This window comes from Enterococcus sp. DIV1420a (genome assembly GCF_051712165.1).
In the GTDB taxonomy this organism is placed as follows: Bacteria; Bacillota; Bacilli; order Lactobacillales; family Enterococcaceae; genus Enterococcus; species Enterococcus faecalis.
This window is the reverse complement of record NZ_JBIOOI010000002.1, coordinates 1,038,090-1,095,760: the sequence shown is the minus strand read 5'-3', so window position 1 is coordinate 1,095,760 and position 57,671 is coordinate 1,038,090. Positions and strand designations below refer to the sequence as shown.

Below are 57,671 nucleotides of genomic sequence, written 5' to 3'. Positions count from 1 at the left end.
TTGCCGGTTCATCTAACAATAAAATATCTGGTTTCATCGCAATTGCCCGAGCGATACACAAACGTTGTTGTTGCCCACCAGACAGAGCTAAGGCGCTTTTGTTTAAGTTATCTTTCACTTGATCCCAAAGTGCGGCTTGCTTCAAACTTGTTTCAACGATTTCATCTAATTTTTTCTTATCCTTTTCACCATGCTGTTTCAATGCGAATGTGATATTTTCATAGATAGATTTACTAAATGGATTGGGCCGCTGAAAAACCATGCCAATGCGTTTTCTCATTTCGTAGACGTCAACTTCTTTCGTATTGACATCGACATCTTTATACATGATTTTTCCAGTAACACGTGAATTGGCAATGCCATCGTTCATACGATTTAGCGAACGTAAATACGTGGATTTACCGCAACCAGAAGGTCCAATTAAGGCGGTTATTTTGTTCTTTTCAAATTGCAAATCAACACCTTTGATAGCCTCATTGTCCCCGTAAAAGACATGTAAGTCTTCCGTGTGTAACGCAATCGGGTCTTTTTGGCTATCTAGTTGAAGTAAATGGGTATCATTTAAATTGTATTCTTTCATGCTAATTCCCCTAACATTAAGCTGATGTCATTCTCTTATAAAGACGGTTGCCGATAAAACGAGCGCCGAAATTGAAAAGTAAAACTACTAAAATTAACACAGCGGAGGCACCTGCTGAGACCGCAGCGCCATCTGGCATCGTTCCTTCGGTATTAATTTTCCAAATATGCACAGCCAACGTTTCCGCTTGACGGAAAATGCTAATTGGACTTGAAACGCTCAATGGATTCCAATTACTGAAATCTAAGGCAGGTGCGCTTTGTCCTGCTGTATAAATTAACGCAGCGGCTTCACCGAAAATCCGACCAGAACTCAAAATAACACCTGTCAAAATTCCTGGTAATGCTTCTGGCAAAATAACTTTTTTAACTGTTTCCCAACGTGAAAGACCTAAGGCTAACCCCGCTTCACGCTGTGTATAATGAATGGCTTTCAAAGATTCCTCAACATTTCTAGTCAATAATGGTAAGTTAAAAAATGTTAATGCTAACGCACCTGATAAGATTGAAAAGCCATATCCGATTTGTACAACGAAAATCAAGAAGCCGAACAGCCCGACAACAACGGAAGGCAATGAACTTAAAATTTCAATTGAGGTACGAATTAAATCAGTTAACCAATTCTTTTTCGCATATTCCGATAAGTAAATTCCAGCACCCAATGAAATTGGAATACTAATAATCATTGTAATCAATAGTAAATATAGTGAGTTAAAAAGCTGAATACCAATCCCACCACCAACTTGATAGGCTCTGGATGGTTGTGTTAAAAATTCCCACGAAATATGTGGAATTCCTCTAGCTAAAATGTAAATCAGTAAGGCCGCCAAAATTAAAACAATGACGCCAGATACGGCATATAAGATACCTGTTGCGATTTTATCTGCTTTTTTTGCATTCATTATTTTAAGGCTCCTCTCTTACCGATAATTCGGATAACAATGTTGAATAGTAAAGACATCAACAATAGAATCAAGGCTAAAGACCAAAGAACGTTGTTTTCAACTGTTCCCATAATTGTATTCCCAATCCCCATTGTCAAAATACTTGTTAGTGTCGAAGCTGGTGTTGTCAAACTAGTTGGCATCACAGCTGCATTTCCGATTACCATTTGGATTGCTAAGGCTTCACCAAACGCACGAGCCATACCAAAGACAACCGCAGTTAAAATACCAGGCACAGCTGCCCGCAAGACAACTTTATAAATCGTTTGCCAACGCGTAGCACCAAGCGCCAACGACGCTTCACGATAATGTCGAGGCACAGCTTTTAATGCATCTACGGTCATCGTAGTAACCGTTGGTAAAATCATGACAAATAGCACAAACGTACCAGCTAAAATACCGAAGCCAGTTCCGCCAAAGATTGAACGGACAAAAGGAACAATGACAGATAAACCAATAAATCCATAAACAACAGAGGGAATCCCTACAAGTAATTCAATAACTGGTTGTAAAAATTTCGCTCCTTTTTTTGGTGAAATTTCTGTCATAAAAACAGCCGCTCCAATCGCAAATGGCGTCGCAACAATCGCTGACAAAAACGTTACAATAAAGGAACCCGCAATCATTGGTAAAGCCCCAACCATGGGTTTACCGTCTGCGCCGATATCACTTGGGTTCCAGTTTGTTCCAAATAAGAAATCAAACACGTTAATCTTATCTTTAAAGAATGTAGCAAGTCCTTTACTTGCAACAAAATAGAAAATTGAAACAACCACTGCTACAATTAAGGCAATACATAGGAAACTAATAAATTTCCCTCGTTGCTCCATCTTGGCTCTTTTCGATTTTGTTAATAATTTTTTCTGTACATCTTCCAAGAATATTTCCTCCTCAAACAATCCAACTTTTACAGATAAAAATAGTGTACCTTTTTTACATCAATTTGTTTTTAATAACATGTAAATTTTATGTTAAGTTTGTAAATTTTGTGTTAAGAGAATTACTTAATGACATTTCCTTGCCAATCCCGTTCAATTTCCATTTTCGAAACAGGAATATACCCTAATTGACCAATCACACGTTCTTGGATATCATCTGACAACATAAAGTCTAAAAACTCTTTGGTTAAATCACTTGGATTTTTACGGGTGTACATATGTTCATAAGACCAAATAATCCATTTATTGTTCATTACATTTTCATCTGTTGGCTGAACACCATCAATACTTAACGTAGCTACTTCATCAGTAACATATGAAAATGCGGTATAACTAATCGCTCCTGGTGTATCAGAAACAATGGAACGAACCATGCCGCTGGAATCTTGTTCTTGCGCACGAATGGCTGTTTTATCTCCCAAGACCCATTTTTCAAAAGTAGCCCGCGTACCACTACCGGCCGCTCTGTTCAAAATAACAATTTTTTGGTCTTTCCCGCCAAGTTCTTTCCAGTTTGTTACTTCACCTAAAAAGATTTTCTTTAAATTTTCCATTGAGATATCTTTGACACCGACATTTTTGTTAACGATTGGTGTAATCCCAACAACAGCAACTTTATGATCAATTAAGTCTTCCGCTTTGATGCCCTTTTTCTCTTCTGCAAATAAATCAGAATTACCAATGTCTACCGCGCCAGATTGGACTTGACTCAGACCTGTTCCGCTTCCGCCACCTTGGACATTAATAAATCTTCCCGGATTTTGGCTTTGATATTCCTCACTCGCTGTCTCTACTAATGGTTGTAAAGCTGATGAGCCTACCGCTGTGATGGATTCACCACGATCAATCCATTTTGCACATCCTGTCAAAGTAAGTATACTTGCCAAACCAATAAATAATAGCAATCTTTTTTTCATCGATTCATTATTCCTCCAATTAATTTCAATCCATTCTATTTTACCATTATATGTAGGACTTGAAAATTATAAGTTATCAATTTGTTGGTACAACTGAGAAAACTCTTAAATTAAATAACAAGTATTTTAAAACTAAACGAAAAAAAGCTCTCCAAAATGGAGAGCTTTTTTTCGTTTAAATTTTCAAGAAACGACGCATTGAAATAACTGAACCTAGTGATCCAATAATCATTCCTGTTGCAATCATTAATAGATTGACTTTCCAGATAAAATCTTCTGGACGAATTAATGAATAATTCGAACGCAATAACTGCGGGTTGAACATGTTATAAACTTGATGGTAGCCTAACGTCATAATAATGACTGGCACGATTGCGCCAATCAACCCAATCCAAGCACCTTCTAAGAAGAACGGCCAACGAATGAAACTGTTTTTGGCTCCTACAAGACGCATAATTTGGATTTCTTTTTGACGAGATAAAATCGTAATCCGAATAGTGTTGGAAATTAAGAACACTGCAACGAATAAAAGTAATGCAGCAGCTGCTAAGCCCCAAGTTCGAACGGTTTGAGCGATTTTAAAGATTTTGTCTGAGTTTACACCACCGTAATCGGCTTTAAAAACACTTGGGAATTTAGCTGCTTGTTTCGCAATATCTTTCGTGTCTTCTGGTGTTTTTGCACGGACATAATACACGTCGTATAATGGGTTACTGTCGCCTTCGAAAAGATTCCAGGCATCCCCCATTTGTTCTTGGATTTTTTTCAATTGTTGATCTTTGTTTGAATAAGAAATATCTTCAACATTGTCTAATCCTTTAAGTTGTTTTTCTAATGTTTTCATTTCATTTTGTTTTGTACCAATATCGACAAAGACAGACACTGTCACGTTTTTTTCGATATCATCAGCAAGTTTCGTTGCATTAAAAATAACGCCCATAAAAATACCAACTAAAACTAATGTAATTGTAACCGCACTTGCTGAGGCAACAGTCATCCAACCGTTCCGTTTTAAACTTTTGATACTTTCAAATAAATGAGAAAAGAATGTTCTAATCATCGTAGCCGTATTCTCCTTCCACTTGGTCACGGATAATGCGACCATTTTCAATGGCAATAACACGGTGACGAATCGTATTTACAATTGTACTATTATGCGTTGCCATCACGACTGTTGTTCCTTGTGCGTTAATCCGGTCCAACAATTTCATGATTTCCCATGAATTCTCTGGATCTAAGTTCCCAGTTGGTTCATCGGCAATTAAAACTTTCGGTGTATTTACGATTGCTCGTGCAATGGATACCCGTTGCTGTTCCCCACCAGAAAGTTCGCTTGGAAAAACACGTACCTTATGTTTTAGACCGACTAAATCTAAAACTTCCATCACGCGTTTTTTGATTTCGCGAGGACGCCGTCCGATAACTTGCATCGCATAGGCCACGTTCTCATACACAGTTTTCTTTGGTAATAGTTTATAGTCTTGGAAAACGATGCCGATTTCACGACGTAAATAAGGAACTTCTTTATTTTTTATTTTCATTAAATCATGACCTGCAACTGTCAAATTACCTTTTGTTGCTTTTTCTTCACGATACATTAATCTAATAAAGGTTGATTTCCCTGCACCTGAGGGACCAACCACATAGACGAACTCGCCTTGGTCAATCTCTACTGAAATATTTCGAATCGCTGTTGTACCATTCGAATATTTCTTCATTACATCTTTCATTTCAATCATGGCGTTCTCTCCATCTCTTTTTTCTTCAATCCTACTCATTATAACATGTCAATATTGCAAACTTCTTGCATTAAGTTACATTTTTATTTCAATTTAATGAAGAGCTTAACTTAAGCGCTGTTTTAAGTAGGCATCAATGAAACCATCAAGGTCTCCATCCATCACAGCTTGTACATTGCCGGTTTCGTAATTTGTCCGATGGTCTTTGACCATTGAATACGGATGGAACACGTAAGAACGGATTTGTGAGCCCCAACCAATTTCCATTTGTTCACCACGTAAACTTGCTGCTTCTTGAGCTTTCTTTTCCATTTCCAATTGATATAATTTGGCTTTTAACATACTCATTGCTTGCTCACGGTTTTTTAATTGAGAACGTTGTGCTTGGCTTGCGACAACGGTGCCTGTTGGAATATGTGTAATTCGAACAGCCGATTCTGTTTTATTAATATGCTGACCACCAGCACCACTTGCTCGATAGGTATCAATTTTTAAGTCATCTGGATTGATCGCAATCTCTATTGTATCGTCTAATTCAGGCATTACATCAACTGAACAAAACGAAGTATGACGGCGTTTGGCGGAATCAAAGGGCGAAATCCGCACAAGACGATGGACACCTTTTTCAGATTTTAGGTAACCATAAGCATTGTAACCTTTGATTAATAAGGTGACACTTTTAATCCCTGCTTCATCTCCAGCTTGGTAATCCAACGTTTCAACTTGGAAACCGTGACTTTCTGCCCAACGTGTGTACATTCGTAAAAGCATACTTCCCCAATCTTGTGATTCAGTACCACCGGCACCAGGGTGTAATTCAATTAGGGCGTTATTATGATCATATGGCTCATTTAGTAGTAAGGATAGCTCATACGTTGTTAAACGTTCTTGCAAGAGATGAATTCTTTCTTCCAATTCTTCTTGAATCTCTGCATCATATTCTTCTTGTTGTAATTCAAACATCACCGTTAATTCGTCAAGTTCCTCAGAGAGCTGATGAAATTGTTGATATTTTTCTTTCAAACTATTGGTTTCGTTAATTAGCTTTTGAGCCGTTTCTGTGTTGTCCCAAAAACCAGGTTCTCCCATCCGATTTTCCGCCTCGGCAATGTCTTCTTCTAACTGGTCTAAGTCAAAGAGACCTCCTGAAGCTAGTAATTTTTTGTGTCATTTCGTCTAATAATGTACGAATTTCTGGGTTTTCCAAAATGATTCCTTCTTTCTCTTTATTGTAAAAAGAGCAAAGGCGGGACAAATTGCCCCACCCTGCGTTTTTTCTTTAATTAAGCGTTTCTTCCATGACAATTTTTGAATTTTTTGCCACTTCCGCATGGGCATAAATCATTACGGCCCACTTTTTTATCTACACGCACAGGTTGACGCTTCGCACTTGTGTTGCTTTGTGCAGCTGCATCTTGTTCTGTTTCTGGATGTTCCGCTTGTCCTTGAGCTACTTGCTCACGTTGGACATTTTGGCGAATTTCCGATTTCATGAATAAACGTGTTACTTCATATTCGATTGAACCCACCATATTGTTATACATAGAATAACCTTCTGTTTGATATTCTACTAATGGGTTGTTTTGACCGTACGCACGTAAGCCGACAGATTGGCGTAATTGATCCATTGCATCAATGTGATCTGTCCATTTAGTATCGACAACACGCAAGATGACTACTTTTTCAAATTCTAGCAATTGTTCTTGGCCATTCAATTGTTGAGATTTTTCTTCAAATACTTCTTGCGCACGTGCCACTAAGTAGTCTTTGATTTCTTCAGCTGATTTATTTTCTAAATCTTTTTTAGAAATCGTATCTTCATGGACAAGTGTTGAGGCTGCAAAATCGACAATCCCATCTAAATTCCATTCTTCTTTTTCTAATTGTGTATGGCTATCCACCACTCGGCCAATCGTCCGTTTTACCATGCCCATCAATACATCAGACAAGTCATTTTCTTCCATAATTACTTCTTGTCGTTGCGCATAAATAACTTCACGTTGCTCGCGCATCACGTCATCGTATTGTAAGACATTTTTACGTGTGTCATAGTTATTTCCTTCCACACGTTTTTGAGCAGACTCTACTTGGCGAGTAAACATTTTACTTTGAATAACTGCATCTTCTTCTTGCACATTCATTCGTTCTAAGAATGTTTTAATTCGTTCTGAACCAAAGCGTTTCATTAAGTCATCTTCTAAAGATAAATAAAATTGTGAAACCCCTGGATCCCCTTGACGTCCTGCACGTCCACGCAACTGATTATCAATACGACGTGACTCATGACGTTCTGTCCCGATAACCGCTAGACCACCTAGTTCAAGTACACCTAAACCAAGTTTAATATCCGTTCCACGACCAGCCATATTTGTTGCAATTGTAACTGCGCCTTTTTGACCGGCATTCATAATGATTTCGGCTTCTTTAAAGTGATTTTTCGCATTTAATACTTCATGAGGAATTTTAGCTGCGTTTAATTTATCAGAAAGTAATTCTGACGTTTCTACCGCAACAGTCCCCACCAACACTGGTTGTCCTTTGTGGTAACGTTCTTTAATATCTTCCACCACTGCATTAAATTTACTTTCTAAGGTTGGATAAAGTAAATCTGGACGATCGTCACGGATAATTGGACGATTGGTTGGAATTTGAATGACTTGAATATTGTAAATTTCACGGAATTCTTCTTCTTCTGTTTTAGCAGTACCAGTCATCCCGGCTAGTTTTTTGTACATCCGGAAGTAGTTTTGGAACGTAATCGTCGCCATTGTTTTTGTTTCATCTTCAATTTCGACGCCTTCTTTTGCTTCAATCGCTTGATGCAAGCCATCAGAATAACGACGACCATCCATGATACGACCAGTAAATTGGTCAACAATTAAGACTTTATTGTCTTGAACCACGTAATCAATGTCTAATAACATGATATAGTTTGCCCGTAACGCTTGATCTAAATGGTGCGTTAATGCTGTATTTTCAATATCGTACAGGTTATCCAATCCGAAAGTTTGTTCAGCTTTTTCAATCCCTGCTTCTGTTAAACCAATTGTTTTAGACTGAATATCAATTTTGTAATCTTCGTCTTCTTTTAAGCGTTTGACAAAATTATCGGCACGCGTATAGAGTGCTGTCGATTTTTCAGCTTGTCCAGAAATAATTAATGGGGTTCTTGCTTCATCAATTAAGATTGAATCCACTTCATCGACAATTGCATAGTTTAATGGACGTTGAACCATTTGGCTGCGATAAACAACCATGTTATCACGCAAATAGTCAAATCCTAATTCGTTATTTGTACTATAAGTGATATCACAGTTATACGCTTCACGTTTTTCATCAGAAGATTTAGAGTTAATGTTTAAGCCAACGCTTAAGCCTAAGAAATTATATAATTCTCCCATTTCGTTAGAGTCACGGGTTGCTAAGTATTCATTAACTGTAACAACGTGTACTCCTTCGCCAGATAGTGCATTCAAGTATACAGGCATTGTGGCAGTCAAGGTTTTCCCTTCACCTGTTCTCATTTCAGGAATGTTCCCGTCATGAAGCACAATCCCACCCATTAATTGGACACGGTATGGGAATAAACCTAGTACACGTTTAGCAGCTTCACGGACAACCGCAAACGCTTCTGGTAATAGTTCGTCTAAGGTTTCCCCTTTTTGATAACGGGCTTTAAATTCATCTGTTTTTTCACGTAATTGTTCATCGCTTAGTTGTTCCATTGCACTTGCATGTGCATCAATTTTATCGGCGATTTTTTCTAATCGTCTTAATTCTTTTTTATCGTTTTCGATCATTTTTTTCAAAAAATTTGCCATTGGTATCTGTGTTCCTTTCAATTACCTCTTTTTATTTTTGTATCCTTTTTGTACAAGAAGCACAATCTATCCGTTTTATTTTATCATTACTTGACGAGAAAGAAAACCATTTCTCTCTATTTTGCAGACATTTTCCTTTAAAAGAGGAACTTTTAAAGTTATTTTATGTATTTCTTTATTTTTTCTTTACTCCGTGCTTTAAAGATGTTTAAAGAGCTGAAATGCACGAAGGCATTTCAGCTCTTATTTTAAGCTTTAGTCTGTTTCAATCAAGCCATATTTGCCATCTTTACGACGGTAAACAATGCTTGTTCCATTTGTTTCAGCATCTTCAAAAATGAAAAAGTTGTGTCCTAACATGTTCATTTGTAAAACAGCTTCTTCACTGTCCATCGGTTTTAATGATAGACGTTTTGTACGAACGATGTCTAATTCTGAAGGTGTTTCTTCTGTTTCTTCACCAACTAAGAAGACAGCGGCTTTTGTATTGTTACGTCCTGTTTCACGAGATTTTCTGTTGATTTTTGTTTTAAATTTACGAATTTGTCGTTCTAATTTATCGACAACCAAATCAATACTTGCGTATAAATCAGGTGACGTTTCTTCAGCTCGTAAAACTAGATAAGGAAGAGGAATAGTAACCTCGACTTTGGCTGTTTTTTCAGTGTACACTTTCAAATTCACGTGAACCGTTGCTTCAGGTGAATCGCTGAAATATCTTTCTAATTTACCGACTTTTTTCTCAACATAGTCTCGAATCGCTTCGGTTACCTCGATATTTTCTCCACGTACATTATATCTAAACATAACAATTACCCCTTTCATCTACCAGTAAAGAAAAGATTAAAGGACCACTCTTTAATTCCCTTCTTCTTAATTTCATTATATCGAATAATCTGGGTTTTGCCAACAAAATAGTCATCAAATTTATGAATTCTTTTCTTTTTACCGCGCGAGAGTAAACGTATTCAAACTTTTAGGATAACAGTCATTGATAACAGCAGCTGCGTGGAAAAGAGTTCGTCCAGTGGTATAGATGTCATCCACCAAAATAACAGAACAATTTTTTAATTTTTTTTGGTTTTCTTTTTGGATGGCAAATGGTTGTTGCAACTGCATCCTTTCCTTTCTAGTTTTCTTAGATTGCGGAACATTTTCCTCTTTTCTAATTAAAAAAGGGCTGTACGGAACATCAGCCGCTTCTAGTAAGCCAATTACTTGGTTGAAGCCTCGTTCTTGCATTCGCTTTTCGGATAAGGGCACCGGAATAATATAGTCCGCAGATTGTTGCTGAAAGTAAAAGTTGATTTCCTCGTTAAAACACATTCTTAAGCGATAGTCTCCTTGAAATTTATAGCGTTCCATCCACTCTTGCATTCCTTCATCATAATGAAACAACGCTGCATTATGAAAAGAATACTCTGGATAAAGCAGCTGCCACCTTTGACAATCAAAACAATAATGCTCTTGGCTGACGCGACTACAACCAAAACAAGTGCCTGTCATTGGCAGTTTCTGGAACTTTGCTTGGCAGTGCTGGCAAAGTGAAGGGCTCATCCATTTGTTAAAACGTAAGAGCATTTTTAATGTTATCTCCAAACGAATGGGGCTTGCGCAATTTTTACAATCCATCTAACATCCCTCGTTTGCTAGCCAAGCGATTCATTTGCTTTATTTGCCGAATTGCCTCTTTCATGTCTCTTGTTTCCCCATCATGTAAAAATAAAACTTCGCCGTAATTGAATTCTTGTCTTCGATCGACTCGGCCCGCAATTTGGACAAGTGTTGAAGAAGTGAAGACTCGATGATTGGCACCATAAACAATAACTGAGACTGCATCAAAAGTCACACCACGTTCTAAAATGGTTGTAGTGATCAAAATATCCGTTTTCTGCTGACGCATTGCTTGAACTTTTTCTAGGCGAAGCTCATCACTACCATAAACGGCGACAACTTCTTTGTCGGAAAATCGCTCAGCTATTAATGTATGCAATTGGTGAATTAATGAAATGCTTGGGCAAAATAGTAAAACTGAATTACGCACCAATAAACGTTTCAAATGATGTGCAATGATTTTAATATTTTTGCTAGAAATACGTTGCCACGACTGAACCCAAAATCGGCGTGGCACAGGTAATGGCCTACGATGATATCTTGCTGGCAAAATACTGGCCGCTAATTTCTTTTGCTGTAAAAGCTTCCGCAATTCTTTCGTAGGCGTTGCTGTTAAGTACACCAAACTACTTCTTTTTTTTCGTGCGTTACGCACTCCATAATAAAGATGCTCGTTATTAACAAAAGGAAAAGAGTCGACTTCATCAACGATAAGTAAATCAAATGCTTGATGGAATTTCAATAATTGATGGGTGGTGCAAATCACTAGTTTCGTATAACGATACGGTTCTTGACTGTTTCCATGAAGTAAAGCAATTGCTTCATGAGGAAAAACCGCTTGGATTCTGGGAAACAGTTCTAAGCAAACATCGACACGCGGCGAAGCCAGCGCAATCCGCCCCCCTTCTTGTAAGGTTTGGTGCAAAACAGCAAATAACATTTCTGTTTTACCTGCACCTGTAACTGCCCACACTAAGCGATTCTCTCTTATTTTTGCTGTCTCACAAAGTTCAACTGAGATCGCTTGCTGTCCTTTTGTTAATTGTCCAGACCACTCAAAAAAGACAGTTCTTGGGCTATTGGGCCTTTCTGGTAAATGACAAAATTTTTGACAAGAAGTCACACGGCCTAATTGAATGCACGCATGACAGTAGTATACATTTGTCGCCAGTCTGTTTTCTTTTTTGGATACGACTTCCCCGCACCGCTGACATTGAATTGTTAGGGGTGAACGCTCTAACATTGTTGGTAAATAAACCAGTTTTGTCTGTATTGAACGTTCTGTTTCTTCAATAATTATTTTACGTCCATGCAAATCTTCCATGTTAACCACCTCATTTATAAAATACGCATTTCTCTAGCTTTTTTACGAAAAAGGAAATCTCCCACCGTTATCTTTCTATTCTTATCTAGTCGTTACCTACTAAACAAACTCTTGATACGCTTTATTGTTTACACGAATCTTCCACTTTCGACTTACCTATATGCAGATTTTTTATAACAAATTTATCTACCTTTAAAGAAAAATTAATGTTAAAGTATATCTAGTAATTCAAGCTTTAATTTGAAAAGACTAGAGAGGAGCAAGCTTTATCATGGAAAATATTTTTTTAAAAAGACTAGAACTCAAAGCTTTTGAAGAAGATTCTGTTTTTTCAAAAATTGAAGGGCTGAATAAATTTAATTCACTAAATTTTAAAAAACCTATTACTTTTTTTTCAGGTGAAAATGGAACTGGAAAATCCACTTTATTAGAAGCAATCGCAGTCAATTGGGGATTTAATCCTGAAGGCGGTAGTATTAATTTTAATTTCTCTACAAACGATACTCACTTGGATTTACATAATTATTTAACTGTTGGAAAAAGTGTAAAGCGTGCTACGGATGGCTTCTTTTTAAGAGCTGAAAGTTTCTACAATGTTGCTACATATGCAGAAAATATAGACTTAGATTTTTCTGAATATGGCGATAAATCCCTACATCATCAATCACACGGCGAAAGTTTTTTGAATCTGGTGAACCATCGGTTTAGAGGAAATGGTCTGTACCTGTTAGATGAACCTGAAGCGGCTCTCTCACCTCAACGCCAACTAGCCTTAATGATATCTATAAAAAAACTAATTGATGAGGGGTCTCAGTTTATTATTGTCTCTCATTCACCTATATTACTTGCAATGCCTGACTCACAAATTATTTCTTTTGATAAAGATAGTCCTTTAGAAATCACGTATGAAGAAAGTATGCCTTATGAAATAACCTCATTATTTTTAAACAACAAAAACAGAATTCTCTCTCATTTATTTGCTGAATAAGTCTGTTATTCGAATTGCTTATGCCATACTGTAATGACTTGTATATAATAATATTGTTAATCATTCTTTGAATTACTACTTTCAGACTACGGAAAAAGGCGTTCATTATTCAGAAAATAGATTGTTAAGTATGTTTTTTTAGTATCTAGATTAAAGTAAAAAATTAAAGACAGTTGTCTTTCTCTAGCTCACAGGACTAATTTCGGCTCTATAATTTATGGAACTGATAAACCAGAATGACTGCTTCAGCTCAATTCCAATTAACTAAAGTCATAAAAAAAGACAAGTTGCTTTTTCGAAGATTCTCGAAAAAACAACTTGTTTTTACTCTTTTTTATCTGCTTGTGCTAACAAACCCAAGGCTTGTTCCAGCACTTTTTCCCCGTTCATTAAGCCGTAATCAGACATGCTAATGACATCTGTTGGGATACCTTTTGGTGATAGACGCTTTTCAAAATCACTCTTCATATAACGAACTTGTGGACCTAACAATAACACATCGACTGGATTATTTTCTAAATTTGTTTCTGCTTCCGATGCAGAAGCCGCAAATATATGGGCATCTAAGCCTTGATTAAATGCTGCTTTCGCCTCACAACAGCCAGTCGCAACACCCGCAACAATTGCTTCAACTTTAGCTGGATTAACGGTCCCTAACGCTAAATAATCTAAAAAATATAACGGTTCGGCGCCTTGTGCGACGACATCATTGACACACATCGCTACACAATCAATTCCGATTGTCTCGTGTCTCTGTTCTTCAATTGCCAAGAGTAACTTTGTGCCTACGCCATCCGTTCCTGATACCAAAACTGGTTCTTTAAGCTTGTAACTACTTAAATCAAAACAACCACCAAAACCACCAAGCATGCCCAACGTTCCCGTCCGTTGTGTTTTTTGGCTATGCTTTTGAATTCGTTCCACTACTTCGTATCCCGCCTCAACATTTACGCCAACTTTTGAATAGGCATTTTCCATGTCAATTCCTCCTAATTTCTTTTTTCAAGGATGCTTGATATTGTTCTTCATAATCATACAAAGGCGTTGGATAGTCTCCATTAAAGTAAGCCATACACAGCCCAGAATAAGGAGCATCATAATTTAATTGAATCCCATCAATCAGGCCTGCTTCACTCAAAAAAGCCAGCGAATCTGCGCCAATCTGCTCTTTGATCTCTTCAATTGAATAGTTTGCCGCAATTAGTTCGTCCCGCGTCTGTATATCAATGCCATAAAAACACGGATATTTTAATGGTGGTGAAGCAATTCTGACATGAACTTCTTGCGCTTCTGCTTCTTTTAATAAATGAATAATGCGCCGAATAGTGGTCCCTCGAACAATCGAATCATCTACTAAAACGACTTTTTTTCCTTTGACCACGCCACGAACTGCCGATAGTTTCATACGGACACCTTGTTCTCTTAATTCTTGTGTCGGCTGGATGAATGTTCGAGCGACATATTGATTTTTTACTAAACCTAGTTCGTAAGGTATCTGTGCTTCTTCTGCATAGCCGCTAGCTGCAGACAATGACGAGTTCGGTACCCCAATTACCATATCAGCTGCGACTGGACTTTCGATTGCCAAGTTCTTCCCCATCCTTTTACGAGCTGTATGCACATTAACTCCAGCAATATTTGAATCTGGCCGTGCAAAATAAATATATTCCATTGCACAAATTGCCGGTTGGACTTCCGTAGTGAAAACCTCTATTTTCAAGCCTTCATCAGAAATGATGACTACTTCACCAGGCGCCACATCTTGAATAAAGCGAGCCCCAACTGTTTCTAATGCACACGTTTCGGATGCCACAACGTACGCCCCATTGTTCATTTGTCCGATGGAGAGAGGGCAAAAGCCGTTGGGATCCAGTGCAGCAATCATCATCGTTTCTGTTAATAAAAGATAAGCAAAGCCACCCTTAACCAAATTCAAGCTCTCTTTTAGTTTATCGAGAAACGAGGCAGCAGTGCTTTTTCGAATCAAGTGCATTAAAATTTCAGTGTCTGAATTGGAATGAAAAATAGCGCCTTCTCTTTCTAGTTGTTTTCGTAAACGCTTGGCATTTGTCAAATTGCCATTGTGTGCTAACCCAATTTGACTATCATAAAATTTAAATAAAAATGGCTGAATATTATCCACGCTACCCGTACCAGCGGTTGCATAGCGTACATGACCAATAGCCGCCGTTCCTTCTAACGCATTCAGTTGTTCTTGCTTTTGGAATACTTCTGCTAACAAACCTAAATCACGGTGGCCATCTAATTTCCCAGAATTGTTCGCCACAATTCCCGCGCCTTCTTGGCCTCGATGCTGCAAGCTGTGTAAACCAAAATAGGTCACTTGTGCCGCATCAGGATGACCCCAAATACCAAAAATACCACACTCTTCATTTAAGCTTTTTGCTTCATAAGACATGGAATCGCATCCTCCCATAAGGCTTTGGCTTCTTTTGTTGAACAATTGATCACATCATCTAACGCATGAATGACCAAACCAGTTTCAGTCACTTTCCCAATATGTTGAGCTTTTCTTCCGATAAGTGTTTCAAATGCTTCTTGATGCTGGGGACTAACTGAAAGAATAAAACGGGATTGCGTCTCCGCAAATAGATATTCTTTTTTTAATGGCAGTGTCACCTGTAACCCCAGTTCGTTAGCAAAAGCCGACTCGGCTAAAGCAACGGCAACGCCGCCTTCAGCGCAATCATGCGCGCTAGCAACTAGGCCTGCTTGAATTGCTTTTAAAACTAATTCTTGGTTTGCTTTTTCCTCTTTTAAATCAAATGAGCGTAATTGCCCTTCAATTCGACCCAGTTGCATTTTTTGAATTTCTGAGCCGTTAAAATCTGCGTGGGTTTCACCGATGAGATAAATTAAGTCATCCACTTGTTTAAACGCTTGTGTGGTAATTTGTGAAACATCTTCAATCACGCCCACCATGCCGATCATTGGCGTTGGATAAATGGCTTGACCATCTGTTTCATTGTAAAGAGAGACGTTCCCTGAAATCACGGGTGTTCCTAGCTGACGGCAGGCTGCGGCGATTGCATCCGCTGACGTCCATAATTCCCAAAAACTTTCTGGTTTATCAGGGGAACCATAATTCAAACAATCAGTGATAGCCAAAGGTTGTGCTCCACTTGCTACAATATTACGGGCTGCTTCTGCAACCGCAATTTGCCCACCTATTTCAGGATTTAAATACAAATAACGGCTATTACAATCTGTCGTCATCGCTAAGGCTTTATTGGTGCCCCGCACTCTTAAAACAGCTGCATCACTTCCTGGTTGCACCACTGTATTCGTTTGTACTTGACTATCATAGGTTTCGTAAACTGATTTTTTTGATGCAATCGTTGGCTGTTGCAATAGGCGTTTTAATAATTCCGTGCTATTCGTAATTTCTGGAATGAAGGGCGCTAATTTTTTAAAAGCACGCATCCGCTCTGGTTCTTGATAGGCTTTCTGGTAGACAGGGGCTTCTTCTGCCAAAGCATCTACTGGTACATCTGCGACTATTTTGCCACCGTGAAAGACACGATACTGTCCATCATCTGTTACGGATCCAATCGCTACCGCTTCTAAGTCATACGTTTGAAACAATTCACAAACTTGCTGTTCTGCTCCTTTTTCCACACAGATTAACATCCGTTCTTGGGACTCAGACAAGAGCATTTCATAGGGGCTCATCAGCGTCTCTCTCTGCGGAACTTTATCCAGCTCTAGAATCAAGCCTGAACCTGCTTTTGATGCCATTTCAGCACTTGAAGAAACCAAGCCAGCCGCCCCCATATCTTGGATGCCGATTAAAATATCTTGATGATTTTTGATTAAATCAAGACAAGCTTCCAATAATAATTTTTCCATAAACGGATCACCTACTTGTACCGCAGATCGTTGCTGTTCTTCACCTTCACTAAATTCTTCTGAAGCAAAGGTCGCACCATGAATTCCATCACGTCCTGTTTTCGCACCTACGTAAAGAATGCTATTTCCGACGCCTTTTGCTTGGCCTTTTTGAATCTCATCATGACGAATCAATCCCACACACATAGCATTGACAAGTGGGTTTCCTTGATAACATGGCTCAAAAGCAATTTCGCCGCCAACGGTTGGAATACCAATACAATTTCCATAACCGCTAATCCCCGCCACAACTTCTTGAAACAAATAACGTGTTCGTGCATCCGTCAGTTCGCCAAATCTTAACGAATCCAGTAAAGCAATCGGCCGCGCCCCCATACTGAAAATATCGCGAATAATTCCACCAACGCCTGTAGCTGCTCCTTCGTAAGGTTCTACTGCAGAAGGATGATTATGGCTCTCTGCTTTAAAAACAACAGCTAATCCGTCACCAATATCGACAATCCCAGCTCCTTCACCAGGGCCTTGAAGCACTTGTGGCCCTTCCGTCGGAAACTTTTTTAAAACGGGCTTGGAATTTTTGTAAGAGCAATGTTCACTCCACATCACGGAGAATAAGCCAGTTTCTGTATAATTAGGTTCTCTTTGCAAAATGGTCTCAATCTGATGATATTCTTCATCTGTTAGTCCCCATTCTGCATACAACCGTGTCTCCTTGATTTCTTTTGGTGTTGGTTCATTCATCATTGGCTTAATTCCTTTCCAAAGTTTTTAATGATTGAAGCAAAAAAGCTGCGTCCATCTGTTGAACCTAACAATTCTTCCATCGCTCGTTCCGGATGAGGCATCATTCCTAGAACATTGCCCTGTTCATTACAAATACCAGCAATATTCGCAAGACTCCCGTTCACCTTTTCTTGATACGTAAAAACAATTTGGTTCTTTTCTTTCAGCTCTTTCAACGTTTTTTCATCACAATAGTAATTCCCTTCGCCATGCGCTACTGGTAAATGTATCGAAACATTTTCAGGATACTCGCTTGTAAACTTTGTGTGCGTATTCACTTTCAATGGGACACTTTTACAAATAAAACGAAGCGAATCATTTCTTAGCAACGTGCCAGGAAGTAAGCCAATTTCTGTTAAAATTTGAAAGCCATTACAAGTACCAAAAACCATTTTGCCTTCTGTAGCAAAGCGAATCACCTCATTGATAATTGGCGAAAACCGAGCAATTGCACCACAACGTAAGTAATCGCCATAAGAAAAACCACCAGGCAACAATACGCCATCAAATTTTGCTAAAGAAGTGGCATCGTGTCGGACAAATTCTGCATCGACGCCCATCACCTCTTTGACAGCCCACAATAAGTCTGCATCACAATTGGATCCTGGAAAAACAATCACTGCCAATTTCATTTAAATTTCCTCCAAAGATAAAATTTCAAAACGATAGGATTCCATATTTACATTGGCTAATAGTTGATCACAAATTTGTTCAATTTTCTCTTCAATTGCTTCTGTCTGCTGGACGTGCATTTCAAAATACTTACCGACACGGATTTCGGCTACTTCTGTAAAACCAAGCCGATGGACTGCTTCCTTAACCGCTTCACCTTGGGGATCCAAAATTGATTCTTTATACGTAACATAGACTTTGACAAAATACATACGCGCTTCCTCCTCAATTAGCTGTTAGTAAACGTTGTAAAACTTCTTCATATACAGGAACTATTTCTCCTAATTCACGGCGATAAACATCTTTATCCAGATGTTCGTTTGTGTTTAAATCCCATAGACGACAGGTGTCTGGAGAAATTTCATCTGCCAGTAACAATTGATTGGCCTTCGTCCGACCAATCTCGATTTTAAAATCGATCAAACAAATATTGAGGCGTTGAAAGAGTTGACTAAGCGCCTGATTAATTTGTAAAGCCAATGCTTTAATCTCCACAATTTCAGCAGGAGTGGCTACTTTTAGAAATTGAATATGGTCTTCGTTAATAAAAGGATCATCCAGACGATCTTCTTTGTAATAAAATTCAATAATGGGCGTCACTAATTTAGTGCCCTCTTCAATCGCTAAACGTTTTGAAAAACTTCCTGCCGCATAATTACGTACGACAACTTCCAAAGGAATCATTTCTACGGCCTGAATTAATTGTTCGTGTTCAGATACTTTTTTGATAAAATGATTGGGAATCTTCTGTTGCTGTAAATGTTCAAAAATTAGACTAGTGATTTGATTATTTAAAGCGCCTTTCCCAAGAACTTTGTCTTTTTTTTGACCATTTAAAGCTGTTGCTTGATCAAGATATTCCACAAAAAGAACCGCTGCATTTTCTGTTTGATACAACTTCTTCGCTTTTCCTGTATACACAAGTGCTTTCTTTTCCATTCTTTCCCTCTTCTCGTTAGCTTCATGAACCCTATTCTTTCTAAGTCAGCTGATTTACATCAGACAAAAACTTACATTAGTTACAAAAAAACAATAATCGTTCGTGTTTGTCGAATGTAAAAATAAAAAACTTGCTTGGAGCAAGCATTTATTAAGTTACGTTCCAAATACCAACAGCCTCAATTTCCTTTAACGTTTCTGATAAGCAAGGTGTTGTAATGGTGACGTGGCCCATTTTTCTGCCCACTTTTGATTCAGCTTTTCCATAGTAATGGACTTGCCAAGTGGGTTTTGACGTGCATAACTGGTAGCTTTTTTCTAAGTGTTCACCTAAGAGATTCACCATAACCACTGGTTGAAGTAACTGGGGTAACCCAATGCCCCAATTGCTAATCCCTCGAATATGCGCATCAAATTGACTAAATGAGCAAGCTTCAATAGAGTAATGACCTGAGTTATGAGGCCGTGGCGCTAATTCATTGACGTACAACTCTTCTGAATCCGTTAAAAACAGTTCGATAGCTAAAACCCCAGATAAATTTAATTCCTCAGCAATGTGTTGCGCCAATTCCGCTGCTTTTTGTTGCACATTCTCAGAAATTCGAGCGGGCACAATTGATTCATGCAAGATATTCTTTCGATGAATGTTTTCAGATACAGGAAAGCTTTGGTAACCATGCTTATTCCCTGCAACGATGATTGAAAGTTCTTTAGTGAAAGGCACCCACTTTTCTAATTCACAAGTGGCGTTAGCTAATAATTCAGTCGCTTGGGAGAAATCCTCTTCGCATTTTAAGACGACTTGTCCTTTTCCATCGTATCCACCTTGAATAGTTTTTAAGACACATGGAAAACCAATCTTTTCTGTTGCTTGTGGCAGCTCTTTCTGACTTTTCACTTCCGCAAAAGAAGCAATCTTACAGCCAATCGATTGAAGAAACATTTTTTCAAGCAATCGATTTTGAGTAATTTTTAACAATCCTGTTCCTTGTGGCAGCTTTTCTAGTGGAATGGCCTTTTCTAGGGAGGCCACTTCAATATTTTCAAATTCATAGGTGATCACATCGCATAACTCTGCTAGTTCAGTTAAAGCAGATATCTGATCAAAGGCTGCCACAATTTGACGGTCAGCTACTTGACCAGCTGGACTATTGAGCGTTGGGTCCAACACAATCATTTGGAAACCCATTTTTTTACCACTCATGACTAGCATTCGCCCTAACTGTCCCCCACCTATAATGCCAATAGTTGCTCCGACTTTTAAAGGTTTATTCAAGTTGTTCCCCACTTTCCATAACCGCTTTTTCCAATGATTGTCGTCTTGCTTGGATTCTTTCTGCTAACTGTAAATCATCAATACTTAGTATTTCTGCAGCTAATAACCCAGCATTGGTAGCACCTGCTGAGCCAATCGCAGTTGTTGCTACAGGAACTCCCCCTGGCATCTGCACAATAGACAACAGTGAATCAATACCGTTTAATGTTCGTGTTTTAACTGGAACACCAATGACAGGTAAGGTTGTCTTTGCAGCTACCATCCCTGGTAAATGGGCCGCTCCACCAGCGCCAGCGATAATAACCTTCAATCCTTTTGTTCGTGATTCCTCTGCAAAACGAAACATCAAATCAGGGGTCCTATGTGCTGATATCACTCGTTTTTCATAAGGAATTCCCAACTCTTCCAACACAAGACAAGCAGCTTTCATCGTTGCCCAGTCTGAGGTACTTCCCATAATCACAGCGACTAATGGTTTCATGAATGTAATAACTCCTTCCGCCTTTTTTCACTGTTATTCTAACAATGAGAAAAAGAGATGTCAAAGAAAAACCGAAATATTATAGATTAAAATTATATAATGTTCGTTTTTATCAAAAAAAGAGTCATCGGAAAGATGACTCTTTTTTTGCTATTTTTAGCGTTGCTTCCTCTTTAAGAAGAAACGTCGCCTGTATTAATAACTGGTTGTGTGCCCTTATCAGTAATGATTGAGACTAGTAAATTATTAATAAGTTGTACTTTTCGTTCATCGGTAAAATTAATTTCTTGCCCTTCTTCAATCTGTTCTAAGGCCATTTGTGTCATGCTTACCGCACCTTCAACAATTGTTTGTCGAGCCGCTAAGATTGCTTTTGCTTGCTGTCTTTGCAACATGGAGCTAGCAATTTCAGTTGCATAAGCTAAATGATTCAACCGTGTTTCGATAACCTCTACACCAGCCACTGCTAAGCGTTCTTGCAATTCTTTGGTTAACTCCTCGGAAATTTGTTCGGTATTTCCTCGCAGAGTTACATCATTATCTGAAAAAGTGTCATAAGGATATTGTGTTGCTACATGCCGGATTGCCGTTTCACTTTGAATTTCCACAAAGTCTTGATAATAATCGACATTAAATAACGCCTTAGCTGTATCGACTACCCGAAAAACGATGACCGCAGAGATTTCGATTGGATTCCCGTCAGAGTCATTGACTTTTAATAGAGAACTATTGAAATTTCGTACTTTCAAAGAAATGTTCATTTTTTGCGTAAATGGAATGGTAATAAACAACCCATTTTCTTTAATCGTACCTAAGTAGCGACCAAAAAATAAAATAGCTTTCGCCTGATTGGGACTAACAATGGTTAAGGAACTTAAAAATAAAATAGCCCCAATTAACAAAATAATACCTAAAACAACAAGAACACCATTGGTATGACTTGCTCCATAAATAAATAGACCAATTCCCGCAATTAAAATAACTAATAAGCTCGCAATTCCTACGTAGCCACTCATATAAAATGTTTTTTTCTCTTCCATCTATTTCACTCTCCTAACTCATTTATCTGGTCCTTATTATACACCTCATGCCTTCAATAGAGTAACTTTTAACATTAAATAAACTGATTTTTTCGGGGCTCTTGTAGTATACTGAGAACAAAGAAATCCCAAGAAAAGGAGTGATAGAATGCGCTATTTAAGCAAGGACATTTTAGAGGAAGTCATCACTCAACGCCCCTCCGACTCTTATAAAAGCAATTTTGGGCGTGTCGTATTAATCGGAGGAAACCGTCAATATGGCGGAGCCATCATCATGAGTACCGAAGCGTGTATCAATAGTGGCGCTGGTCTCACCACTGTGATTACTGATGTTAAAAATCACGGGCCTTTACATGCAAGATGCCCAGAAGCGATGGTCGTGGGCTTTGAAGAAACAGCCCTTCTGACGGACGTCGTAGAACAAGCGGAGGTTATTTTAATTGGTCCAGGTTTAGGCTTAGATGCTACTGCACAACAAATATTAAAGATGGTACTCGCCCAACATCAAAAACAACAATGGTTAATTATCGATGGCTCAGCGATTACCCTGTTTAGCCAAGGCAATTTTTCCCTTACCTATCCTGAAAAAGTTGTTTTCACACCTCATCAAATGGAATGGCAACGTTTGAGTCACTTACCTATTGAGCAACAAACACTGGCAAATAACCAGCGCCAACAAGCAAAATTAGGCAGTACGATTGTTTTAAAAAGTCATCGCACCACAATTTTCCACGCAGGAGAACCTTTTCAAAATACAGGTGGCAACCCTGGGATGGCTACTGGCGGAACTGGGGATACCTTGGCTGGCATCATTGCTGGTTTTTTAGCTCAGTTTAAGCCGACAATTGAAACCATTGCTGGCGCCGTCTACTTACACAGTCTCATTGGAGATGATTTGGCCAAAACTGACTATGTTGTTTTACCAACGAAGATTAGTCAAGCCTTGCCGACATATATGAAAAAATATGCCCAGCCCCACACTGCACCTGATTCTGAACTATTAGAACAGAAGCGTTCGAGATAAAACCCGAAAAGGCTAAATGGTGACAAATTTTGGGTTAAAAAGCAGGATTTAAGCCTGGGCCGAAAATCAAAAGCGATTTTCAGCCCATGCTCTCTTTTTATTTTTCCTTATAAACATTTTTTAACGTTAATGGAGCGCCAAAGGTATGAAAATTCAAGCCTTTGACTTTATCATTTTGCAGGACTGTTTGTTCATTTTGGCTAAGTGGAATCATGCCAGCAGTCGTTTCAATCACTTCTTTTTCAGCCGCAATCAGTGTCGCCCATCTTTTTTCTGGCTCTAAGGCATAGGTTGTGGCTGCTTCATCTAATAATTTGTCATAGACAGGGTTCTGATAATTGCGATCATTGCCCTTGTATAAAGTCATTAGGGTAGAAATAGGGTCTTGATAGTCTGGTGTCCAGTAAATTAAGAATAAATCATAGTCACTTTCTCGCCCAAAGTTCAATGCAGCTTCGGTCGGCAATGCGGTTAGCTCTATTGTCAAACCAGGAAACAGTTCTTGTAGCGAGCCTTGCAAACTTTCACCAATTTTTTTGTAAGAACCATCATCTGTTACCATCAATTCAACGTTAACCTTTTCTCCTAATTCTGCTTGTGCTTTTTTCCAATAACTTTGCGCTTTTTCTTTGTTATAAACCATTAAATTACCTGCTTCTTGACGAAAATCGAGGCCCGTTGTGGGATTCGCCACAAAGCCTTCCGTAATCGCACCATGTAGCGCTTTAGAACCATCTGCAATAATATTATTGACTAGATTTTCTTTATCTATGCCTAAAGCCAACGCTTTACGCAGGTTTTCGTTTGCAAGCGGCGTTGCTTGCCCTTTCCGTTTTTGATTTAAGCGCAAATAGTTCATTGTCGCTGTTGGATACGAATGATACAACGTATTATTTTTATTCTGTTGCGCCAGTTCACCACTTAGTGTAGCCACATCTAATTGTCCATCTTCAAAAAGATTCAATGCAGTAGATGTTTCTTTGATAACCGTATAATTGATAATGTCTGAGCGCACGTTCTGGCGATCCCAATAGTGATTATTTTTTGCTAGTTGCCAGTCCATCTTTGTTTGCTGCCAATCTTTTACCACAAACGGACCATTATAGACGACTTTATCACTAGCAGTTCCATAGTCCGCACCAAATTGTTCGACTACTTTTTGATTTTGCGGGAAAAATGTAGGAAAAGCTAATAAGGACGTAAAGTACGGTTTTGGCTCTTTGAGCGTCACTTTTAATGTATAATCATCCACAGCTGTGACACCAAGTTCATTGGGTGCTAATTTCCCAGCTGAGATTTCTGCACCATTTTGAATTGTTTCAACGATGAGGAAGCTATAAACAAAGCCGTTTTTAGGATCAATCATTTTTTTCCAAGCATATTCAAAATCATGTGCTGTGACAGGATCATCGTTACTCCAAACCGCTTCTTTTCTCAAAGAAATCGTGTAGGTTTTTCCATCTTCTGAAATCATCGGCAATGCTTTTGCTACGGCTGGTACCAATTGGTCTTGTTCATCTAAACTATATAACCCTTCAAACGCTGCTGTTTGGACAATAGCATCTGGAAAATCCAATAATACAGAGGTGTTGAGCGTTGTTAATTCCGAGGGTGACATCAGTTGAACGGCTTCTTTGGTATTTTTCTGTTTCTTTTTATTTTCATTTTTATTGGTACACCCAGCTAAAAATCCTACCAATAAAATACAAACCATTGTGATTTTTAAATACTTTTTCATCTTCTTTCTCCTATAACTCTTCATTTTTTTTATGCTCTTACTTACAGAAAGACAGCTCCCCTTTTATTTTGTCCTTTCCACAAGCATCCAGACAACGACCGCTGGCTCCAACCCATCATTATAATTAATGTGCCCCTCACCAGCTTCAATTAATTGGGCTTGTCCAGCTTTTCCGACTAAGTCTTGACCATCTTCTAAAATCGTATGTGCTTCGCCAGAAATCACATAAGAATATTCATCCTGTTCATGGCGAGCATATCCAGCTAAAGGCCGTTTTTCACCAGGCTGTAATGTAATAATGCCCATTTGAACTTGTGCATTTGGTTGGTTTTCTTTATCAAAAAAAATCGTCATTTCTGCTGATTTAATAAGCAATAGCTTTCCCTCCTTTTTTAAATCTTGTATCTTCCATTATTCCTTTAAATAGTACTAAAGTCAATCTTTTTATAGAAAATTCTGAATATTCTACACAAAAAAAGAGAGCATGAATTCTCTCTTTTTTGTCTCTTTAAACTTTTACAATCCAGCCTTCTGGCGCTTCTTTGTCACCAAACTGTATGCCAACCAGTTCATCATATAGTTGCTTAGTCACTGGTCCAACTTCCGTTTCACTATAAAATACATGGAAATCTGTGCCGTTTTGAATCCCACCAATAGGAGAAATAATCGCCGCTGTGCCACAAGCACCCGCTTCGGAGAAGTCCGCTAATCGATCAATGTAAACGTCTCCTTCAAGCGCCGTCATCCCTAAACGTTCTTTTGCTAGCGTCAATAATGAATATTTAGTAATACTTGGCAAAATAGACGCTGATTTCGGCGTAATAAAAGTACCATCTTTGGTTATGCCAAAGAAATTGGCTGCACCAACTTCTTCAATTTTCGTATGCGTATACGGATCTAAATAAATGCAATCACTAAATTCTTTCTCATGTGCTTCTGCACCTGGTAAAAGACTAGCTGCATAATTGCCCCCCACTTTAGCGGCCCCAGTTCCTCGACCCGCCGCTCGATCATAGTCAGAAACAATAAAGTTGGTTGGTGCTAAACCATTTTTAAAATATGAACCAACCGGCACGCAAAAAATAGAAAAAATGTATTCTTTGGCAGGTGCTACGCCAATATTATCGCCGACACCAATCATATAAGGGCGAAGATACAACGTACCGCCCGTTCCATATGGCGGTAAATAAGCAAGGTTGGCTTTCACCACTTCTTGACATGCAGAAACAAAGGTTTCTACTGGTACTTGTGGCATCAGTAGACGCGCACAACTTTTTTGTAGCCGTTTGGCATTTTCATCTGGACGAAACAAATTGACAGAACCATCTGCACATTGATACGCTTTTAATCCTTCAAAACATTGTTGGCCATAATGTAGAGCAGGCGAACCTTCACTAATCGTTAACTGATTGTTATCTGTTAGCGTGCCTTCTTCCCACTTGCCATCTCGCCAATAACTAATATAACGAAAGGGCGTTTTAATGTAAGAAAATCCTAAATTATTCCAATCAAGATTGGCTTTTTCCATTGTCGTAGCACCTCAATTATTTTGATTTTTTATCTTAATTAGTGTAATTGTACCCACCAAAAACTAGAAAAGCAAGCCTTATTCTCATTCTTAACTTTTGTTATTTTTTCTTACTTGTCCATTTCTCCCTCACCAAAAAACCTTGATAGCCGTTTCTTGAATTGCAACGGAATATCAAGGTTTCGAAAAATTATTCAGTATACTCTTTGGTTTCTTGTAACGTACCATCTTGCTTATAGATTTTCAGCTTTGTTTGCTTATTCCGAGCAATTTCTTGAGCTCGTTCAATCGCCTCTTGTTTGTGGGTAAATGTATTACTTGCTTTTTCAGCGCTGTCTGAAATCACCAACCATTGGTCGTCTTTATATTTAACGTTGACAGCCGCCGTTAATAATTTCCCCGCATGTTTATCCTGTTTATGCGAATCTTGTTTCGTAGGATTTGCTTCTTGTTCGAAGGCCTTTTTGTCTGCTGCACTTGCCTCTTGATACCATTTCTCCGCTTGACTAATCGCAATTGGAATGGCGCGATCATCAGGGTAGCCATCCGCAAGCAACGCATTGCCAATATCTATCGCTTTTTTCCGAATCAAAGGTGCTAAATTTTTCATTGATGTAGGATAATCATTCATATTCCAAGGCATCAAAATCTCCTCCTAAAATTCTGTCTATTAATAGCTTACTACAGAAAAGGAACATTTGAAAAAGAAATGAATCAAAGACTTATTTTTTTTAAGGTTAACTAAAAATATTTGTTTACAATGTAAAAAAATGCTATCTTTATTTATGGAAGCTTAAGCAGAAGTAAAAATTTATAAATCCAACAAAAGGAGTTGCTAATTTATGGCTAATGTAAAATATATTGGAAACGATACAAAAAAATCTGAAAAAGGGAAAATCCACGTAAGAAATGGCAATTATACAGCTTGTGGAGCTCGAATCGATGACAATCCAGAAGACTGGGAAAATACAACCCAATATGTTACTTGTGAAAAAAAAGGCTGCAAAAAATAAAAACTATTAATAAAAAAAAGAAGCTAAAAACCATCAAATTCTAAAAAAATGCTTAAGTTTCCAATTTATACTACTGATTATATAACAATAAATTGTTAAAAATATAAATACATTTTAAAGTGGATTCCCCTTCCAAACTTCTCAATCTTTGAGTGTATGATTACTCATTTCCCTTTGAATCAGTTATGATAAAGGAAGAAATAAATAAATTTTTTGGAGGGATTTTCATGAAAATGTCTAAAGTACTCACCACTGTTTTGACGGCAACTGCTGCTCTTGTGTTGCTTAGTGCTTGTTCATCTGATAAAAAAACAGATAGTAGTTCTAGTAGCAAAGAAACAGCTAATTCAAGTACAGAAGTAGTCTCTGGTGCTTCAATTAGTGCCAAGCCTGAAGAGCTCGAAATGGCGTTAAGTGATAAAGGAAATTGGATTGTCGCAGCTACTGACAATGTCACTTTTGATAACGAGGTAACAGTTGCTGGTACTTTCCATGATAAGGGGAAAGATTCCAACGATGTCTATCGTAAATTAGCGCTTTATTCTCAAGATGATAATAAAAAAGTAACTGCTGAATATGAAATCACGGTTCCTAAGCTAATCGTTTCTTCTGAAAATTTCAACATCGTTCACGGGACTGTCAAAGGTGATATTGAGGTGAAAGCAAATGGCTTTACTTTAAATGGTACCAAAGTTAATGGCAATATTACTTTTGATAAACAAGAATACAAAGATTCTGCTGACTTAGAAAAAGATGGTGCCACTGTTACTGGTGAAGTCACCGTAGCCAATAATTAAGTTATTACCAGACAATTTTAACTAGTAAAAAACCAATGACAAATGTTCAATCAAATTTGTCATTGGTTTTAGTTTGTAAACACAGTGCCAGCATTGGTAGATAATTACAAAATGAACTCACTCTTTGCCATAAGCCTAAATAATTAAATGGTTTTACCTGTTGTAGCTGTGGAATCCTTGCTAAGCCATATAAGCCGGCTGCAAGCATACATAAAATAAACAAAAAGCCAAAAAGGTTTTTATTTTTTTGCGAACCGTATTTACTATAGATAATGGTTAAGACGCCTGATAACAACAAAAAGCCTGTATAACCGACTGCTGATCCTCCGTTATGAAGCGCGGCAGCAACTGTGCCAGCGCTTGAAGTGTCTACGCTGAAGAGCCCACTGAAAATACAATCAAATAAACCATAAGCGCCAATCATTGCCACTACTAACCAAGCACCTTTTTTCGTTTTTCTGGAAAAAATAGCATATATCCTAGGTAAACTTGCTAACATCAACATTCCCGCAATGATAGTTAACCGATTAAAGTTTTCCCTAACTGGACTATTCACATCACCTAATAAGCTAATTACTTCTGTCAATTGATTGTAACCTTGATCTTTGAATCCGACATAATAAGGTGTAAAAAAATCAAGTAAGACCCCTAAAACTAAAAAATAGCCGCCATATTTTTTTAAAAACTGCATTTATTCACCTCAATTTTGATTTTCTATTTACTTTAAGTATAGCATATCAAAAATTCCAAATAATTAAACTTTCTTTTCAACTAAAAAACTTTTCGTCAACGCGAGACGAAAAGTTTTACTTTAAGATTCAATAGAATCTACAATCTTATCATTTTCTTTTGATTCATTTAGCCACTCCGAGACAATAATTTTAATGATTGCAGCAACAGGAACTGCTAAAAACATCCCTAAGACGCCGAAGTACGCTCCCCCAATCGTGATTGAAACAATAATTAAAATCGGATTGACATTTAGGGCATCTCCCATAATTCGAGGACCAATAATATTGCCGTCAATTTGTTGTAAAATTAATAAAACTAGTAACACCGTAATGGCTTGAGTAACACCACCCGTGAAAAGCGTAATCACACCAGCAACAATTGACGCAAAAATCGAACCAAAATAAGGAATCATATTACAAATACCTAATAAAATCCCCAAAGTCACAGCAAATTTCACATTCAAAATACTTAACAAAATCGTTGATGAAACGCCAATTATACAAGCATCAAGAAATTGGCAACTGATAAATTTATAGAAAATTTTATTCGTTGTATTTAACCAGGTTTGTGTTTGCTTGTACACTTTTTCAGACAGCAATTTGTGGGCAGCCTTTTCAACAAATGTCAAAATAGATTGCTTAAATACCAGCGCATATATTGAGATAATCAACGTCAAAAATGCATTTAAAAAGAATGAGGAAACATTTTTAGTCAACGTTCCTAATGAAAATAACGCTTGTGTCCATTGATTTAAAAAACGTTCCGGCGACAAATCTTTAAGGACACTATTTAAATATTTTTCAATCGCGGCTGTTTTTAAAATCCCTTTATCTTCTAAACTCATCACAAACTGAACCATGTGATCATAAAAAGTGGGTAAAGAGTTTGCTAAATCTACTAAATTACTAATGAGTAGCGGAACGATATAGTTTAATGTCAAGACAAAAATAAACAAAATAATCAGGTATAAAAGGAGTACACTCAAGCCGTGTTTCGCTTTTTTAACGACTGGTAAAGGAACTCTTTCTAGTAATCCCTCGATTTTTTTCTGACTCCCACTCAATAAATAAGCAATCACAAACCCAGTAATGAATGGGGATAAGATGCCTAATAAACCCGAAACACTATGGACAAAGTGCTGATAATTCGTGATTAATAAATAGCCAACAATCAGCGCCATTACAAATAAAAAGCGGACAACCCAGTAATTCCAATCAACATTGTATTTCTTCAATCACTTCACCTCTAAATAAATTATGCCTATCATTGTAATTGTAAACGATTTGTGGCAAAAGGCAAGTTTGTCCATTCGTTCTTGATGAAATACACAAAGAAGCCTGACACTTTAAAAATGTGTCTGTTTATTCTGCAGTATAAAAATGAGGCACTAGGCCTTTCTTCTTTTCATAAAAGAAGCAGAGCGTGGGACAAAAATCACTTTGGATTTTTGCTTCACGCTCAAAAACTGATAAACGGCGGGAACAGAAGCAACACTACGCGTTGCTCCGATCTCAACAACTTCTAAGGTGTTTTCTCGACATGCGTCTCGTCACAGTACAGCCTTCAAAAGAGCTACAGCTCTAAGAGTTGCGATGTTTCACTGTGAAGCATGAACAGATGAAATCATCGTACCTACTTGGTGAAGGTCCTTCGGAAATAAGCCGAAATTGTTGAGAATCACGAAGAACGTAGTGATTCGATGATGAACAATACCTACTTGGTCTCCAAAAATTAAAGAACACCGGGTAGGTATCATGCAACATCAACTCGTTCCTCGTTGTGTTTTATGACAATTTTCGGAAATTTCTTCTTATTGCTGAGAAACACTATTTGCAAAGCAAATAGATGTTGAACAGTACCTACTTGGTTCTCGGAGTTAAGCACTTCTGTCCCGACCTCTTCTAGATAGACTAAATTTATTTTTTTGATTCCACTGTGACCGTAAAGTTATCCATAATGAAATCTTTATCGGCACCTGTTGTAAAAATACCAAACGTAGTGTTTCCTGAAGCATCCCCAATTATTTCTGCTTCATAATGCTTGGTTTGACCATCTGCTGCTGTCGAAGTCAACTCACCGACTGGCTTAAAGTCATTGTTATTTTTCAACTCCCCATTAATGGTCCCAGCAGTAAAGACATTTTCACCATCAGTTTGATAATCAAATTGGACCGTATATTTCTTGTTCGGTTCAAATTTAATATTTTGCGGAATTGTTTGAAGCATCAAACCTGCTCCTTGTTTATGGGCTTTCAAGGACCAGTTGCCTTCTAATACATCTGAAACAAGGTTTCCATTCCAACCATATTGTGTGTAAGGTTCATTTCTTTCTGATAAATGAATCCGTGGATCTTCTACACCACCAGCTGAGCCTTTAACGAAAGGATATAATCCAACTGCTTGTGTGTCTTCAAAATCTTGCTTAATAACTGTTTGTTTGTCTGGGTTCATGATATCCGTTTGACGCTCAACAATTCGTAAATCATCAAATTTTGTAACGGAATTGCCTTTATCAACCGCTAACGTCACCGAGCCTTTTTTGGCATTATCTGGGATTTCAAAATCAATTCGCATATTTTGCATATACTGCGGATTTTTCCTGCTTGTATGGTTAATATCTGCCTGAATGTAGTTTTGGGCAACCGAATTATTCACTGTCCGCGTATATTTCTTACCACCAATTTTAACAGTTACTGTGGCTTTACGATCATGTGTTTCTGTGTTTAGATACAAACTATATTTTCCTGGTTTAGGAAGATTGATGTCTTGTTTGATTTCGGTTCTTTCTTTTTCTGAACTAAAGACATAATCACCGTTGGCATCTTTTTTAACTTCACCATCACCTCGGAAAACTTTCCAGTTATTTTTTAAGGTATTGGCTTCATTAAATCCAGGATCTTTAAATGGTGTTCCTGTTCCGAATGTCATCGGTTCAATACTGTCAGGTTCAGCAATGACATACGGTGTATTAGCCTCGGCTTGGATGGTCACTTGGTTATTTGTAGTGGCAATTGCGCCTTTGTCAATACGCCCTTGATCTGTTAATTCATATAAATGTAAATTCGTTTTTCCTTGCATTTTCTTATCCAATGACCAAGTGCTGGTACCGCCTTTTGGATTCCAGTGATATAGTTTGTCTTGACCATTGACATTCCAAGGCAGTAGATACGCATCACCTTTTAGAACTTCTGTCTCATTTAACGTAATGCTTCTTGGCGAATTAGCATCTGCTTGAGTAACGGTCACTTTTTCAGCACCGTTCGCTAATTTAATCGTACCATAGATTTGACCATCTGCTGCTGTTGTAGTTTCCCAGTTTGTAATTTGGTAATGCTGTAAGAACTTAGTTGGGACATTAATGGCAAAAGTTTTTTGGCGATAGGTATTAAAATTGGTTTTACCCACCCAACCTTCATAGGCTTCAAATTCAGCTCCACCTAACAAAGGATTGTCGGAAATAATCCAAGTGTCTTTTTGATGATTCCGAATAAAACGAACGATTGTACTGTTAAAGCCTTTCGTTGTTGTACCGCCGTAATCTTTTTCTGCAGACCAATGGTTCCAAACCGAGTCATACTCTAAAGCATTCGGAAATTCATTGGTTGTAAACCAACCGAGTGAATTAATTTCTTTACTTAGTTGACGACTTGCCCAACCTGATTCGCCTTGATTGCCCCAAACATCAACATAAATATAATCTAGATTCGGTGCTTTTTGTTTTAATTCTTTAAAGCGCTCATAGCGACGACCACTCAATGCATCGGGTCTTTGTTTAATAAAATAAGACGGATCTAACCAATCCCAGCCACGCTTCGTTGGATCAACTAATTCCTCATTAAATCCTTTTGCTTCTGGGTAAGACTCGGTGTCATTAATATGCACACCGAAAACGGCATTTAATTTATGTCCTTCATCAATTAATTGATTCAACGCTTGTTCCCCACCAGGTCGCTGACCAATAGCACCGTAATCTGGATGCGCAGAATCATGTCCTTCATTTTGATACCCTTTTAGTAAATTCATTTGTCCTAATCCATCTGTTAAATTGTAAATACGTTTTGATTCGTCTAACGTCACTAAGAATGGGTTTGTCGCCTGACTAGCAAAGTTAAAAGGAATCCGTTGGTTGACTAATTCAGGGACTTTTTCCGCGCCCATTGGGTTATTCATAATTGAACGGAACCCAATTGCCGCATCTTGCCAATCCACCCGATTGTCGTCGTTGCTATCTTTTGAGAATTTAACTTTCACTTCTGGCGTTTCTCCAGTTGTGTAATCTTCCGGTGCATCAAATGGTCGATAGGTCCATGCCCCACTTGACAAGGTTGTTACAAAACCAGTCGCCGCTTCTTTTGTTTGTTTATGGATTCGATTGTTGTCACTACCATCGACAGAGCCGTCTCCATAGGCGTTCGTCCAAAAACTTGCAGCATAATTCGCCGTATTTAAGAAACCATACATATATTTTTTCGTTTCTTCTTGGCTTGTTGTAGTTAAATCTTGGATAGTATCACCATTTTTATTTCCGTTATTTGCATTTGTCCCAGTATTCATCACAACGCCAGCAAAAGTCGCCCCTTCATCTGTACTATTGACAGAAATCAAGCCTTGATTTGGAATTGAAATTGTGTGTATTTTGGTTCCTTCTTCACGAATATCTGAGAGTTTCATAGCTAATTCTTGGCCTTCGGAAACAGTCAATGTCGTTGTGAAACGCAGGCCAATTTCTGGGACAGCTACGTTATAAACGGCTTGATTTGCTTCACTCTTTTGTTTTTCAGCAGTTGCTTTATATGCTTTGCCATCAATCATTACTTGGTCAATTTTCTTGTGTTGGCCATTAAAAATCACTTGATTACTCTGAGGGTCTTCGTAACGAATAATTCGTGGAAATTGTGGGTCAACCACGGCTGTTAAATCTGCAGAAGAGATTTTGTCGCCTTTTTCAGCTTCAGTGTCTTTAGCAACAACAATGCTGGCTTTTGCTTTGATGTTTGTATTTTCCAAAGTACCGTCGACTTCAAAAGTTCCTGGTTCTTTGTATGCATCAGGATCGATTTCATCCCAACGGACTGCTTCATTGGCTTCTTTACCAGTATTATAGGTCACTTTTACTTGTTTCGGTAATTTTGGTGCGACACCAATTTTTGTAAAAACTTTGACTGGCGCAATTTGGGTCACTTCTGGCACAATTTCCGGAATGCTATCTACGGGGCCATTTTTAAAATAGTCATAATTGACAATTTTTTTGTCGTACCACAAACGGACACCCACATGTCCGGCTTCTGTTGGAATTTTGTCTCCGTTGGCCAAAACAGGTTCTCCTTCGTAAATCAACGTGGTGTTAAGCCAGATAGTAATTTTTTCACCAACATAACGTACTTTCAACAAATAATTCGTATCTTCATTTAACGTTGGCCCAGAAATTGAATCATTCCACGAATTAGGGCTTTCAACTAACCATTTGCCATTCGCGTTATAGCCTACAAAAACCCAGCTATCTTTGGTATTACCACGAATAATCACACCCGTCCGACCGCTTCCAGCAGTGTATTTAAACCTTGTTTCTACTTCACCATCAGCTAATTTAGGGGAATCTAAATTTAAAGATACGGCATTATTACCTGCTGCTGCATCTCGTGAAATCGCCAATGACTCTCCTGCTAATTCTCGATTTGTTTTACCAATCACATCTTGCCACTCACCAATTTTCCCTCCTGGAAAATCAGATTGCCACAATTTTTCTTCTGTTGCGGTAGGTTCCACCATTGATGAGCTTGTTTCAGTGCTGCTGTTTGTTGTTTCTTCTGCAGACGTACTTAATGGTACTAAAATCGTTGCGCTTGCCAATAGTGTCAATGTACTAAATCGTTTTATTTTTCCATGTTTCATCTGATAAATCAGCCCCCTAACATTTTTGAACACGCTTTCATTATTAACAATTAAAGGGGCGTTCCAAAAATAAATTCTTTTATTTTTGGAACGTCCATCTCTAAATCATTCTCTTAAAAACTTTAATTACTTACGACAACAAGTCAGAATTATTCATCCTCATCATCTACTGCAACATTTAGCAGCAATTCGTTGACTTTCACAATACTTTCTGCTGATTCCTTAACATAGTCACCTTCGATCGCTAATAAACTTGCATTTACATAGCTGATAACCATCGGTAAATTCATCCCAGTATATAAGTCAAACGAAGCACCTTGCATAATTTTTTTCGATAAAATATTACAAGGTGTCCCCCCTAATAGATCAGCAAAGACAACAAAATCTTCTAGCGATTCCGTAATCGCTTCAAATTTTTCTAAAAAGTCAGCTTCACCTTCTTCTGGTAATAAAGTAACAGTGGAAATTGTTTCTTGCGGTCCTATAATCATCTCCGCACTTTTTTTCAATTCCTCGCAAAAACGGCCATGACTTACTAAAACTAAATGTTCACTCATCGATTTTCTCCTGTCTTACTTATTTTGAAATAACACCTAACGCAGACAATGCGACACAGACAATTAATACGATAAAAATGGCTTTAGTAGACGTCATATTCTTTTTACCTAGCATCCAATAAACGCCACCGACAATTCCTGCAGGAAGTAGACGTGGTAAAATCATATCCAAGTTATTTTGCATGTTAAGTGTTACATCCCCAATACTTGGTGCCCATGATAGTTTCACATTAACCATCGTTGCCACTAAAGCGCCAACCATGAAGACCCCTAGTAAAGTTGCAGCGTCTGTTAAGGCAGTTAAGCGGTGTTGCATAGTTGTTACCAAAGAAATTCCTTCGCGATACGCAAATTCCAATTGTTTCCAACGGAAGACCATCACGGCAATTTGAGCAACAATCCAGATAAAGATACCAGTTGGGTTGCCATTAATCGCCATGTTGGCAGCTAGCGCCCCAAAAATAGTTGGAATTAAAGCTGCGAAAATTGAATCCCCAATTGCTGCAAACGGTCCCATTAAACCAGTTTTCAAACCTGAAACTGTTTGTTTTCCAGCAATGCCTTCTTTTTCTTCAATGGCCAAATCGATCCCTGTAATAATCGTATTAAAGAAGTTTGAAGTATTGAAAAATTGCGTGTGTGTTTTCATCACTTCTTTTAATTCAGGCGTATCATCCCCATAAATTTTACGCAATTGTGGCAAAATCGTATACAAGTAACCTGATCCTTGCATTCTTTCGTAGTTCCAACCTAATTGGAAAGTAAACAAGCTTCTGCGATTAATTTGTTTAAAATCTTCTTTCGTCAATTTATAATTAGATTTCGTCATCTTCAATCTCTCCTTCGTCTGAATCATTCGCTGCATGTTCTTTTTTGGCTGCTGGCCCACTCGGAATCATTTGACCATTTTTGTAGCTAATTGCGGCTAAAGCGAAACCAATTAAAGCAACTGCTAACATTGGTAGTGCGTTAAATACACCACTGAAGTCTTTCACAACGCTCGCAACAGATGTTCCTAAAAGTTGCATGTTTGTAAAGATTGTTCCTAGTAAAGCAGTTACAGTGAAACCAAGAATTAAATAAGGGAAATGTTTTTTCACTGGTAAGTAACGTAGTAAAATTGCAAAACCGACCGCTGGTAAGACCGCCCCAGCAACAGACAAGCCATCACCTAACCATTTCAAATCGCCATTTAGGACAGATACAACTTTTTGTACTAAACCACCACCAAAAGCAAGTGCTAAGAAGACTGGAATCATTCGAGAAAGAGACCAAGGTAAGGCACCCATTAAGAAGTTACGTTCAATTCCTTTGTAGTTCATATCTTCGACCATTTTATCAATCCGATGTGCAAAGTAGGTATTCGCAAAACGAGCCAAAATGTCTAATTGAATCATTAAACTAGCAACTGGTACTGCAATAGCAGCGATTGCTTGTTCAGGGTTCATTCCTAAAGACACAGAAAATGCTGTGGCAAGAATCGTACCTGAGTTAGCATCAATTTTGGAGGCACCCCCGAAAGTCCCAACTCCTAATACAGTTAATTGCATACTTCCACCAATAATAAGTCCTGCTTTAATATCCCCCATCACTAATCCTGCAAAAAGACCTGCAAACACTGGCGCACTTAATGAAGAATAAATTTGTAATTCATCTAAAATTTGGTATCCTGCGTATAATGTTAATAATAAGATCTGCCACCATAAGATATTCATTTTTTGTTCCCTCCTATTTTGTTATCAAACTCATAAAGTCTTCCGCTTTGTCACTTGGCACCATTTGAGCAATCAGATGGACGCCTTTAGCATTTAACTCTTTAAAAACCTCAATATCTTGATCGACCACATTGATTGACTTAGTAATCGACCGTGTTTCGTTTGTTTGAGACATGTTCCCAACATTGATTTCTTTAATCGGCACCCCAAGTTCTACTAGTTTTAATAAACGATCTGGTTTCCGTACCACAATTAGTAAACGTTGTGAGTCGTATTTTCCTGCTAAAATATTTTGAGCAGCTTTTTTAACTGGTAACACGCTTAGTTTCACGCCAGCTGGTGTTGCTAATTTCAAGCCACTTTTTTCAATGGCATTCCCTGCAACCTCATCATCAACGACCATAATTCTGGAAATATTCAATTTTGTCGCCCATAAATTTGCCACTTGTCCATGAATCAAACGTCCATCAATTCTTACGCCAATAATACTCATTGTAATCCCTCTTTCATTTCTTTATATAGTGGTTCTTTTACTAACTGAATTTCTGGTTGGTACGTTCCTTCCGTTTCAAAAATGACGATCTCATTTTGCCCTTCTTTTAATAATCCTTTGGGAATATATAAGGAAAGCGTGGGACCAACATTCCAGAAACGACCAAGATTGGTTTGGTTAACAAAAACAATTCCTTTGCCGAATTTAGAAACATCAATAAATGTATCTTTCACTTCTGCTAACTCCATATGATACTGGTAAAAGCTTGGTTGATCAGGTTGCCATTCTCTTGAATAGTCTACCTGTTCACAGCTTGTCATAGGTAAACAATATTGTTGCCATTGCGTCATAAAATGTAAATCTGCCATGACACCCGTTCGAATCCCTTTTTTCTGAGTATCTGCGAATAGTTTATGCCCGTAATTGACACGACCCATATTTTCTATTAAAACATCGATTTGATTATTCTCTTGCGGCAGTGTAACGTAAATATCTTCGCCAATTTCCGTTTGATATTGCGTTGCTTGATGTACCTGATTGACAAATAATTGCAGACGATCACGACCGTCAATCACTCTTAGCTTTTCTTCTGCAGCATCTTTTTCAATGCTTGTTCGGTAAAGAAGATAGCCGGTATTTTGTCCTAATTGTTCCATGGTTTGCGGATAAACGCTGACCACTGGCTGACTAATCGTTTCTAAAGTCGCAAACAAACTCACTTTGTTGGTTAAAGGAATTGCTGTTTGCGCAAAAGATTCTTTTACTAATGGTTCAGCTTGTGGTAACGCAGGGTACTCTTCGTGAAGCATTTTTTGTAACGCGAAATACTTTTCGGTTGGGTTCCCTTGTTCATCAAGTGGCGCATCATAATCATAGGAAGTGATTTGTGGTAAATCAATGGTTCCTCGTGCGGAGCAGCCATTCATAAACCCAAAATTGGTGCCGCCATGAAACATATATAAGTTGATACTGCCTAATGCTAATGCTTCTCTAACTGATTCAGCCAATTCTTGCGGATCTCGTTTAATAATTGGCTCTTTCCAACGATTAAACCAGCCATCCCAAAATTCCATACACATTAACGGCCATTTTTTACCATGTTCTTCAAAAAAGGCTTGCATCATACCGAAATTTTCTTTGGCTTTTGAGCCAAAATTTCCGGTTACTAAAATATCATCTTCAATCATGCTGCCTGCCCGCAATGTTGCGCGCCATGGCCCGTCAGAAGTAAAAAATGGTGCTGTCACGCCGCGTGCAATCATCAAATCGCGAATCGCCCGTAAATACGCTTTTTCTTCGCCAAATGAACCATATTCGTTTTCGATTTGAATCATTAAAATATTGCCACCGTTAGCAAGTTGATGCGGAACAATTTTTTCCATTAAAACATCATAATATTCCGCAACATGCTTCAGATAGGTTGGATTATTCGAACGCATCCGTCCTGGTTCATTTAATAGCCAGGCTGGAAAACCGCCAAACTCCCATTCTGCACAAATATAAGGAGACGGCCGCACAATCGCATATAGTCCAAGTTCTTGTGCTAATTTTAAAAAGCGCTCCAAATCTAATATTCCCTCAAAATGAAATGTTCCTTTTTGCGGTTCATGTAAATTCCATGGTACATATGTCTCAACTGTATTGAAGCCTAAAGCTTTCAAGTTATAAAGTGAATGATACCAATCTGAGGGATCTACACGAAAATAATGAATGGCGCCTGATAAAATTTTAAATGGTTGACCATTTAAAAGAAACTCCTCTTTAATTTCAAATCTGTCCACATTGCCACCCTTTCTAGTAAACGCTTTCAATTGCTGGATAATTGCTAAATAAAGAAAGCTCTTTATTTAGCAATTTCAACTACTTGGATGTTCATAAGATGTTTCTTCACGTTCTCTACATCTACATGCCCAGTCATTCTTTCTTGGGCATTAGCCATTCCAGCCGCCATGCCCCATTTTAGCAGTTCGGCAGCTGGGGCATCCTTCGCTAGTCCATATGCAAGACCAGCAATGGTTGCATCTCCTGAACCAACAGGATTTTTAGCTTGAATCGTTGGAATTTTTACACGATAGAATTGATCGTGATGTTTGGCAATTGCACCATCTTTTCCTAAAGATATGACAATCCATTCAATTCCCGCAAACATTGGTTTTGTTAAAGCTGTTTGTACAGCTGCTAATGGATTTTCTGAAAAATCTTGCCCTAGCAATCCTTCTAGTTCCTCTAAATTAGGTTTAATTAAATACGGTTTCCATGGTCCTTGAAGAACTTGCCTTAAACTATCACCAGAAGTATCTAGTAGCACTTTAACCTCTTGTGCGTGAGCTTTTTGAACTAATTCTTGATAAAAATCTGATGGTAATCCTTTCGCTAAACTGCCAGAAATTGTGACAATTTCTGCTTGCTTAATTAATTGATCGAAATTTTCAAGGAAGTTACTGATTTCTTCTGGGGAAACAGTTGGTCCAGCTTCTAAAATTTCAGTTTGATTCCCCTCGTGCAAAATCGCAATCGAATCACGTGTTTCTTCTTTGATTGACGTAAATGCTTGGGGGATGTTTGCTTTCTTTAACTCATTTGCAATAAACGCCCCATGAAAACCACCAAGAACGCCGGTAGCGATAACATCTCCACCTAAATCATGAATAACGCGAGTGACATTTAGTCCTTTGCCACCAGGGGTTTTGGTCACCTGACTGGTCCGATTAACGGTATCAAGCTTTAGATGATCTAATAGGTAGGAGATGTCAATTGACGGATTCATTGTTACTGTTACTATCACAGCTATGCCTCCCAATTACCCTTCGTTTACTTGAACTTTCGCATGCCAAGAGCTGGCGGTTGCTGCGATGACTTCATTTAAACTTTCAATGTTTTCTCGGCCTTCTGTTTTTAACCAATCACAAGCCGCAGTTTCTCCTGCTTCAACGAAAGGTTTCACGCCATTTTTCCACGTAGCACGGCCACATAAAACACCATTAAATGTTGAACCAGCTTCTTTAGCGAAACGTAGTGTTTCTTGGAATAGCTCTGTTGAGACACCGGCACTTAAAAAGATAAATGGTAAATCAGTGGCTTGACTTTGTTCTAAGAAATAATTCGCCGCTTCCTCTTTTGTATACGCTGTTTCAGCCGGCGCAAAACCTTCTACAAAATTCATATTAATTGGAACTTCCACTTTCAATACATCTACTTTATATTGGGGTTTAGAAAATTCTTTCATCATTTCATTCACTTTATGCGGTTTAACTTTTGCATATTCTAAAGAAGTCGCATCTGCTATTTGTGCATCATAAGAAACTAATTCTAAGTAAAATGGTAGGTCTTCTTCTGCACATTCACTTCCTAAGCGTTCAATGAATACATGTTTTTGATGATTGATTTCTGGATCCTCATCCACATCATAGTATAGTAAAAATTTAATCGCATCTGCGCCTTCTTCTTTCAAGCGTAAAACAGACCAATCTGCTAGTAAATCAGGCAATCGTCCCGGAGTTGTTGCATCATAGCCCGTTTTTTCATAAGCGAGTAACAATCCAGCCTCGGTATCGCGTGCTTTTGCAGCAGGCAATCCATATTCTGGATCCAATAAAATGGCAGACGCATAAGGTGTCAATTCTTTCGAGACTAATTCTTTAAACGTTTCAATTTGTGCATCAGTTGGCTCTACATCTAGCGCTTTGATCATTTTTTTCAAGGCACCTCGTTGATCAATGGCTAATGCGCTAATGATTCCTTCTTGGGTTGACAAACGATCCATTGCCGCTTTTTTTCCAGCTGTTAACGTAAGCATAGTTCCTCCTCCAAATGTTGTATTATTTATAGTCATAAATCGTTACGCCTTTAACCACACGATTCACTGTACCTGTCGGTGAAGGGGTATCCGGTTTATTTCCAACTTTAATAGATGTTAAAAGTGCGACTGTTTGGGCTACCATGATATCTGCTAATGCTAAATAGCCATCAGGTAATAGAGCAGTTTCTGCGGAATATTCAATAGTTGAACCTGAGAAATTACGTTTGCCAGGTTGAGCAATCGCAAAAACACCCGCCGCAATTTCGTCACCGTGAACTTCTTCTAAGATATCCAAGTCATAATCTCTTGTGTATGGTGTATTATTAACAAAACCAAACATTATTGTTTTTTCATTAATAAATGATTTTGGTCCATGACGGAAGCCCATAGAAGAGTCAAAAATTGTGGCAACTTTGCCGGCTGTTAGTTCTAAAATTTTCAATTGCGCTTCTCTTGTCAAACCAGCTAAACTTCCAGAACCAACATAAACAATTCGTTCAAAATCAAGGTTAACAATTTCATTTAATTCTTCTTCACGGGATAGCACTTCTTCACCTAATTTAATTAGAGCGGTTACATAATCTTGTTTTTGCTCAAAGGCTGTTTGATCAAAGAGTAGTAATGTACCCAAGGTCATGCAAGAAAAGCTACCAGTCATCGCAAAACCACCATCATTGGAACGTGTTGGCATTAAGAATAAAAAGCTGTTTTCTTCTTTTTGGCTTATTTGTGCCAGTTGTCCTTCTTCAGCACAAGTAATCGCTAAATGATGAATTGTTTCAACCACTTGATTAGCTACTTCAACTGCCGCTAAACTTTCAGGACTATTTCCACTTCTTGCAAACGAAACTAACAATGTTGGTTCGTCTTTAATCAGATAATCTTCTGGTTTGGCCACAATATCCGTTGTCCCAATACTTTCGAATGAAAAGGCTTGTGTGTCACCGTGTGCTCGGAGATAAGGTACAACCGTATCACCGACATATTGCGAAGTCCCTGCTCCTGTAAAAATTACTCTTGTGCGTTTTCCTTGCGCTTTGGCTTGGACTTCTTTTAAAAAGTTTTCCAAAGCTGTTTGATTTTCATGATAAAGTGTCACGGTTTCTTGCCAAAGCTCAGGTTGCTGACGAATTTCACGTGTCGTGATTTCCGCTCCTAGTTGTTCTAGTTCTTCTTTTTCTGCTGTAAACATACTTAACTCTCCTAACTATTCCGAATATGGCGTATCTGATAATGAAATTGATCTGCTCGCGCCACACTCAACGTAAATTCAATAATTTCATTTTTCATGTTATATGTCTGGCGTGCTAAATGAAGGACTGGCGCTCCTTCCGGAATCATCAATAATTTGGCATCTTCTTTTGACGCAATGCTAGCGTATAATTCTTCATCAGCTAAACGAACGGTTTGCTTAAAATCTTCCGAAAATAGATCATATAATGGTTTGCTACGTAGTAATTGATCCGTGAGTGATAAGAAAAATTTCACAGGCAAGTATGTGTCTTCAACCATTAATGGCTCGTTATCAGCAATCCGCAACCGACTTAATTTAAAAACTGCCTCTCCTAACGAAAGATTCAAATGCTGACAAATAAATTTATCCGCTTCCAATTTTTCGAAGGATAATATACGGGTATGTGGTTTTCGACCCAGCCCTTTCATTTGTTCTGTAAAACTATATGCGCCAGCTAAATCAGCGGCCTCTTTTTTTATATCTGAAACAAATGTTCCTTTGCCATGACGACGATAGATGGAACCTCTATTTTCTAGTTCTTGTAGCGCTAACCGGACCGTCGTCCGACTCACTCCATATTGTGCAGTCAATTCACGTTCAGAGGGCAACTTGTCATGAGGAATCATGCATGTTTCGATTCGTTCCTGCAGCAAATCAACAAGTTGATGATACAAAGCTTTGTTTTTAAAGGCATTTTCCATAACTTTCTCCTTTACCCTAACTGGTTATAACCACAAACCAATAGTACGGTGGTTTTTTTTATTTTGTCAATAAAAAGTATTAATAAATATCTTCATACCGCTATAACCTTGAAATGATAACGTTTACATTTTTTTATTTTTCTTTATTGTAATATTTTTTTCCTAAAGAAATCATTTTTTTATAAAAAACCATCCTTAAATATGATACCAGTTGCTGGCTTTATTTTAAATAGACAAAAAAGAGTATGAGACAAAAATCACTTTAGATTTTTGTCTCATACTCAAAATCTGAAAAACAGTTCTATCCCGACTTCTTCGTTTCTATTGTTTGGTTCTGGCAACAACTAACAAGTAACTGATTTTACGAAATCCATGACAATATTCATTATTGAGCATATTCAATCCTTCTGCTAATTTTCGTATAAGATAAATATTGATTGAATGTGTTGACACAACGAAAGGCCGTCCTATTCGCATATTGATCATAATAACGCTTGGTATACCACTGAAATTCTTTCGTCCAAGGTTTGACATGGCCAGTAAAGTGGATAATGGATGGTGCTCTTCTCGTTTCTTCATATTGTTTTTCTCCATAAATAGTTGGATGTTTTTTCGCTTTTGACAGAATATAACCTTGGGCGTTCCACTTAGGATGCAACAGGGTCCAACGGTCGTGTAAAACCGCATTCAATGCATCTTGATCATGGAAACGTAATTTATCTGGATTTTCTTCAATAAATCTTAAGACTTTAGTGGTTACATCTAAATTCAACCATTTTTTAACATCGATTAGCAACAAGCCTGAGTTAAAATAACACATAGATTCTGCAGGAATCGCCATTTTTTCCAAACGTTGATGGAACCCTGCATCTTCAACAGCGGCGATGATATTTTCACCTAAATCAACTGTCCATAATTTTGCGACATCATCTAAGGCAATCATGTCACAATCCATATACAACAGCCGTTCGATCTGGCTTCCTCTAAACAGCTCTGGAATAGCAATCCTGTAGTAAGCTGTTTTGGGAATTCGTTCACTGGTTACAACATTTTTGAAAAAATGGGGGTTGATTTTTAAAAATGTTAACTCTGCATTGATTTGGGTATGTTTAATCGTAAAATACAGTAGTTGCTTGCTTTCAAAATTGATATTGTCATCAATCACATAAAAATGAACAGCTGCCGCTGAAGGACTATTTTCTAAAATTGAAACAAACATAGCAGCAAGATGCGGTACAAAGTTGGTATTGCAACATGAGACAATCGCTAATTCTTTTCTATTTTCCATTTCTTGCACCTACTTTCTTTAACTTGTTTAGATAAAGAGCTGTATAAGGATGATTTTCTAACGTATTCCAGGGTTTATCGTGACCAGTAAAATGAATAATCGCTGGCTCTTGATTTCCCGCTGCATATAATTTTTGGTAAGCCTCATTAGGCGCTTCATGACGATTAAAAACTAAAGACGTCTGCATATTCCATCTTGGTTCTAAAGCTAGCCAATCTTCATAAAGAACGGCGTTTAAAGCATCTTGGTCATGATAAACTATGCGGTCCCCATTTTCTTCTAGATACTGAATTGTTTTTTGCGTGATTGCTTTCTCGTTCCATCGGTCAATATCAATAATCATAACTCCTGAATTAAAATAATAATCGGAGGAATGGATGCCCAAACGTTTCAAGGCATATGCTTGACCAGGATCAATAACCGCGCCAATCGTTTGGTTCACTAATGGCGTATCATACAACTGGACAATATCATCTAAAACCAGCGTATCTGCATCTAAATAAAGAACCTTTTTATAGCTATATTTTTGTAAAAGTGACGGTAAAGAAATGCGTAAGTATGCGGTCGTTGTAATATGATCACTCACTAAAAAATTTTGATAGACTTCTTTGTCTGCTGTTAGAAATTCAACAGTCGCATTTTGTGAGTTACTACTAACCGTTTCTTGGAGTGCTTTTTTGCTAGATAGCGACAGCCCATCATCAATCACATAAAAATGAACAGATCTCTCCGAATGACAATTTTCTAAAACAGTTGTCATCATTACATTCAAATAAGGAGCATAATTTTCGTCTGAAGCTGTCACAATTGGCACAATCTTCTGATTTTTTCTCATCAAAACCACTCTCCTCTTTTATTTTTATAGCTAAGTTCCTATTCAGAATAGGCCCTGAAAAAATTATCTGCAAATCATATGCTCATTATTTTATAATATAATTATAATAAAAATATATTTTATGGCTATAAAATAATTTTGTTTTCCGTTAACAACTATTAAAAAAACAACATTTCTCTTACTTTATCCTCAAAAATACTATTTATTTAATACTTGTTTTACTAATTTTTTTATCTAAAAATTCGCCTGTTGTATTTTCTGTTGATGGTAATTTTAAAATGTACAGCGAAACTTAATATAAATTCTAAACTGACTTCTTACTCAATAAAAGAGCGAAAAAGCCTGGGACAAAAATCACTTTGGATTTTTGTTCCAGGCTCAAAACCTGATAAATGGTGGAAACAGAACCAATTGCTTCGAAAATAAACGACTCTGTTCTGACCTCTTTCACTTCATATATGATTCTCTTTCCCTTCCAAAAGTTATCCTTCTTAAATGATCTATGGCGTAGTCGGATAATTTTGGACTGTCGTTTGATTGCCATTTTGACTAAACAAGCTGGTTGATTGTGCATTTTTTTGTTTTTCTACTTCTAAGACTTTGTTTTTTTCAAAAGCCACATCATAGTTGTAGTCCTTTGGTTGCACTTCTTGGAATCCTTGTGGTTTATAAAAACGTAAAAGGTTTTCCTGATTTAATTTGTCAGATAAACTTAACGATTTTTTCACCCAATCGTTATCTTTCGTGACTTCTGCTTTTAAATCTGCTGGAACTTGGTCTAATTTTTTCCCTTGATTATTGTAGATTTCCCCACCTAGATAAGAAAATCGAGGCGTTACAAAATCGCCATTTCTAAAAGGAACCACTTGTTTATATTGAGGAGATAAAAGGTCCGTGCCAAAATGGATATAATTTTTATCATCGACACCTAAAAGATGGTACAGTGTCGGTAAAACGTCAATTTCCCCACCATATTCGTGCATGATTTTCCCTTGCGTATAGCCTGGCATGTAAAACATCAAAGGTACTCTTTGCAATTGCGCATTGTCATAGTTTGTCCACGTTTTTGGATCGCGGTTGAAAGCTTTACATAAGTCCTTGTTGTTCGCATCTGAAATACCGAAGTGGTCACCATAAATAACAAAAATAGAATGATTGTATAAACTTGTTGTTTGCAAGTAATGGAAAAATTGTTCTAGCGATTGATCCAAATAGTGCGCTGTTCGAACATAATCATCCACAATCGAATTGCCTGTGTTCAATTTAGGAAACGGGAAGTTTTGGTCATCCGTATAATAAGGGGTATGATTGGTCACAGTTAAAAACTTCGCATAGAATGGCTGCTGTAAATGTTCAAGCTCACTAGCTGATTCACGCAACAATTGTTTATCTAAAATACCGTAACCTAGCATTTTGTCATCTTTTGAAAAATATGACCGATCAAAAAAGTATTGATATCCTAAGTTTTTATACACATGGTCTCGATTCCAAAAACTCCCCACATTTCCATGGAAAACAGCGGTTGTATAGCCTTTTTGTCCTAAAACTGCGGGAGCCGCTTCGAAAGTATTGTCTGATCCTAATTGTGTAAAAAGAGAGCCTTGCGGTAACCCGAATGTTCCTGTTTCCAACATGTTCTCCGCATCACTCGTTTTTCCTTGCCCTACTTCATGAAAGAAATTATCAAAACTGATTGTCGCTTTGTTTTGATAGAGCTGATTTAAAAACGGTGTAACCTCTTGGCCTTGGACTTTCATATTAATCAAAAATTGTTGAAAACTTTCTAAATGAATCACAAATACATTTTTTCCTTTGGCAATCCCGGCATACTGCGGATTAAGCGGTAAATTGTTTTGCTTGGTAAATTTCATGATTTCAGGTAATTCGTTTGAACTAGCTTCTGCTCTTACCTCATTTGACATGGCTGTTTTGACACCATCGATGGCTGTGAATGCATCCAAGCCAAGATATTTTACAATATAATTACGATCAAAAATTCTTTGAAGCAATTGAGGACGATCGGTTTCGCTTAAAAATAAGTTAACCGAAAAGAGCAAGACACTTAAACAACTAATTGAGATCGCCAATCTTCTGTTGATAGGTTTGGTCACAAAGACTTGATGATTCCGTCGCTGTTTAAAAGAGTAAAATACCAAAACGAGCAGCACTAAAGTATCTAGCCAATAAAAGACATCGTGGACTCTCATTAAAGCAAGTAAATCACCAGAAATCCCTTCTGAAACTTTTGAAAAGCCAAAAACAGATTGGATGGTAATAAAGTCAGTGAATTCACGATAAAAAATAATATTCAAATATAAAATTAATGTATTTAAAACATTTAAAAGAGTTAAGCTAAGCATAAATGTTTTATGCTTTTTAAAATACAAACTAAAGCCAAATAATAACAGCGTAGTAGCAACTGGATTGAACCATAAAATTTCTCGTTGGAGACTGCCCTTAACGCCTAATGAGAAATCTAGGTAATACGCCAGAATCGTTTTTGCCCAAAAGAGTAAAACAAAAAATAAAAAGAGTCCTAATCGGTTATTTATTTTTTTCATCTAAGTTTGTCTTCCTTTCCCTTCAAAAAAATCTTGATTTGTTAAAAATAAAACCTAACTCTGCGCAATGACTTTTTCGCTAGCGGAGAATTGGATAAATAACTTAAAAAGATAATCGCAATGGCGCAACATCCAAATAAAAGCCATACGTTTGTAAAAGGTGTTCGAGTAAGCGAACTAGTAATAGGCTTTGTAATTAAAAGACTTGGTAGCGCAACCCCTAAAGAATTGCCAATTTGCTTACATGTCACCGCAATGGCTGCTGCCGTTCCTGACTGAGAAAGTGGCATTCCTTCAATCGCTGTAATGGTAATCGGTGAATTTAACATCCCAAACCCAATGCCTAAAAAGATATAAATAACAAATAAAATAATCATAGGCGTTGTTTTAGTTACAAATAATTGTAAAAAGCTAACAGCCAACATTGAAATACCACAAAGCATAATAGGACGTTTCGTTCCTATTCTCCCTACCATTTCGCCGGCTCTCGGTGCAACAAGAAAACTAACAAAAGCCAAAGGAATGGTTGATAAGCCAGCTTCCAACGGGCTGAAGCCTCTCATTTCTTGCAAATATAGCGTGTTTAAAAATAAATAGCCGTTATATATGATAAAGCCAAAAATAGCTAAAAAAGAAGCCGATGTAAATGGAATAGATAAAAAGAAACGCGGGTTGATTAACGGATTGTCAATGTTATATTCATAAATAAAGAAAATAACAATGGCTAAGCAGCCGATTATCCCAGTACTTAAAATATCTGGCGCGAAAAGCCCTTTTCTAGGTAGTCCGATAATGGAATAGATAGAACTAAATAGAAAAAGAATCATCAATGCTTGACCAACAAAATCATTTTTCGCCGTTTTCTCTACTTTTGACTCAGGTACAAACTTTTGTGTAAGGATAATTGCCGCAGCAATGATCGGTACATTTACAAAAAAGACATACCGCCAGCTAAAATAAGAAACAATCAGTCCACCAATAATCGGGCCCATGCCTAAGGAAATCCCTGTAACAGAGCCCCACAAGCCAATTGCTTTCGCTCTTTCTAACTTTTCGGTAAATACCTGTGTAATAATAGACATTGCTACCGGATTTAACATAGAACCACCAATCCCTTGCAACATGCGAAACGCGATCAATTGCCCTGGGGTTTGCGAAATCCCACATAGGAAAGACGCTAAACCAAAACAGGCTAAGCCCAATTGAAGGACTCGTTTACGGCCAATTCGATCTGCTGTAGACCCAGACAACAATAATAAGGATGCTACCATTAAAGTGTAGCCATCTGTTACCCACTGTAATGTAGACAGATTCGTGTGAAAATCACTTTGAATGGATGGTAACGCCACATTGACAACCGTAACATCCATGGTCACTACAAACAAACTCATGCAACAAGTATACAAAATAACTTTTTTTCTATCGATCATAAAAACAGTCCTTTCTAGCAACTACATAAAACAGGAAAAGCAACAATGACACTTAAACTTCTAACGACACAGTTATCGCAAGTACTCACGTATCAACAGTTCTTTATATTCCTTGCCATTTAGTTATTTTATATTTAAAAAAGTAAATCTTTAGATAGCCAAACTATACACCAGAACCCCTTTAAATTGAACCGTAATAGATACGATTTATCGATTCTTAAGTTATTAAATAATTGAACATTCTGTTCAGAAATATCGAACAGCCCCATAATTGAGCATCTCTTTTAAACAATGAACAACAAAAATAGCCTTATCCGCAGCAGAAGTAAATCTAAGCGAATAAAGCTATTTTTGGTAACTATTCCAAAGTAATTTTAATGGCTAAGTCTCTAGCAACTTTTGTAAAGTTGCCTTGATTTGACCAGGTTGGACAAAAACCGAACTGGAAACATTTCGGTATAAATAAAATTTTTGTTTTCGTTCAATCGGTAAAAAGAAGAGTTTAGAATCAATTTCCTGCAGTTGTTCTTTCCGAAGAGAGATCACCGCATAAACTCCTTTACTTTTTTCAATGAGACGAGTAAGCATCAACGTATCGTAGCAACAAACAAGCGAACTTGTTAATTGCAACATTTCTAGCACACTCTTGGTAGCTTCTAAATGATCTAAGTGATGCGGCAAAAATAGAAATGGATAGTTGGTCAAACAGGTGAAGCCTTCTTCCTCAATTTCTTGTTTAATTTCTCTTGAAACACAAAGATACATTTTTAGTTCAATTAATTGTTCTTTCTTTAAAACTGGACTATTCACATCTGCAGAAGTAATCACAAAATCCAACTCATGATTCTCCAATTTATTCAATAACTCAAACGATGAACCATGGTAACATTCCCAAAAACGATTCAGTTGATCCTCATTTTCTGTCACTTTATACATCAAGGACGTATTTCCAAAACCTAAACGCATCACTGGATTCTCAATCATTTCATGCAAATTAAGTTTCATTTTCTTGGCCTCGTTTAAAATGATATATACAGATTGGACGATTTTATCACCATAGGAATTTAACGTCAAAGAATTCCCGTTACGGTCAAAAAGTAAATGACCCAATTCACTTTCCAAATCTTTTAATGACGCACTTAAGGTTGATTTACTAACATGGAGTTCAGAGGCTGCTTTGGAAATACTATTATATTTTGCAATGGTATAAAAATATTCTAATTTTTCAATAGTCATCTTTTGTCATCCCTTTTATTCAAATTCATTTGCCCACGCAACCTGTTCAAAACACGCCTCACTCTTTATCAATAGCGTAGTTATTTTTGCTCTAATAAGCTATGTCCATCTTGTTATTTTTCTATAACTAATAGTAGATGAATATGAAAATGCCTTTGGTAAAACTTTTTTTCGGAAATAGTACGAGCATTCGCAGTAAATTCAGCTTATCAAAAAAGGCGTCTAGCTTTTTCTATTTTACGCATATTTACTTAAGAAATTCCATTTCAATTCTTCTCCAAAAAAGGTAAGATGGACACAACAAATGTTTCAGTTTCCATGCCCATTTACTTTAAGGTTCAGCGTTATCTACTAAGTATGAAGAATGTCAAAGAAAGGTTAGGTACTCCCAATGAAAATCAACTATTTAGGTACGGGTGCAGCAGAACGGATTCCGGGAATTTTTTGTAATTGTAAATTATGTAAGTACGCTCGAGAGAAAAAAGGACGAGAAATTCGTACACAAACTCAATTAATTATTGATGATGTCCTGCTGATTGATTTTCCAGGGGATTCTTATTTACACCTGTTGCAGTACGACTTGTGTTTTGCAGACTTTGACTCTTTACTAATCTCTCATTGGCATTCCGATCATTTTTACGGCGAGGATTTGGCTTATCGAATGTCTGGTTATGCATTAGATATTCCCAATCGTTTAACTGTTTATGGAAATGAAGCAGTTAAGACGTTTTATCAGCGCGCCTTTGATTTAGAAGGTCGTCAAGACGATACCCGATTACATTATCAGGTTATTCAGCCCTACAAATGTTTTACTATTGCGAACTATACGATTTATCCCCTTCCTGCACAACATGGAAATTTCAGTGAAGATTGTTTTATTTTCGTTATAGACGATGGTAAAGATGCTTTTTTATCCACCCATGATACAGGTTACTTTACGTCAGAAATGTTTGAATATCTTGAAAAGAGCCACTTACTTCTTAGTATTGTTTCTTTAGATTGTACTAGTCAAACAAACGAAACTGGCAATAGTCATATGAATTGGGAAGAAAATTTAAAATTAATTGCAGAATTAAAAGAAAGAAAACTCGTCACAGATAAAACGATTTACGTTGCCAACCATTTTTCTCACAATGGCGGCTTGTCTTATGCGGAGATGGCGGCTTTATCTCAAAAGCATGAAATCATTACGAGTTATGATGGTTTAGAAATACTAACTTAATCGGATTATTTGCCTTCTTTTCAGCACTATTATATGCTTTTAACCGATAATTACAAGGTACTTTTATCGTAACTTACACTATCTTAAAAAACAAAAATACTCGAGATTTCCCGTGATTCTGGAAATTCCGAGTATTTTTATGGTTCTTTACGCTGCTGGCACAGCGGATAAACGTTTATTTTCTTCTTCATTCACTCGATTAACAATAAAGTTATAATTCACTTCATTTAGTCTTTGACCATGATTTCCTGTTTGCTTAATGCCACCATTGGAATGAACACCAACTACTTCAAACCGAGCATTATAGATTGGTGAACCAGATTGACCACCTGTTGTATCGATATCATAAAATAGTAATGGATTTTCTAAGTCTGTAAAGTTAGATGTAAACAAATCATTTTCATGAGACCATTGTGTGTGGTTTTTCTCACCTGGATAGCCTGATATTGTGACATGGGTATCTGAAGATTCAAACTTTTTCAAAACAAATGGCGTTAAAATTTCTCCCAACTCTGGGCCATCTGGACGATCGTTTTGTTTGCCGACAGTCACTACCGCAATATCCGCATTCGGGGAAAAAGCTACATCAATCACTTTGAATTTGCCAAATGGTGTCGCACTGCCATCTCGACCTGGATAAAACCAAGCATCATCTTTGGCATTCGGATTTAATACTTTGGCATTCTTAAAACTTTCAGCCACATGATTATTGGTGACAATTGTATTGGTTCCAACAACAAAGCCTGTTCCTAAAGAAATATAGCCTGGTTTACTGGCAGGGGAAATGATTCTTCCGATTGACGCAAAAGGCGCTTCGGTTGTATCTGCCACTTCTTGTCTTCTGTCTTCAGGGTCCAGTAACGATCTTTTTTGTCGTGAATGACTTTCGGCAGGAACGATATACTCTTCTGCATTTGCAGACAAGCTAAAACCGGCGATCAAAGTTACTAAAATCAGAAACAAAAAACCAGCACTAATTTTTCGTATGGAGAACTTTTTCATAAGATTATGCCACTCCTTATCCATTTTTATTTAATTGGGGAATTTTTTTCATTCATTGACCAGAACAGATTCACTTGGTTGGTTTACTTGAATATCCTCTTTAGCTCCGATTCCGGCAGAGTTAAAGGCTGCTGACACCACTGAAGCTGCTTCATCGCCATATTGAACTTTTGCAGCAGCAAGCATCGCATCACGAGCATCACTGAATTGTGCTTTAGGTGTTAAGTAATTTACTAACGAGCTGTAGAAAATAGTCTGTGCTTTTTCAATGCCTAAGTTCTGGATAATGGTGTAACCAATCCGATTAATAATTCCACTATTATAATGAACACCGCCTTGATCATAATAAGGCGTTCCTTTATACCGTGCTCGATCGTCGTATTGAGCCATGGTTTCTGGTTGTCCGTGTTTACTTGGGGTTTGTAAATTTCGAATACCTGTTTTTCGGTCAACACTCTGAGTATCCGCACCAATTTCTGGATTAGATGCACCCGAAATAATATAACCCATCAAATCAGAATAAGATTCATTCAAGGCACCTGATTGTCCTAAATATTCTAAACCGGCAGTATGTTCCGTCACACCATGTGTCATTTCATGACCAACTACATCTAAAGAGGAAGCATACGTTTTTCCTGTTGGTGTACTTGTTTCACCATAACGCATTGCTTTTCCATCCCAAAAAGCATTGTCATAAGCATCTGGATGTTGTTCATCAACAACTGACAAGATGGGCATCCCTCGATCATCAATACTGTGTCGTTGGAAATGATCTTCATAATATGTTTTCACAAATTTTCCATGCGTATAGGCGTCAACAGCATTCTGATTTAATGCTGCTAGTGATGGTGCTTGAATAATAGAATAATTATTTTTGCCATCAACTACTGCATGGTAAACCCCTGTGTTATCCGTTCCGTGTAAAGCAATTCCCGTATTGCTTTTTTCAACTGGTACATTAAACGCTACTTGAAAAGAGTTTTTTAACGTTACTTCGCTACCGACATGTTCCGTTAAATCTTGTTTTTCCATAATTGTTCCATCTGTAGCGTTCACTTTATAAACCAATGATACGGGGTCACCAGTTGGTGAAGAAGTTACTCTGACTTTATAAAATAATTGCCCTTCATTATTTACACGTTTGTCAATAGCTAAAAAGACAAGATCTTTATTTTCCGGATTATCAGAAGCAATAATTTTTTTAACTCCTTCTTCACCGATTGCATCAACCGATTGAATTTTCACTACTTGATCAACTGGATTTCCTGTAACACTTGTTACTGCACCATTTTTATCTAAATGAATAATCACATTATCCGAATCAACAGTAACGCCTTCCGTTTGCTTTTCTAACTTAAGATGCTTCATCCCCCACGCATCTTCTTTTCGATCTACAACCGTATATTGTTCAGCAGCTGCCTCAGAAATTGCCTCCTTTTCCAACTTCGATAAAACTGTTGAAACTTCACTTTCTGAATAAACTTGTTCTTCTGCTGCTACAAAAAGTGAAGAAAATAGACATGAACTTCCAACAAAGATGCCTGTACCTAAAATGTATAAAATTTTATTTCCCTTCATCAAACAATTAACTCCTTCCCCAGTTTCCTTTTATTTCTTTTCCCAACAAAAGTATTGCTTTATCCTCCCTAATTTTTCCCGTTAAACGACCGCCCCTTTTCCTGCGTAAATATTTGTTGCTATTTTCATTATAGACAACTACCTAACCGGCACTATCTAAATTCCTTAATCAGCCGACATTTTTCCCTGTATTGCCCCTCATAACTCAATACCATAGCAAAAAAGTTGTTAACAAATTCATTCGTTAACAACTTTTTTACTATTATGATTTTTTTCAATAATTAAATGTTGAGTGACCGCTCCTTCATTGAAGAACGTTTGCAAATCAAATTGATCTGAAAAATCAACAATTTCTTTTACATATAACAATCCCCAACCGTGCTCTTCTGGGTTACTTTTAGAACTAAATTTGGTTTTCTTCATAACCTTAAAATCAAATTCGGCTTGTACACTATTTGTTATCACAAACTCTTGTGTTTCATTTTTATTGAAAATTGAGATAGCGAACATTTTCAATTCTGATTTTGCACTGTTTTCAATCGCGTTATCTAATAGAATAGCCAACAAACGAATCACAACCACTAAGTCGATTGATGTATCAAGAATAAATACTTCTGGCACATCAACAATCACTTTTAGTTTTGCTTGCTTTGCGGTATTAATTTTCATACTTATGAGTGCCTTAAGTTCCATATTTTTCAAACGATTTAACTTCATAAGTTCAAATTCTTCATTATCAATAATTTTTTTGGTTGGTGCAATCGTTTCTTCATAAATTCTTTTGATTTCCAAAATATCTTCGTATGAAATAGCAATTTGTAAACTATACAATAAATTTTTATAATCATGACGAAACATCGCTAGCTCTTCGTTAATGGATTCTATTTTTTCAGTATAAATCGTTAAATTATTCAATAATTGAGTGTTGATACGTTGTTCTTCCAAATAAGCTTCAATGACTAAGCCAATCAGAATTAAAAATAAACCTACACTTATTAATAACTCCAATTTAGAACTATTTACCGTGACAAATCCTCGCATAAAGTCAGGTGAAATCTCTGGCGAAATCAAAAACACAAAAAGTAACAACAGAATCAACAATAAAAGTAAACAACCAAAAAAAATTCGGCTATTTTCTAACACACGATTTAATCTTAAAAAAACACTATTGGGAATTTTTAAAGCAATCCAGATATTTATAAGCAACAGAAGAACATTTGAGGCAATCCATAATAATTTATTTTGATAAATCTGTTGAAAAAAAACACTTAAAATCGTTTGCTCCGTGTAATTGATAAACGAAACCATAAGCAATGTAAAAACGGATAAAAATATCGCTTTAAAAATTGAGAACCTCTTTTTGTGAATGAGTAAAAATCCTGTAAAAACAACGACTGTCAGCGCATAAATCAACCAAGAGTAGCCAAACATTAATGCCGCAAACGAACAAAGATTAATGACAATAAGCAATGAAAGTAACGGTATTTTACATTCAATCTTGATCAATGTTACTCGTAAAAAGACAAAAACGATAAAGCTAGATACAAGCAAAACGTTAGTAGCTAATAACGACAAAATCATTTTTCAATATTCTTTTTAGGTTTTTCAGTTTGTCCCATCCATTGTCCAAATATATTGGGCGAATTTTGATTTAATCTAGGCTTAGTTCCCACACCATCACTAACTTTTGCAACTCTTTTTTCAATAACATTTTTAATTATTTTTTTACCAAATTTCATAAAAACACTTCCTTCAATTAAATTTTTTGTTACAGGGAGTATCATCAGACCTTGGATGACGAGACCGTAGAGTATTACTGAAGCAATCTTTTCTTTGACAAACAGACTACATAAAATAAGTAAACACACCCTTATAAGGCTTTGCTTTTTGAGCACGTTTAAATCAGATGGCTGAACAGGTTCAATTGCTGTTCCTTGTGGCGCATACCAATAAAATAATACGACTAAGAGGCAAATCAATAGAATTTTATAAATAAACGGTAAGCTCACAGAAGAATTTTTCAATACAAATGGTATGACGACATAGATAACAATGCTTTCTAGACGACAGAGCCATTTGGTTTTTGCATGCCAGCCACCTGCGACAGGCCGTAAAAAAATCAGTACGACGTATACAATAAAAGTTTCGCTTAACGTCCCAAATAAAACTGATAAAATCAGAATCATCAGAAAATTGAATAAGCCAGAAAAATAAACGGTTAGATAATACTTTGTCCATTGTGTTTTTCCTGATTGATCTTCCTGATCCATATCCATAATATTTTTTAGAATCCAATCGATTAGCATATCGCCCTCCTCTTCAAGTATTGCACTAAATTATAACGAATATAGCGACTAATAGATAGATAATTCCTTAATTAGTCATTATCCCTCCCTAAGTAAGAAATAGTGCCTTGACCTGAGTATAATATCTTCTTGAGACTGGTACTTCCGTTCCGTCTCTCATAGTTAAAAGATGCGTTTTATAATTTAATTTTGACGCATATTTTTTATTGATGATGATTGATTGATGGACTCTAATCAAATCTGGATGCAGTTGTTCAATTTTTGATAACGTTCCATAAAATTCTCTTTTAAAATTTTTACCAACCATTGATACACGATGATCGTATTCCGTTTGAAAGAAATAAATATCATTAATATCCATTTTTATAGAAGACGCTTTTAAGTTAATGATAATATATTCACTTTTTGTCTTTATATTTTCTTTTTGTTGAATATATGCGTCGACACATGTTTCAACTTCTTTTTGGAAATCTAGAAAATCCACGTTCTTTTGAATAAATTGAAGAGCTGAAACCATATATTTGTAGGAAGTTAAAACTAATTCTGTGTGAGTAGAAATAAATACAATCAGACTTTCACTGTCTGTTTTTCTGATTTCTTTAGCAACCTCAAATCCTGCCTGGATATGATTGTTCATTTGAATATCTAGGAAAAAGATATTTAGTTGGGCGTCCTGGTATGCCACTTGTAATAATTCATCTGAACGTGAAAATAAATGGATTGTTTCATTATAAATATTTCTTGAATGTAGGATATTTGTTAACAATGCTTCTAACGCTTTTGCTTGAATAATTTGGTCTTCTAATATATAAATAGCCATTTGTTCACTCATCCCTTTCTCAAGAAGATATAAAATTACACAACAAAAGACAAATGATTATAATGTTCAATCAATTTATACACCAATAAAAGAGATAAAAAATTGATTGTCTGTTAGTATATTCACATAAATTTAGTATAGCGATTTCAGTAGTTTCCTGCAAACAAAAACATAAAATAACAAAGTATCAAGAAAGAGTACTTTGGACTATTCATCTTTTGCTAACGAATCATGAGGACTATTGTC

At 37.2% G+C, this 57,671-nt stretch carries 51 protein-coding genes (1 of these 51 only partly in view); 5 read left to right on the top strand and 46 right to left on the bottom strand.

Annotated elements, in window-relative coordinates; translation table 11 throughout:
• From pstB to IGI80_RS16515, 11 genes are all read right to left on the bottom strand, one after another.
• Positions 1 to 580: the 5' portion of a phosphate ABC transporter ATP-binding protein PstB gene (gene pstB / locus IGI80_RS16565; RefSeq protein ID WP_002357302.1), read on the bottom strand. It extends 230 nt beyond the left edge of the window; 580 of the gene's 810 nt are visible here — the first part of the coding sequence; it begins with the start codon at positions 578 to 580; its stop codon lies beyond the left edge, outside the window.
• Positions 581 to 596: 16 nt separating this feature from the next.
• The gene (pstA, locus tag IGI80_RS16560) at positions 597 to 1,481 is read right to left on the bottom strand and encodes a phosphate ABC transporter permease PstA (protein ID WP_002357300.1); all 885 of its coding nucleotides are present in this window, start codon (positions 1,479 to 1,481) and stop codon (positions 597 to 599) included.
• Positions 1,481 to 2,401 (bottom strand): phosphate ABC transporter permease subunit PstC, encoded by a 921-nt coding sequence (gene pstC, locus IGI80_RS16555; protein WP_002357299.1) that lies wholly within the window; start codon positions 2,399 to 2,401, stop codon positions 1,481 to 1,483. Before pstC ends, pstA begins: the two co-directional genes overlap by 1 nt.
• Positions 2,402 to 2,523: 122 nt before the next feature.
• A complete protein-coding gene (locus IGI80_RS16550; protein ID WP_002357298.1) occupies positions 2,524 to 3,378 on the bottom strand; it encodes a phosphate ABC transporter substrate-binding protein PstS in 855 nt (284 codons plus the stop codon).
• Between the two features lie 175 nt (positions 3,379 to 3,553).
• Positions 3,554 to 4,438, bottom strand: coding sequence for a permease-like cell division protein FtsX (ftsX, locus tag IGI80_RS16545; protein ID WP_002364071.1), 885 nt, complete (start codon positions 4,436 to 4,438; stop codon positions 3,554 to 3,556).
• Positions 4,431 to 5,117, bottom strand: coding sequence for a cell division ATP-binding protein FtsE (gene ftsE, locus IGI80_RS16540; protein ID WP_002361935.1), 687 nt, complete (start codon positions 5,115 to 5,117; stop codon positions 4,431 to 4,433). The genes ftsX and ftsE overlap by 8 nt, the downstream gene beginning before the upstream one ends.
• Before the next feature lie 105 nt (positions 5,118 to 5,222).
• Positions 5,223 to 6,324 (bottom strand): peptide chain release factor 2 gene (gene prfB / locus IGI80_RS16535; RefSeq protein ID WP_111997025.1). Its coding sequence is split into 2 segments (ribosomal slippage): positions 5,223 to 6,251 and positions 6,253 to 6,324, totalling 1,101 coding nucleotides; the frame shifts between segments, so codons are not numbered across the junction.
• Between the two features lie 76 nt (positions 6,325 to 6,400).
• On the bottom strand, positions 6,401 to 8,938 hold the full coding sequence (gene secA, locus IGI80_RS16530) for a preprotein translocase subunit SecA (RefSeq protein WP_002381826.1): 2,538 nt from the start codon (positions 8,936 to 8,938) through the stop codon (positions 6,401 to 6,403).
• Between the two features lie 255 nt (positions 8,939 to 9,193).
• Entirely contained in the window at positions 9,194 to 9,745 is a 552-nt protein-coding gene (gene hpf, locus IGI80_RS16525) for a ribosome hibernation-promoting factor, HPF/YfiA family (RefSeq protein ID WP_002357293.1), read from the bottom strand.
• Between the two features lie 138 nt (positions 9,746 to 9,883).
• Complete coding sequence (locus IGI80_RS16520; RefSeq protein WP_002394508.1) at positions 9,884 to 10,570, bottom strand: ComF family protein; 687 nt, start codon at positions 10,568 to 10,570, stop codon at positions 9,884 to 9,886.
• Entirely contained in the window at positions 10,560 to 11,876 is a 1,317-nt protein-coding gene (locus tag IGI80_RS16515; RefSeq protein WP_438724192.1) for a DEAD/DEAH box helicase, read from the bottom strand. Before IGI80_RS16515 ends, IGI80_RS16520 begins: the two co-directional genes overlap by 11 nt.
• A gap of 271 nt (positions 11,877 to 12,147) precedes the next feature.
• Between IGI80_RS16515 and IGI80_RS16510 the strand changes: the two genes are divergently transcribed.
• Positions 12,148 to 12,864, top strand: coding sequence for an AAA family ATPase (locus IGI80_RS16510; RefSeq protein ID WP_010710290.1), 717 nt, complete (start codon positions 12,148 to 12,150; stop codon positions 12,862 to 12,864).
• Positions 12,865 to 13,188: 324 nt separating this feature from the next.
• Here IGI80_RS16510 and IGI80_RS16505 read toward each other — a convergent pair whose 3' ends face one another.
• The 9 genes from IGI80_RS16505 to IGI80_RS16465 form a co-directional block, all read right to left on the bottom strand.
• Positions 13,189 to 13,842: an AIR synthase related protein gene (locus tag IGI80_RS16505; RefSeq protein ID WP_438724191.1), complete on the bottom strand. Its 654-nt coding sequence runs from the start codon at positions 13,840 to 13,842 to the stop codon at positions 13,189 to 13,191.
• 1 nt (position 13,843) lies between these two features.
• The gene (purF, locus tag IGI80_RS16500) at positions 13,844 to 15,283 is read right to left on the bottom strand and encodes an amidophosphoribosyltransferase (protein WP_438724190.1); all 1,440 of its coding nucleotides are present in this window, start codon (positions 15,281 to 15,283) and stop codon (positions 13,844 to 13,846) included.
• Positions 15,259 to 17,478, bottom strand: a complete 2,220-nt coding sequence (purL, locus tag IGI80_RS16495; RefSeq protein WP_438724189.1) for a phosphoribosylformylglycinamidine synthase subunit PurL — start codon at positions 17,476 to 17,478, stop codon at positions 15,259 to 15,261. Before purL ends, purF begins: the two co-directional genes overlap by 25 nt.
• A complete protein-coding gene (gene purQ / locus IGI80_RS16490; RefSeq protein ID WP_002361952.1) occupies positions 17,475 to 18,149 on the bottom strand; it encodes a phosphoribosylformylglycinamidine synthase subunit PurQ in 675 nt (224 codons plus the stop codon). The genes purL and purQ overlap by 4 nt, the downstream gene beginning before the upstream one ends.
• Positions 18,150 to 18,401, bottom strand: coding sequence for a phosphoribosylformylglycinamidine synthase subunit PurS (gene purS, locus IGI80_RS16485; RefSeq protein WP_002357271.1), 252 nt, complete (start codon positions 18,399 to 18,401; stop codon positions 18,150 to 18,152).
• 13 nt (positions 18,402 to 18,414) lie between these two features.
• Entirely contained in the window at positions 18,415 to 19,128 is a 714-nt protein-coding gene (gene purC / locus IGI80_RS16480) for a phosphoribosylaminoimidazolesuccinocarboxamide synthase (RefSeq protein WP_002357270.1), read from the bottom strand.
• 151 nt (positions 19,129 to 19,279) lie between these two features.
• Positions 19,280 to 20,404, bottom strand: coding sequence for a 5-(carboxyamino)imidazole ribonucleotide synthase (purK, locus tag IGI80_RS16475; RefSeq protein WP_289853261.1), 1,125 nt, complete (start codon positions 20,402 to 20,404; stop codon positions 19,280 to 19,282).
• Positions 20,397 to 20,885, bottom strand: a complete 489-nt coding sequence (purE, locus tag IGI80_RS16470; protein WP_002360132.1) for a 5-(carboxyamino)imidazole ribonucleotide mutase — start codon at positions 20,883 to 20,885, stop codon at positions 20,397 to 20,399. The genes purK and purE overlap by 8 nt, the downstream gene beginning before the upstream one ends.
• 173 nt (positions 20,886 to 21,058) lie before the next feature.
• A complete protein-coding gene (locus IGI80_RS16465; RefSeq protein WP_002366818.1) occupies positions 21,059 to 21,925 on the bottom strand; it encodes an SPFH domain-containing protein in 867 nt (288 codons plus the stop codon).
• 148 nt (positions 21,926 to 22,073) lie between these two features.
• Between IGI80_RS16465 and IGI80_RS16460 the strand changes: the two genes are divergently transcribed.
• Positions 22,074 to 22,949 carry an NAD(P)H-hydrate dehydratase gene (locus IGI80_RS16460; RefSeq protein ID WP_104890880.1) on the top strand — a complete coding sequence of 292 codons (876 nt, stop codon included), beginning with the start codon at positions 22,074 to 22,076 and terminating at the stop codon, positions 22,947 to 22,949.
• Between the two features lie 97 nt (positions 22,950 to 23,046).
• Here the strand turns inward: IGI80_RS16460 and IGI80_RS16455 are convergent, their stop codons facing one another.
• From IGI80_RS16455 to IGI80_RS16440, 4 genes are all read right to left on the bottom strand, one after another.
• Positions 23,047 to 24,687 (bottom strand): peptide ABC transporter substrate-binding protein, encoded by a 1,641-nt coding sequence (locus IGI80_RS16455; RefSeq protein ID WP_192190046.1) that lies wholly within the window; start codon positions 24,685 to 24,687, stop codon positions 23,047 to 23,049.
• A 63-nt stretch (positions 24,688 to 24,750) separates the two neighbouring features.
• Positions 24,751 to 25,062: a cupin domain-containing protein gene (locus IGI80_RS16450; protein ID WP_438724188.1), complete on the bottom strand. Its 312-nt coding sequence runs from the start codon at positions 25,060 to 25,062 to the stop codon at positions 24,751 to 24,753.
• A gap of 133 nt (positions 25,063 to 25,195) precedes the next feature.
• Positions 25,196 to 26,215, bottom strand: coding sequence for a branched-chain amino acid aminotransferase (locus tag IGI80_RS16445; RefSeq protein ID WP_002366823.1), 1,020 nt, complete (start codon positions 26,213 to 26,215; stop codon positions 25,196 to 25,198).
• Between the two features lie 190 nt (positions 26,216 to 26,405).
• Positions 26,406 to 26,858, bottom strand: a complete 453-nt coding sequence (locus IGI80_RS16440) for a DUF2188 domain-containing protein (protein WP_002361962.1) — start codon at positions 26,856 to 26,858, stop codon at positions 26,406 to 26,408.
• Positions 26,859 to 27,057: 199 nt separating this feature from the next.
• Between IGI80_RS16440 and IGI80_RS16435 the strand changes: the two genes are divergently transcribed.
• Positions 27,058 to 27,228 carry a hypothetical protein gene (locus IGI80_RS16435; RefSeq protein ID WP_002380379.1) on the top strand — a complete coding sequence of 57 codons (171 nt, stop codon included), beginning with the start codon at positions 27,058 to 27,060 and terminating at the stop codon, positions 27,226 to 27,228.
• 185 nt (positions 27,229 to 27,413) lie between these two features.
• A complete protein-coding gene (locus tag IGI80_RS16430; protein WP_002381806.1) occupies positions 27,414 to 28,025 on the top strand; it encodes a hypothetical protein in 612 nt (203 codons plus the stop codon).
• A gap of 46 nt (positions 28,026 to 28,071) precedes the next feature.
• On the opposite strand, the gene IGI80_RS16425 is transcribed toward IGI80_RS16430, so the two are convergent.
• The 17 genes from IGI80_RS16425 to IGI80_RS16345 form a co-directional block, all read right to left on the bottom strand.
• On the bottom strand, positions 28,072 to 28,716 hold the full coding sequence (locus IGI80_RS16425; RefSeq protein ID WP_002369262.1) for a DUF998 domain-containing protein: 645 nt from the start codon (positions 28,714 to 28,716) through the stop codon (positions 28,072 to 28,074).
• 120 nt (positions 28,717 to 28,836) lie between these two features.
• A complete protein-coding gene (locus tag IGI80_RS16420) occupies positions 28,837 to 29,991 on the bottom strand; it encodes an AI-2E family transporter (protein WP_002386882.1) in 1,155 nt (384 codons plus the stop codon).
• Between the two features lie 682 nt (positions 29,992 to 30,673).
• Positions 30,674 to 34,648 carry an endo-alpha-N-acetylgalactosaminidase family protein gene (locus IGI80_RS16415; RefSeq protein ID WP_438724187.1) on the bottom strand — a complete coding sequence of 1,325 codons (3,975 nt, stop codon included), beginning with the start codon at positions 34,646 to 34,648 and terminating at the stop codon, positions 30,674 to 30,676.
• 149 nt (positions 34,649 to 34,797) lie between these two features.
• A complete protein-coding gene (locus IGI80_RS16410) occupies positions 34,798 to 35,205 on the bottom strand; it encodes a PTS sugar transporter subunit IIA (protein WP_002357255.1) in 408 nt (135 codons plus the stop codon).
• A 19-nt stretch (positions 35,206 to 35,224) separates the two neighbouring features.
• Positions 35,225 to 36,034, bottom strand: a complete 810-nt coding sequence (locus tag IGI80_RS16405; RefSeq protein ID WP_002357254.1) for a PTS system mannose/fructose/sorbose family transporter subunit IID — start codon at positions 36,032 to 36,034, stop codon at positions 35,225 to 35,227.
• Positions 36,021 to 36,920: a PTS mannose/fructose/sorbose/N-acetylgalactosamine transporter subunit IIC gene (locus tag IGI80_RS16400; protein ID WP_002357253.1), complete on the bottom strand. Its 900-nt coding sequence runs from the start codon at positions 36,918 to 36,920 to the stop codon at positions 36,021 to 36,023. Before IGI80_RS16400 ends, IGI80_RS16405 begins: the two co-directional genes overlap by 14 nt.
• Positions 36,921 to 36,933: 13 nt before the next feature.
• Positions 36,934 to 37,413, bottom strand: a complete 480-nt coding sequence (locus IGI80_RS16395) for a PTS system mannose/fructose/N-acetylgalactosamine-transporter subunit IIB (protein ID WP_438724186.1) — start codon at positions 37,411 to 37,413, stop codon at positions 36,934 to 36,936.
• Entirely contained in the window at positions 37,410 to 39,224 is a 1,815-nt protein-coding gene (locus IGI80_RS16390; RefSeq protein WP_002394522.1) for a glycoside hydrolase family 35 protein, read from the bottom strand. The genes IGI80_RS16395 and IGI80_RS16390 overlap by 4 nt, the downstream gene beginning before the upstream one ends.
• 32 nt (positions 39,225 to 39,256) lie before the next feature.
• Positions 39,257 to 40,198 (bottom strand): hexose kinase, encoded by a 942-nt coding sequence (locus IGI80_RS16385; RefSeq protein ID WP_010706669.1) that lies wholly within the window; start codon positions 40,196 to 40,198, stop codon positions 39,257 to 39,259.
• Between the two features lie 15 nt (positions 40,199 to 40,213).
• A complete protein-coding gene (gene lacD, locus IGI80_RS16380) occupies positions 40,214 to 41,209 on the bottom strand; it encodes a tagatose-bisphosphate aldolase (protein ID WP_438724185.1) in 996 nt (331 codons plus the stop codon).
• Between the two features lie 22 nt (positions 41,210 to 41,231).
• On the bottom strand, positions 41,232 to 42,404 hold the full coding sequence (agaS, locus tag IGI80_RS16375; protein WP_002357242.1) for an SIS domain-containing protein: 1,173 nt from the start codon (positions 42,402 to 42,404) through the stop codon (positions 41,232 to 41,234).
• Between the two features lie 11 nt (positions 42,405 to 42,415).
• Positions 42,416 to 43,147, bottom strand: coding sequence for a GntR family transcriptional regulator (locus IGI80_RS16370; protein WP_002360115.1), 732 nt, complete (start codon positions 43,145 to 43,147; stop codon positions 42,416 to 42,418).
• 385 nt (positions 43,148 to 43,532) lie between these two features.
• Positions 43,533 to 44,435 (bottom strand): glycosyltransferase family 8 protein, encoded by a 903-nt coding sequence (locus IGI80_RS16365; protein WP_002382420.1) that lies wholly within the window; start codon positions 44,433 to 44,435, stop codon positions 43,533 to 43,535.
• Positions 44,425 to 45,270, bottom strand: coding sequence for a glycosyltransferase family 8 protein (locus IGI80_RS16360; protein WP_010713322.1), 846 nt, complete (start codon positions 45,268 to 45,270; stop codon positions 44,425 to 44,427). The genes IGI80_RS16365 and IGI80_RS16360 overlap by 11 nt, the downstream gene beginning before the upstream one ends.
• 500 nt (positions 45,271 to 45,770) lie before the next feature.
• A complete protein-coding gene (locus IGI80_RS16355) occupies positions 45,771 to 47,831 on the bottom strand; it encodes an LTA synthase family protein (protein WP_002360109.1) in 2,061 nt (686 codons plus the stop codon).
• Between the two features lie 41 nt (positions 47,832 to 47,872).
• Entirely contained in the window at positions 47,873 to 49,261 is a 1,389-nt protein-coding gene (locus tag IGI80_RS16350) for an MFS transporter (protein ID WP_010712556.1), read from the bottom strand.
• A gap of 381 nt (positions 49,262 to 49,642) precedes the next feature.
• A complete protein-coding gene (locus IGI80_RS16345; RefSeq protein WP_002377187.1) occupies positions 49,643 to 50,497 on the bottom strand; it encodes a LysR family transcriptional regulator in 855 nt (284 codons plus the stop codon).
• A gap of 391 nt (positions 50,498 to 50,888) precedes the next feature.
• Between IGI80_RS16345 and IGI80_RS16340 the strand changes: the two genes are divergently transcribed.
• On the top strand, positions 50,889 to 51,719 hold the full coding sequence (locus IGI80_RS16340; RefSeq protein ID WP_002369253.1) for an MBL fold metallo-hydrolase: 831 nt from the start codon (positions 50,889 to 50,891) through the stop codon (positions 51,717 to 51,719).
• 147 nt (positions 51,720 to 51,866) lie between these two features.
• Here IGI80_RS16340 and sprE read toward each other — a convergent pair whose 3' ends face one another.
• From sprE to fsrA, 5 genes are all read right to left on the bottom strand, one after another.
• On the bottom strand, positions 51,867 to 52,721 hold the full coding sequence (gene sprE / locus IGI80_RS16335) for a serine proteinase SprE (protein WP_002361980.1): 855 nt from the start codon (positions 52,719 to 52,721) through the stop codon (positions 51,867 to 51,869).
• Positions 52,722 to 52,769: 48 nt separating this feature from the next.
• The gene (gene gelE / locus IGI80_RS16330; protein ID WP_002374632.1) at positions 52,770 to 54,302 is read right to left on the bottom strand and encodes a gelatinase GelE; all 1,533 of its coding nucleotides are present in this window, start codon (positions 54,300 to 54,302) and stop codon (positions 52,770 to 52,772) included.
• 234 nt (positions 54,303 to 54,536) lie between these two features.
• Positions 54,537 to 55,880: a sensor histidine kinase FsrC gene (fsrC, locus tag IGI80_RS16325; protein ID WP_438724184.1), complete on the bottom strand. Its 1,344-nt coding sequence runs from the start codon at positions 55,878 to 55,880 to the stop codon at positions 54,537 to 54,539.
• Positions 55,877 to 56,605 (bottom strand): quorum-sensing system protein FsrB, encoded by a 729-nt coding sequence (fsrB, locus tag IGI80_RS16320; RefSeq protein ID WP_438724183.1) that lies wholly within the window; start codon positions 56,603 to 56,605, stop codon positions 55,877 to 55,879. The genes fsrC and fsrB overlap by 4 nt, the downstream gene beginning before the upstream one ends.
• Positions 56,606 to 56,693: 88 nt before the next feature.
• Positions 56,694 to 57,425, bottom strand: a complete 732-nt coding sequence (gene fsrA / locus IGI80_RS16315; RefSeq protein ID WP_080442520.1) for a response regulator transcription factor FsrA — start codon at positions 57,423 to 57,425, stop codon at positions 56,694 to 56,696.
• Between the last annotated feature and the right edge of the window lie 246 nt (positions 57,426 to 57,671).

What these genes read in the sequence shown, in the direction of transcription:
- pstA (WP_002357300.1), bottom strand. Translation starts at nt 1,481, where the DNA reads ATGAATGCAAAAAAAGCAGATAAAATCGCAACAGGTATCTTATATGCC.
- IGI80_RS16550 (WP_002357298.1), bottom strand. Translation starts at nt 3,378, where the DNA reads ATGAAAAAAAGATTGCTATTATTTATTGGTTTGGCAAGTATACTTACT.
- ftsX (WP_002364071.1), bottom strand. Translation starts at nt 4,438, where the DNA reads ATGATTAGAACATTCTTTTCTCATTTATTTGAAAGTATCAAAAGTTTA.
- ftsE (WP_002361935.1), bottom strand. Translation starts at nt 5,117, where the DNA reads ATGATTGAAATGAAAGATGTAATGAAGAAATATTCGAATGGTACAACA.
- secA (WP_002381826.1), bottom strand. Translation starts at nt 8,938, where the DNA reads ATGGCAAATTTTTTGAAAAAAATGATCGAAAACGATAAAAAAGAATTA.
- hpf (WP_002357293.1), bottom strand. Translation starts at nt 9,745, where the DNA reads ATGTTTAGATATAATGTACGTGGAGAAAATATCGAGGTAACCGAAGCG.
- IGI80_RS16520 (WP_002394508.1), bottom strand. Translation starts at nt 10,570, where the DNA reads ATGGATTGTAAAAATTGCGCAAGCCCCATTCGTTTGGAGATAACATTA.
- IGI80_RS16515 (WP_438724192.1), bottom strand. Translation starts at nt 11,876, where the DNA reads ATGGAAGATTTGCATGGACGTAAAATAATTATTGAAGAAACAGAACGT.
- IGI80_RS16510 (WP_010710290.1), top strand. Translation starts at nt 12,148, where the DNA reads ATGGAAAATATTTTTTTAAAAAGACTAGAACTCAAAGCTTTTGAAGAA.
- IGI80_RS16505 (WP_438724191.1), bottom strand. Translation starts at nt 13,842, where the DNA reads ATGGAAAATGCCTATTCAAAAGTTGGCGTAAATGTTGAGGCGGGATAC.
- purF (WP_438724190.1), bottom strand. Translation starts at nt 15,283, where the DNA reads ATGTCTTATGAAGCAAAAAGCTTAAATGAAGAGTGTGGTATTTTTGGT.
- purL (WP_438724189.1), bottom strand. Translation starts at nt 17,478, where the DNA reads ATGATGAATGAACCAACACCAAAAGAAATCAAGGAGACACGGTTGTAT.
- purQ (WP_002361952.1), bottom strand. Translation starts at nt 18,149, where the DNA reads ATGAAATTGGCAGTGATTGTTTTTCCAGGATCCAATTGTGATGCAGAC.
- purS (WP_002357271.1), bottom strand. Translation starts at nt 18,401, where the DNA reads ATGTATTTTGTCAAAGTCTATGTTACGTATAAAGAATCAATTTTGGAT.
- purC (WP_002357270.1), bottom strand. Translation starts at nt 19,128, where the DNA reads ATGGAAAAGAAAGCACTTGTGTATACAGGAAAAGCGAAGAAGTTGTAT.
- purE (WP_002360132.1), bottom strand. Translation starts at nt 20,885, where the DNA reads ATGAAACCATTAGTCGCTGTGATTATGGGAAGTACCTCAGACTGGGCA.
- IGI80_RS16465 (WP_002366818.1), bottom strand. Translation starts at nt 21,925, where the DNA reads ATGGAAGAGAAAAAAACATTTTATATGAGTGGCTACGTAGGAATTGCG.
- IGI80_RS16460 (WP_104890880.1), top strand. Translation starts at nt 22,074, where the DNA reads ATGCGCTATTTAAGCAAGGACATTTTAGAGGAAGTCATCACTCAACGC.
- IGI80_RS16455 (WP_192190046.1), bottom strand. Translation starts at nt 24,687, where the DNA reads ATGAAAAAGTATTTAAAAATCACAATGGTTTGTATTTTATTGGTAGGA.
- IGI80_RS16445 (WP_002366823.1), bottom strand. Translation starts at nt 26,215, where the DNA reads ATGGAAAAAGCCAATCTTGATTGGAATAATTTAGGATTTTCTTACATT.
- IGI80_RS16440 (WP_002361962.1), bottom strand. Translation starts at nt 26,858, where the DNA reads ATGCCTTGGAATATGAATGATTATCCTACATCAATGAAAAATTTAGCA.
- IGI80_RS16435 (WP_002380379.1), top strand. Translation starts at nt 27,058, where the DNA reads ATGGCTAATGTAAAATATATTGGAAACGATACAAAAAAATCTGAAAAA.
- IGI80_RS16430 (WP_002381806.1), top strand. Translation starts at nt 27,414, where the DNA reads ATGATAAAGGAAGAAATAAATAAATTTTTTGGAGGGATTTTCATGAAA.
- IGI80_RS16425 (WP_002369262.1), bottom strand. Translation starts at nt 28,716, where the DNA reads ATGCAGTTTTTAAAAAAATATGGCGGCTATTTTTTAGTTTTAGGGGTC.
- IGI80_RS16415 (WP_438724187.1), bottom strand. Translation starts at nt 34,648, where the DNA reads ATGAAACATGGAAAAATAAAACGATTTAGTACATTGACACTATTGGCA.
- IGI80_RS16410 (WP_002357255.1), bottom strand. Translation starts at nt 35,205, where the DNA reads ATGAGTGAACATTTAGTTTTAGTAAGTCATGGCCGTTTTTGCGAGGAA.
- IGI80_RS16405 (WP_002357254.1), bottom strand. Translation starts at nt 36,034, where the DNA reads ATGACGAAATCTAATTATAAATTGACGAAAGAAGATTTTAAACAAATT.
- IGI80_RS16400 (WP_002357253.1), bottom strand. Translation starts at nt 36,920, where the DNA reads ATGAATATCTTATGGTGGCAGATCTTATTATTAACATTATACGCAGGA.
- IGI80_RS16395 (WP_438724186.1), bottom strand. Translation starts at nt 37,413, where the DNA reads ATGAGTATTATTGGCGTAAGAATTGATGGACGTTTGATTCATGGACAA.
- lacD (WP_438724185.1), bottom strand. Translation starts at nt 41,209, where the DNA reads ATGCTTACGTTAACAGCTGGAAAAAAAGCGGCAATGGATCGTTTGTCA.
- agaS (WP_002357242.1), bottom strand. Translation starts at nt 42,404, where the DNA reads ATGTTTACAGCAGAAAAAGAAGAACTAGAACAACTAGGAGCGGAAATC.
- IGI80_RS16370 (WP_002360115.1), bottom strand. Translation starts at nt 43,147, where the DNA reads ATGGAAAATGCCTTTAAAAACAAAGCTTTGTATCATCAACTTGTTGAT.
- IGI80_RS16365 (WP_002382420.1), bottom strand. Translation starts at nt 44,435, where the DNA reads ATGGAAAATAGAAAAGAATTAGCGATTGTCTCATGTTGCAATACCAAC.
- IGI80_RS16360 (WP_010713322.1), bottom strand. Translation starts at nt 45,270, where the DNA reads ATGAGAAAAAATCAGAAGATTGTGCCAATTGTGACAGCTTCAGACGAA.
- IGI80_RS16355 (WP_002360109.1), bottom strand. Translation starts at nt 47,831, where the DNA reads ATGAAAAAAATAAATAACCGATTAGGACTCTTTTTATTTTTTGTTTTA.
- IGI80_RS16350 (WP_010712556.1), bottom strand. Translation starts at nt 49,261, where the DNA reads ATGATCGATAGAAAAAAAGTTATTTTGTATACTTGTTGCATGAGTTTG.
- IGI80_RS16345 (WP_002377187.1), bottom strand. Translation starts at nt 50,497, where the DNA reads ATGACTATTGAAAAATTAGAATATTTTTATACCATTGCAAAATATAAT.
- IGI80_RS16340 (WP_002369253.1), top strand. Translation starts at nt 50,889, where the DNA reads ATGAAAATCAACTATTTAGGTACGGGTGCAGCAGAACGGATTCCGGGA.
- sprE (WP_002361980.1), bottom strand. Translation starts at nt 52,721, where the DNA reads ATGAAAAAGTTCTCCATACGAAAAATTAGTGCTGGTTTTTTGTTTCTG.
- fsrC (WP_438724184.1), bottom strand. Translation starts at nt 55,880, where the DNA reads ATGATTTTGTCGTTATTAGCTACTAACGTTTTGCTTGTATCTAGCTTT.
- fsrB (WP_438724183.1), bottom strand. Translation starts at nt 56,605, where the DNA reads ATGCTAATCGATTGGATTCTAAAAAATATTATGGATATGGATCAGGAA.
- fsrA (WP_080442520.1), bottom strand. Translation starts at nt 57,425, where the DNA reads ATGGCTATTTATATATTAGAAGACCAAATTATTCAAGCAAAAGCGTTA.